At 62.7% G+C, this 55,981-nt stretch carries 57 protein-coding genes and 1 tRNA gene; 25 read left to right on the top strand and 33 right to left on the bottom strand.

From position 1 onward, the window contains the following. Positions 1-281 precede the first annotated feature (281 nt). Positions 282-2,246 carry a M23 family metallopeptidase gene (locus G6N74_RS28095; protein ID WP_165121297.1) on the top strand — a complete coding sequence of 655 codons (1,965 nt, stop codon included), beginning with the start codon at positions 282-284 and terminating at the stop codon, positions 2,244-2,246. Positions 2,247-2,337: 91 nt separating this feature from the next. On the opposite strand, the gene G6N74_RS28090 is transcribed toward G6N74_RS28095, so the two are convergent. The 9 genes from G6N74_RS28090 to G6N74_RS28050 all read right to left on the bottom strand — a co-directional run bounded on the left by G6N74_RS28090 (position 2,338) and on the right by G6N74_RS28050 (position 15,624). After that, positions 2,338-3,879 carry an MFS transporter gene (locus G6N74_RS28090; RefSeq protein ID WP_165121296.1) on the bottom strand — a complete coding sequence of 514 codons (1,542 nt, stop codon included), beginning with the start codon at positions 3,877-3,879 and terminating at the stop codon, positions 2,338-2,340. A gap of 229 nt (positions 3,880-4,108) precedes the next feature. Beyond that, positions 4,109-5,581, bottom strand: coding sequence for a L,D-transpeptidase (locus G6N74_RS28085; RefSeq protein WP_165121295.1), 1,473 nt, complete (start codon positions 5,579-5,581; stop codon positions 4,109-4,111). A 137-nt stretch (positions 5,582-5,718) separates the two neighbouring features. Then, positions 5,719-6,075 (bottom strand): MmcQ/YjbR family DNA-binding protein, encoded by a 357-nt coding sequence (locus tag G6N74_RS28080; protein WP_165121300.1) that lies wholly within the window; start codon positions 6,073-6,075, stop codon positions 5,719-5,721. Between the two features lie 20 nt (positions 6,076-6,095). Continuing rightward, positions 6,096-8,702 (bottom strand): ATP-dependent chaperone ClpB, encoded by a 2,607-nt coding sequence (gene clpB, locus G6N74_RS28075; RefSeq protein ID WP_165121294.1) that lies wholly within the window; start codon positions 8,700-8,702, stop codon positions 6,096-6,098. Between the two features lie 199 nt (positions 8,703-8,901). Next, a complete protein-coding gene (locus tag G6N74_RS28070) occupies positions 8,902-9,711 on the bottom strand; it encodes a DUF4167 domain-containing protein (protein WP_165121293.1) in 810 nt (269 codons plus the stop codon). A 310-nt stretch (positions 9,712-10,021) separates the two neighbouring features. After that, a complete protein-coding gene (prmC, locus tag G6N74_RS28065) occupies positions 10,022-10,894 on the bottom strand; it encodes a peptide chain release factor N(5)-glutamine methyltransferase (protein ID WP_165121292.1) in 873 nt (290 codons plus the stop codon). Next, positions 10,887-11,966 (bottom strand): peptide chain release factor 1, encoded by a 1,080-nt coding sequence (gene prfA / locus G6N74_RS28060; protein ID WP_165121291.1) that lies wholly within the window; start codon positions 11,964-11,966, stop codon positions 10,887-10,889. The genes prmC and prfA overlap by 8 nt, the downstream gene beginning before the upstream one ends. Before the next feature lie 49 nt (positions 11,967-12,015). After that, positions 12,016-14,289, bottom strand: coding sequence for a phosphoenolpyruvate--protein phosphotransferase (ptsP, locus tag G6N74_RS28055; protein WP_165121290.1), 2,274 nt, complete (start codon positions 14,287-14,289; stop codon positions 12,016-12,018). Between the two features lie 81 nt (positions 14,290-14,370). Beyond that, positions 14,371-15,624, bottom strand: a complete 1,254-nt coding sequence (locus G6N74_RS28050) for an aspartate kinase (protein WP_165121289.1) — start codon at positions 15,622-15,624, stop codon at positions 14,371-14,373. Positions 15,625-16,343: 719 nt separating this feature from the next. Between G6N74_RS28050 and ubiG the strand changes: the two genes are divergently transcribed. Next, positions 16,344-17,096 (top strand): bifunctional 2-polyprenyl-6-hydroxyphenol methylase/3-demethylubiquinol 3-O-methyltransferase UbiG, encoded by a 753-nt coding sequence (gene ubiG / locus G6N74_RS28045; RefSeq protein ID WP_165121288.1) that lies wholly within the window; start codon positions 16,344-16,346, stop codon positions 17,094-17,096. An 11-nt stretch (positions 17,097-17,107) separates the two neighbouring features. On the opposite strand, the gene G6N74_RS28040 is transcribed toward ubiG, so the two are convergent. The 7 genes from G6N74_RS28040 to G6N74_RS28010 form a co-directional block, all read right to left on the bottom strand. Further along, complete coding sequence (locus G6N74_RS28040; protein WP_165121287.1) at positions 17,108-18,001, bottom strand: DMT family transporter; 894 nt, start codon at positions 17,999-18,001, stop codon at positions 17,108-17,110. Positions 18,002-18,106: 105 nt separating this feature from the next. Next, positions 18,107-18,433, bottom strand: a complete 327-nt coding sequence (locus G6N74_RS28035) for a HigA family addiction module antitoxin (RefSeq protein WP_165121286.1) — start codon at positions 18,431-18,433, stop codon at positions 18,107-18,109. Positions 18,434-18,493: 60 nt separating this feature from the next. Further along, positions 18,494-18,775: a type II toxin-antitoxin system RelE/ParE family toxin gene (locus G6N74_RS28030; protein WP_165121285.1), complete on the bottom strand. Its 282-nt coding sequence runs from the start codon at positions 18,773-18,775 to the stop codon at positions 18,494-18,496. 178 nt (positions 18,776-18,953) lie between these two features. Continuing rightward, positions 18,954-19,379, bottom strand: coding sequence for a DUF1178 family protein (locus G6N74_RS28025; RefSeq protein ID WP_165121284.1), 426 nt, complete (start codon positions 19,377-19,379; stop codon positions 18,954-18,956). Next, positions 19,376-20,242 (bottom strand): carbon-nitrogen hydrolase family protein, encoded by an 867-nt coding sequence (locus tag G6N74_RS28020; RefSeq protein ID WP_165121283.1) that lies wholly within the window; start codon positions 20,240-20,242, stop codon positions 19,376-19,378. The genes G6N74_RS28025 and G6N74_RS28020 overlap by 4 nt, the downstream gene beginning before the upstream one ends. Positions 20,243-20,252: 10 nt before the next feature. After that, positions 20,253-20,522: a glutaredoxin 3 gene (gene grxC / locus G6N74_RS28015; RefSeq protein ID WP_165121282.1), complete on the bottom strand. Its 270-nt coding sequence runs from the start codon at positions 20,520-20,522 to the stop codon at positions 20,253-20,255. Positions 20,523-20,546: 24 nt separating this feature from the next. Further along, positions 20,547-21,332, bottom strand: a complete 786-nt coding sequence (locus tag G6N74_RS28010) for a ComF family protein (protein ID WP_165121299.1) — start codon at positions 21,330-21,332, stop codon at positions 20,547-20,549. Between the two features lie 64 nt (positions 21,333-21,396). On the opposite strand from G6N74_RS28010, the gene G6N74_RS28005 reads away from it, so the two are divergent. After that, positions 21,397-22,269, top strand: coding sequence for a methyltransferase domain-containing protein (locus G6N74_RS28005; protein ID WP_165121281.1), 873 nt, complete (start codon positions 21,397-21,399; stop codon positions 22,267-22,269). 16 nt (positions 22,270-22,285) lie between these two features. Here G6N74_RS28005 and G6N74_RS28000 read toward each other — a convergent pair whose 3' ends face one another. The 4 genes from G6N74_RS28000 to G6N74_RS27985 form a co-directional block, all read right to left on the bottom strand. Continuing rightward, entirely contained in the window at positions 22,286-22,465 is a 180-nt protein-coding gene (locus tag G6N74_RS28000; RefSeq protein ID WP_165121280.1) for a Flp family type IVb pilin, read from the bottom strand. Positions 22,466-22,559: 94 nt separating this feature from the next. Then, a complete protein-coding gene (locus tag G6N74_RS27995; protein WP_165121279.1) occupies positions 22,560-22,865 on the bottom strand; it encodes a hypothetical protein in 306 nt (101 codons plus the stop codon). A gap of 85 nt (positions 22,866-22,950) precedes the next feature. Further along, entirely contained in the window at positions 22,951-24,192 is a 1,242-nt protein-coding gene (locus G6N74_RS27990; RefSeq protein ID WP_165121278.1) for a multidrug efflux MFS transporter, read from the bottom strand. Between the two features lie 2 nt (positions 24,193-24,194). Then, positions 24,195-24,863 carry a GntR family transcriptional regulator gene (locus tag G6N74_RS27985; protein ID WP_165121277.1) on the bottom strand — a complete coding sequence of 223 codons (669 nt, stop codon included), beginning with the start codon at positions 24,861-24,863 and terminating at the stop codon, positions 24,195-24,197. Positions 24,864-25,061: 198 nt separating this feature from the next. Between G6N74_RS27985 and G6N74_RS27980 the strand changes: the two genes are divergently transcribed. From G6N74_RS27980 to G6N74_RS27970, 3 genes are all read left to right on the top strand, one after another. Beyond that, positions 25,062-25,751, top strand: a complete 690-nt coding sequence (locus tag G6N74_RS27980; RefSeq protein ID WP_165121276.1) for a helix-turn-helix transcriptional regulator — start codon at positions 25,062-25,064, stop codon at positions 25,749-25,751. Between the two features lie 68 nt (positions 25,752-25,819). Next, positions 25,820-26,182, top strand: coding sequence for a VOC family protein (locus G6N74_RS27975; RefSeq protein ID WP_165121275.1), 363 nt, complete (start codon positions 25,820-25,822; stop codon positions 26,180-26,182). A 202-nt stretch (positions 26,183-26,384) separates the two neighbouring features. Beyond that, positions 26,385-26,819, top strand: coding sequence for an EVE domain-containing protein (locus G6N74_RS27970; protein WP_165121274.1), 435 nt, complete (start codon positions 26,385-26,387; stop codon positions 26,817-26,819). Positions 26,820-26,832: 13 nt separating this feature from the next. Here the strand turns inward: G6N74_RS27970 and mutT are convergent, their stop codons facing one another. From mutT to G6N74_RS27950, 4 genes are all read right to left on the bottom strand, one after another. After that, a complete protein-coding gene (gene mutT / locus G6N74_RS27965) occupies positions 26,833-27,246 on the bottom strand; it encodes an 8-oxo-dGTP diphosphatase MutT (RefSeq protein ID WP_165121273.1) in 414 nt (137 codons plus the stop codon). A 2-nt stretch (positions 27,247-27,248) separates the two neighbouring features. Continuing rightward, positions 27,249-28,028, bottom strand: coding sequence for a GNAT family N-acetyltransferase (locus G6N74_RS27960; protein WP_165121272.1), 780 nt, complete (start codon positions 28,026-28,028; stop codon positions 27,249-27,251). After that, positions 28,028-29,269, bottom strand: a complete 1,242-nt coding sequence (gene argJ / locus G6N74_RS27955) for a bifunctional glutamate N-acetyltransferase/amino-acid acetyltransferase ArgJ (RefSeq protein ID WP_165121271.1) — start codon at positions 29,267-29,269, stop codon at positions 28,028-28,030. The genes G6N74_RS27960 and argJ overlap by 1 nt, the downstream gene beginning before the upstream one ends. Positions 29,270-29,368: 99 nt before the next feature. After that, positions 29,369-29,608 (bottom strand): putative antibiotic biosynthesis monooxygenase, encoded by a 240-nt coding sequence (locus tag G6N74_RS27950; RefSeq protein ID WP_165121270.1) that lies wholly within the window; start codon positions 29,606-29,608, stop codon positions 29,369-29,371. A 106-nt stretch (positions 29,609-29,714) separates the two neighbouring features. Here G6N74_RS27950 and G6N74_RS27945 point away from each other — a divergent pair, with 106 nt between their 5' ends. Together G6N74_RS27945 and G6N74_RS27940 are read left to right on the top strand one after the other, a co-directional pair. Beyond that, the gene (locus tag G6N74_RS27945; protein ID WP_165121269.1) at positions 29,715-30,332 is read left to right on the top strand and encodes a TetR/AcrR family transcriptional regulator; all 618 of its coding nucleotides are present in this window, start codon (positions 29,715-29,717) and stop codon (positions 30,330-30,332) included. A 131-nt stretch (positions 30,333-30,463) separates the two neighbouring features. Further along, entirely contained in the window at positions 30,464-31,867 is a 1,404-nt protein-coding gene (locus G6N74_RS27940) for an MFS transporter (RefSeq protein ID WP_165121268.1), read from the top strand. A gap of 91 nt (positions 31,868-31,958) precedes the next feature. Here G6N74_RS27940 and G6N74_RS27935 read toward each other — a convergent pair whose 3' ends face one another. Beyond that, positions 31,959-32,876, bottom strand: coding sequence for a peptidylprolyl isomerase (locus tag G6N74_RS27935; RefSeq protein WP_165121267.1), 918 nt, complete (start codon positions 32,874-32,876; stop codon positions 31,959-31,961). Positions 32,877-33,117: 241 nt separating this feature from the next. Between G6N74_RS27935 and secA the strand changes: the two genes are divergently transcribed. From secA to G6N74_RS27910, 5 genes are all read left to right on the top strand, one after another. Further along, positions 33,118-35,841: a preprotein translocase subunit SecA gene (gene secA, locus G6N74_RS27930; protein ID WP_165121266.1), complete on the top strand. Its 2,724-nt coding sequence runs from the start codon at positions 33,118-33,120 to the stop codon at positions 35,839-35,841. Between the two features lie 97 nt (positions 35,842-35,938). Next, positions 35,939-36,667: a class I SAM-dependent methyltransferase gene (locus tag G6N74_RS27925; RefSeq protein WP_165121265.1), complete on the top strand. Its 729-nt coding sequence runs from the start codon at positions 35,939-35,941 to the stop codon at positions 36,665-36,667. 83 nt (positions 36,668-36,750) lie between these two features. Continuing rightward, entirely contained in the window at positions 36,751-38,160 is a 1,410-nt protein-coding gene (locus tag G6N74_RS27920; protein WP_165121264.1) for an oligosaccharide flippase family protein, read from the top strand. Next, entirely contained in the window at positions 38,160-39,443 is a 1,284-nt protein-coding gene (locus G6N74_RS27915; protein WP_165121263.1) for a GNAT family N-acetyltransferase, read from the top strand. Before G6N74_RS27920 ends, G6N74_RS27915 begins: the two co-directional genes overlap by 1 nt. A gap of 218 nt (positions 39,444-39,661) precedes the next feature. Continuing rightward, the gene (locus G6N74_RS27910; RefSeq protein WP_165121262.1) at positions 39,662-39,976 is read left to right on the top strand and encodes an antibiotic biosynthesis monooxygenase family protein; all 315 of its coding nucleotides are present in this window, start codon (positions 39,662-39,664) and stop codon (positions 39,974-39,976) included. 39 nt (positions 39,977-40,015) lie between these two features. On the opposite strand, the gene G6N74_RS27905 is transcribed toward G6N74_RS27910, so the two are convergent. Next, positions 40,016-41,650: an acyl-CoA synthetase gene (locus tag G6N74_RS27905; protein ID WP_165121261.1), complete on the bottom strand. Its 1,635-nt coding sequence runs from the start codon at positions 41,648-41,650 to the stop codon at positions 40,016-40,018. 164 nt (positions 41,651-41,814) lie between these two features. Between G6N74_RS27905 and G6N74_RS27900 the strand changes: the two genes are divergently transcribed. Further along, a complete protein-coding gene (locus tag G6N74_RS27900; RefSeq protein WP_091910057.1) occupies positions 41,815-42,033 on the top strand; it encodes an alkylphosphonate utilization protein in 219 nt (72 codons plus the stop codon). A 19-nt stretch (positions 42,034-42,052) separates the two neighbouring features. Here the strand turns inward: G6N74_RS27900 and G6N74_RS27895 are convergent, their stop codons facing one another. From G6N74_RS27895 to G6N74_RS27885, 3 genes are all read right to left on the bottom strand, one after another. Continuing rightward, complete coding sequence (locus G6N74_RS27895; RefSeq protein ID WP_165121260.1) at positions 42,053-42,472, bottom strand: low affinity iron permease family protein; 420 nt, start codon at positions 42,470-42,472, stop codon at positions 42,053-42,055. A 197-nt stretch (positions 42,473-42,669) separates the two neighbouring features. Then, entirely contained in the window at positions 42,670-44,211 is a 1,542-nt protein-coding gene (locus G6N74_RS27890) for a calcium-binding protein (RefSeq protein WP_165121259.1), read from the bottom strand. Positions 44,212-44,450: 239 nt separating this feature from the next. After that, positions 44,451-44,535: transfer RNA gene (locus G6N74_RS27885), tRNA-Leu, on the bottom strand. Between the two features lie 142 nt (positions 44,536-44,677). On the opposite strand from G6N74_RS27885, the gene G6N74_RS27880 reads away from it, so the two are divergent. Continuing rightward, on the top strand, positions 44,678-45,265 hold the full coding sequence (locus G6N74_RS27880) for a YqaA family protein (protein ID WP_165121258.1): 588 nt from the start codon (positions 44,678-44,680) through the stop codon (positions 45,263-45,265). Positions 45,266-45,285: 20 nt separating this feature from the next. Then, a complete protein-coding gene (locus G6N74_RS27875) occupies positions 45,286-45,804 on the top strand; it encodes a disulfide bond formation protein B (protein WP_165121257.1) in 519 nt (172 codons plus the stop codon). Between the two features lie 243 nt (positions 45,805-46,047). Here G6N74_RS27875 and G6N74_RS27870 read toward each other — a convergent pair whose 3' ends face one another. Beyond that, a complete protein-coding gene (locus G6N74_RS27870; RefSeq protein ID WP_165121256.1) occupies positions 46,048-46,605 on the bottom strand; it encodes an HNH endonuclease in 558 nt (185 codons plus the stop codon). A 110-nt stretch (positions 46,606-46,715) separates the two neighbouring features. Beyond that, positions 46,716-47,375 (bottom strand): DNA-3-methyladenine glycosylase family protein, encoded by a 660-nt coding sequence (locus G6N74_RS27865; RefSeq protein ID WP_165121255.1) that lies wholly within the window; start codon positions 47,373-47,375, stop codon positions 46,716-46,718. Positions 47,376-47,448: 73 nt separating this feature from the next. On the opposite strand from G6N74_RS27865, the gene gluQRS reads away from it, so the two are divergent. Next, complete coding sequence (gene gluQRS / locus G6N74_RS27860) at positions 47,449-48,336, top strand: tRNA glutamyl-Q(34) synthetase GluQRS (protein WP_312857937.1); 888 nt, start codon at positions 47,449-47,451, stop codon at positions 48,334-48,336. Between the two features lie 8 nt (positions 48,337-48,344). Here the strand turns inward: gluQRS and G6N74_RS27855 are convergent, their stop codons facing one another. Continuing rightward, entirely contained in the window at positions 48,345-48,632 is a 288-nt protein-coding gene (locus G6N74_RS27855; RefSeq protein WP_165121254.1) for a hypothetical protein, read from the bottom strand. 149 nt (positions 48,633-48,781) lie between these two features. On the opposite strand from G6N74_RS27855, the gene G6N74_RS27850 reads away from it, so the two are divergent. Beyond that, positions 48,782-49,684: a DMT family transporter gene (locus G6N74_RS27850; protein ID WP_165121253.1), complete on the top strand. Its 903-nt coding sequence runs from the start codon at positions 48,782-48,784 to the stop codon at positions 49,682-49,684. On the opposite strand, the gene G6N74_RS27845 is transcribed toward G6N74_RS27850, so the two are convergent. Beyond that, a complete protein-coding gene (locus G6N74_RS27845) occupies positions 49,651-50,502 on the bottom strand; it encodes a YihY/virulence factor BrkB family protein (RefSeq protein ID WP_246246014.1) in 852 nt (283 codons plus the stop codon). The genes G6N74_RS27850 and G6N74_RS27845 overlap by 34 nt on opposite strands. Positions 50,503-50,569: 67 nt before the next feature. Here G6N74_RS27845 and G6N74_RS27840 point away from each other — a divergent pair, with 67 nt between their 5' ends. From G6N74_RS27840 to G6N74_RS27810, 7 genes are all read left to right on the top strand, one after another. Then, a complete protein-coding gene (locus G6N74_RS27840) occupies positions 50,570-51,436 on the top strand; it encodes an SDR family oxidoreductase (RefSeq protein WP_165121251.1) in 867 nt (288 codons plus the stop codon). A gap of 20 nt (positions 51,437-51,456) precedes the next feature. Next, the gene (locus tag G6N74_RS27835) at positions 51,457-51,648 is read left to right on the top strand and encodes a twin transmembrane helix small protein (RefSeq protein WP_165121250.1); all 192 of its coding nucleotides are present in this window, start codon (positions 51,457-51,459) and stop codon (positions 51,646-51,648) included. Positions 51,649-51,673: 25 nt separating this feature from the next. After that, positions 51,674-52,255 carry a cob(I)yrinic acid a,c-diamide adenosyltransferase gene (locus G6N74_RS27830; RefSeq protein WP_165121249.1) on the top strand — a complete coding sequence of 194 codons (582 nt, stop codon included), beginning with the start codon at positions 51,674-51,676 and terminating at the stop codon, positions 52,253-52,255. A 30-nt stretch (positions 52,256-52,285) separates the two neighbouring features. Further along, positions 52,286-53,056: a rhomboid family intramembrane serine protease gene (locus tag G6N74_RS27825; RefSeq protein ID WP_165121248.1), complete on the top strand. Its 771-nt coding sequence runs from the start codon at positions 52,286-52,288 to the stop codon at positions 53,054-53,056. 211 nt (positions 53,057-53,267) lie between these two features. Beyond that, on the top strand, positions 53,268-54,014 hold the full coding sequence (locus G6N74_RS27820) for an electron transfer flavoprotein subunit beta/FixA family protein (protein ID WP_165121247.1): 747 nt from the start codon (positions 53,268-53,270) through the stop codon (positions 54,012-54,014). A gap of 24 nt (positions 54,015-54,038) precedes the next feature. Then, a complete protein-coding gene (locus tag G6N74_RS27815; RefSeq protein ID WP_165121246.1) occupies positions 54,039-54,968 on the top strand; it encodes an electron transfer flavoprotein subunit alpha/FixB family protein in 930 nt (309 codons plus the stop codon). A gap of 116 nt (positions 54,969-55,084) precedes the next feature. Further along, complete coding sequence (locus G6N74_RS27810; RefSeq protein ID WP_165121245.1) at positions 55,085-55,966, top strand: 3-hydroxybutyryl-CoA dehydrogenase; 882 nt, start codon at positions 55,085-55,087, stop codon at positions 55,964-55,966. Positions 55,967-55,981: the final 15 nt, after the last annotated feature.

The raw sequence follows: 55,981 nt of genomic DNA, 5'->3' as shown, positions 1-55,981 counted from the left end.
GAAAATGCGAGCCCCTTGCGGACGCTGCGTCAGGCCGCTCGAAGGCAATAGTGTTTTGCCGGCGCAGCCACATTGGAGCCCTATTGAGGCCTCAATGCCCGTCAATGTCTCTCACCTCGCAACGAAATTACGACCTTCGCGCGCGCGTTCTATATATGGGAATCCACCAGAGCGGGCACGAGACCAGGAGCCTTCGTTTGACTTCGGCTGCCGCGACAGGCAATTGTCGGGGCAATCAAGATAAAACGCCGGCTGCCGATCGGGAAACGCCACCGCTCTGAATGCACGATACGGATCAGACCATAGCTGAACTCGGCAACGAGCCGCCACTGATCGCCGACGGGCGCAGCGGGCCGCCGGACAGGCGTGAGGTATCGGCACGCTGGCTTTCCGGCACATTCCTTACCGGGGTCACCTCCAGCGTTCTCATGGGCGTTGCCCTTTTCGCCGCCCTCGATGGGCGCGAGCAATTGGCGACCCCGCCGGAAATCGCGCTGAACACCGGCGCGGCGCAGAACAAGGACGGCGGCGGCCAGGACGCCAAAGCGGCAAGACTGGTGCAACTGCGCCAGATTTCGCGGGCAAAGGACAAGCGGCGCATGGAAGTTTCCATGGCGAGCCGCGTCGGCGACCGCGACGTCGTCCGCACCGTTCCCTTCGTCCAGATCAAGATGGCATTGGCCGCCGGCTACAAGACCACACGCAGCTATCCCGCATTCGATCCGCTTGACGTCTTTGCCGAGGACGGCGCGGCCCAGATCGCCGCCGCACCAACCGGCCAGATCTACGGCGTCAAGGTCGAAAGCGAGATGAGCCTCAAGACGGTCGATTTCCCGATGGATACCGCCGCCTTCGACGAGAAGAGCGACCTGTCGGCCGACGAGGTCGAACAGGTGGTGCGAACGACAGGGGCGATCCTGACCGATGGCGACGTGCAGGTGGCTGCACTCCATTATGTCGACCCTGAACGTTTCGGAAGTTCGTTCGCGACGCAGACACTCGCCGGCTCTTATGGCGTTCGCATCGTGCCGGAGAATGTTTCCGTCTCACCGCGAATCGGCAGCGATGATTCGGCACTGACCTATGCCGAAGACATCATCCCTTTCACGGCTGATAACGACATCACCGAAGCCTTCAACGATTCAGGCTACACGGGCGACGATGCCGCCAGCATGGCAGAGGCCATCACGAAGATACTGAACGGCTCCACGCTCAAGGCCGGTACGGTGCTGCGGGTCGGTCTCGAGATACGCGGCGACAAGGCGCAGGTCGTGCGCACCAGCGTCTATGACCGCACCCAGCACCTGCTGACCATCGCGCTCAATGACCGCAAGCAATATGTGACGACGAACGAGCCCGAGCCCAATCCCGAGCTTTTGACGGCTTTCGACGATTCGCCGTCGCCGGTCGCGCGCGGCAGCCTGCCGAGCATCTATGACGGCATCTATCGCGCGGCCTATTCCTACGGCATGTCCAAGGACATGACCAAGCAGCTCATCAAGCTGCTCGCCTCGGATGTCGATTTCCAATCGCGCCTCAATTCGTCCGACCACCTCGAGGTTCTGTTCTCGCAGCCCGACAGCGATGATCAGATGTCGGACGAATCACAGCTCCTCTATGTTTCGGCGACCTTTGGCGGGGCGACTCGCAATTTCTATCGATTCCAGCTGCAGGACGGGACCTTCGATTATTTCGACGGGGACGGCCGCAGCTCCAAGCAATTCCTGCTGCGCAATCCGCTGCCGAGCGGCGTGTTCCGCTCCGGTTTCGGTGGACGCCGCCATCCGATCCTCGGCTATGTCAGGATGCACACTGGCGTCGACTGGGCGGCACCCACCGGTTCGCCGATCATCGCAGCCGGCAACGGCACCGTCGAAAAGGCCGGATGGGCGGGCGGCTACGGCAAGCAGACGATCATCCGCCACGCCAACGGCTATGAGACGTCCTACAATCACCAGAGCGGATTCGCCTCGGGCATCGTGCCGGGCGCACGGGTTCGCCAAGGCCAGGTCATCGGCTATCTCGGATCGACGGGCCTGGCGACCGGCCCCCATCTTCACTACGAGCTCATCGTCAACGGCACCAAGGTCGACCCGATGCGCGTGCGCCTTCCGGTTGGCCGCATTCTGAACGGCGACGAACTCGTTTCCTTCAAGCGCGAGCGCGAGCGGATCGACGACCTGCTCAAGGAAGAGAATGCGGGAACGCTCAAGGTGGCAAGCGCCAAGGAAAGTGCCGCCCGCTGATCGGCCTGTCTAGAGCGGTTGAACCGCTCTAAGTATTTGTTTTTACGCAATTCCGGACGAAAAACCGTTTCACACTTTTCCTGGAATTGCTCTAGCTTGGCAGATCAGACCTTTTCTCGCGCCATGCCGGCTGGGTCACCCAGGCTATGATGCCCGCCAGCGCGCACATCGCCGCTGATATCCCGGCAATGGCCTGAAACGCCCGATTCGTCGCCTCCAAGCGCAGGGCCTCTATCGCCGGCGTCAAAGGCGTCGGCGAAAATGCGCCGAATTCGATGCCCGGCGCGCCATCCCCGAGAACTTTCGCAAAGACCAGACCGGCCACGGCACCGAGTGCGGCAACCGCCATCAGCCCCGCGGCCCGCGCAACCGCATTGTTCACGCCTGAAGCAAGCCCGGTATCCTCGTCAGGCGTCGCCAGCATCACTGCCGCCGAGAGCGGCGATACCAGGATCGCCATGCCGAGACCGTTCAGCAACAGCAGGGGAAGCGTCACTGTCCATATCTGCATCAGGGGCATGGTGAGCGCCAGGCCGGTATAGGACACGGTCACGATGGCCGCGCCCAGGGTAAGCGGCAGCCGCGGCCCGCGCCGATCTGCAAGCCTGCCCGCGGAACCGGAGAGCAGCGCGATGAACAGTGACAGCGGAATGAACAGCAGGCTGACCTGCCATTCCTTGGTGCCCCAAGCCGAAACGAGCGTCATCGGCAGGAAGAACAGCACGGCACTGAAGGCAAAGAACAGGATCAGCGTATAAAGATTGGCACCTGAAAAGGCGCGCGAGCGAAACAGCTCCAGCTTCACCATCGGCGAACGGGTATGGCTCTCCCAGAGAATGAAGGCGGCAAAAAGCGCAATGCCGATCACGACCCATATGATCGGCGCGACAAGCTGACCTTCAGCGGGCAGGCCGAAACTGGTCAGGCCCCAGGCGATGACGCCCAACCCCACCGTCGCCAGAACTGCGCCCGGAATATCGAGGCGGCGCGTCTCCGACGGCCGGTCCGCCGGCACTTTGACGAAGATCATGAGCAGCGCCAGAACGCCGATGGGCACGTTGATCGCAAATATCAGCCGCCACATCCAGGGGTCGCCGAACGACAAAACCATGCCACCCAGAAACGGTCCCAGCGCCATCGTCAGCGAAGAGAAGGCGGCCCATTGGCCGATCGCCTTGCCGCGCGTTTCAGCCGGAAAGGATTTCGCAATGATGGCAAGGCTGCCCGGAACCATGAAAGCCGCACCCATGCCTTGCAACGCGCGCATGACGATCAGCATGTCGGCATCCGTCGAGATGGCGCAAAGCAGCGATGTCACCATGAACACCGCGATGCCACCGGCAAAGATGTTGCGAACGCCGAAGACATCGCCGGCCGCACCGCCGAGCAGCACGAGCGCGGAGAGAAACAGCATGTAGCCATTGCTGATCCACTGGGCATCGATCAGCGAGGCACCAAGATCGGCGCGGATCGCCGGCATCGCCAGGGACACGACCGAACCGTCGATGAAGCCCATGCTGGAGGCGAGTATCGCCGAGAACATCACGAACCGGCGGCTCGCCGGCGGGCAGAACGTACGGGCAGCCTTCGGCGGCAATGCGTTGTTCAGGATTGTTGATTCGGGCGTGCTCATGCAGCGACATTATGCGCGTGCGCGAAGCCCGGTTAGCGGCCTGCCGACAAGAAACGGCAGTCCAACGACCTTCAGGGCCACAGCTCTGGCTGTGTTGAGATTCAGGTCAGGGCGAACCGAGAATGTCGGTCTTCGAGAACCAGAACGGAGCGTACATTTGGGTACGTGAGTACCGGAAGCACAGAAAGCCGTCGTTCGCAGGCCACCCTCACCTGAATATCGACACAGCCTAGTCGGTGAACTCGACCGTGACGCCCGGGCTCACCAGCTTCGCCAATTCCTGCGCATCCCAGTTCGTCAGGCGCACGCAGCCATGGCTTTCCGTCTTGCCTATCTTGGACGGATCGGGCGTGCCGTGGATGCCGTAGGTCGGCTTGTCGAGCGCGATCCACACCGTACCGACCGGACCGTTGGGACCGGGCGGAATGGTCAGGATCTTGTCGTTGTCGCCCTGCTTGAAGTTGAGTTTGGGATTGTAGGTGTAGTTCGGATTGAGAGCGACGCGCGACACCGCATGCGTGCCGGTGGGCGACGGCGTGTCCGACGAGCCGATCGTTGCCGGGTAAGCAGCCACGAGCTTGCCCTCAGCGTCATAGGCGCGAACCTGCTTGAGCCCCTTGTCGGCTATGATGCGCTGAACCTTTGTGGCAACCGGTTTGCCGATATTGGCGACGCGGATGATCGTGCCCGGCCGCGAGAAATTGGCCTGCGGGTTGAGCGACCTGAGATAGGTTTCGTCCATGTGGAACCGCTCGGCCAGCATCTCGGGAACCGAGGTGTAACTCATGTGATCGAGCTGCGCCTTCTGGCTGTAGTCGGCAGGCACCGAAGCCACGAACGGCCCGGCCGCATCTTCAGGCGTGATGGTGTAGTTGATGAACGGATCGCCGCCGGACGCCGCGAGCACCTCCTTGATCGCAGCGGTATCCGTGGATTTCAGGTTGGTTCCCGTCAGCTGCCGATAAGCCTCGAACGCCTTGTCGACATTGGAGCCGAACTTGCCGTCGATGACGCCGGGCGAAGCGCCGGCGCGATCCATGAGGATCTGCATGCCGGCGACATCTTCGCGCGCGGTGAAGGTGGTGGGCGGTTCGACCGTGGCGCCACCGATTGCGGGCGGCTCGGAGATCGACGGCGATGTCTGCGGCGTTTCAAGCCCGGGGGTCCCCAACGGAGACCGCTCGACCGGCTCGCGCCGCACGATCTGCGGCTCAGCCCCGTAGCCACCGTTGGGATCGGCCTGTTCATCGGGAAACGCCCGGCCCGGAGCTGGCGGAAATTCTTCGCGCGGCACATTGCGCGAATAGCCGCCATTGTTCGGATATTCGTCATAGCCTTCGTCAGCCGGCCCAAGCAGCTCATCGCGCCGCGAGCGTTCGCCATAGGCCGGATCGCCTTGATAGGGATCGCTGCGACGCAACTCGCGCTGGCGCAAAGCTCTTCGGTCACGTTGGCCGACGACACCGCGAGGCGGCTGAATAGCGATCACCTGACCAGTGTAGGAATCGACGATGACCCTGTTGCCGTTGCCGTCGAAATAGACTTCGACGTCGCCAGCCTGAGCGAGCAGCACGTCGCTGCCATTCACGGCGATTCGCCGGGAATTCTCCTCCGAACGCGTATCCGACGATACGGAAGCCTGCGCGCCAAAGGTGCAAAACCCTGCTGCAAAAGCCGAAACAACAAAGAATTTGCCGACCATTCTAGCCAAAATCCCCGATTCGTCCTTGCCGCCGCGAACCGGCAGCATCCCGCGCTCTATCATACGGATACCCGCAAATGCGTTGATACGCGTAGAAGTTCCAATATGAACCCGGCATGAAGATGGCCGCGCTATGTCTATAATCCGAGTTCCTTGCGGGTGGCTTTCGGAAGCTTCTGCACGATGAGCCGGTAGCTTTCGCGGAGATAGTCCTTCAGCGCGCCAAGATCCATGCTTTCGCCGGTCTGGCGCTGTATCCATTTCATGCCGCGTGAGGCGAGATAGGGAGCAGGCCGCAAACCCGGCTGTTCTTTCAGAATATCATAGGCCATTTCGGAGCACTTGAAGGTGACGAACAGGCCGTCGCCGTCGTTCCACCCGCCGATGGCAAAAACCTTGCCACCAACTTTCCACACATGCGCCCCACCCCACTGCACCACATGAGTGGTGGAAGGCAGCGAGGCGCAAAAGCCGTTGTATTCGTCCAACGTCATCTGCGCCTCGCTTCGTCTGATCATGCCGCCTTTTCAGCCTCGACCTTTACCGGCTTCGAACGGAAGTTCAGCCGATCCGAACCGGCAGTGACCTTCACCTTCGAACCGTCGAGGATTTCGCCGAGCAGGATCTTCTCTGCCAGCGGGTCCTGCAGTTCCTTCTGCATGACACGCTTCAACGGGCGTGCGCCATAGGCCGGGTCGTAGCCCTTGTTGGCCAGCCAGTCGATTGCCTCGGCATCCAGCTCGAGCCTGATCTTGCGATCGGCAAGCAGGCTTTCCAGCCGCTTCAACTGGATCTCGACGATCTTGCCCATGTCCTGGCGACGCAGCCGGTGGAACAGGATGACCTCGTCGACACGGTTCAGGAATTCCGGCCGGAACGACGCCTTGACCACCGCCATGACTTCGTCGCGAACGATGTCGACATCCTGATCCTCGCCGAGATTGACGAGATATTCAGCGCCGAGGTTCGACGTCATGATGATCAGCGTATTACGGAAATCGACCGTGCGGCCCTGCCCGTCGGTCAGGCGGCCATCGTCGAGCACCTGAAGCAGCACGTTGAAGACATCGGGATGCGCCTTCTCGATCTCGTCGAACAATATGACCTGATAGGGCCGGCGCCGCACCGCTTCAGTCAGCGCACCGCCCTCCTCATAGCCGACATAGCCGGGAGGCGCGCCGATGAGCCGTGATACCGAGTGCTTCTCCATGAACTCCGACATGTCGATGCGCACCATGGCGCTCTCGTCGTCGAACAGGAAGCTTGCAAGCGCCTTGGTCAGTTCGGTCTTGCCGACACCCGTCGGGCCCAGGAACATGAACGAGCCGATCGGCCTGTTCGGATCCTGAAGCCCGGCGCGCGCACGACGCACCGCCTTCGAAACGGCTTGCACCGCTTCGCCCTGGCCAATGACGCGCTTGGCGATCTCGTCTTCCATGCGCAACAGCTTGTCGCGCTCGCCCTGCAGCATCTTGTCGACCGGAATTCCGGTCCAGCGCGAGACGATATGAGCAACGTGGTCAGGCGTGACCACTTCCTCGACCATGCCGACCTTGCCGTCCTGGGCTTCCGCCTCCTGCAGGCGCTTTTCCAATTCAGGGATGCGGCCATAGGCAAGCTCGCCCGCCTTCTGGAACTCGCCCTTGCGTTGGGCAATGGCGAGGTCGTTGCGGGCTTCTTCAAGCTCTTTCTTGAGGTCGGCGGCGAGCCCGAGCTTCTGCTTTTCCGCCTGCCATTTCGAGGTGATCTCGGTCGATTCCTCTTCCAGATTGGCAAGCTCGTTCTCAAGCCGGACAAGCCGGTCCTTCGAGGCTTCGTCCGTCTCGACCTTCAGCGCCTCGCGCTCGATCTTGAGCTGCATGATACGGCGGTCGACCTCGTCCAGCGCTTCCGGCTTGGAATCGACCTGCATCCGCAGCCGCGACGCAGCCTCGTCGACCAGATCGATCGCCTTGTCCGGGAGAAACCGATCGGCAATGTAGCGGTTCGACAGCGTTGCAGCCGAAACCAGCGCGGAGTCAGAGATGCGCACCTTGTGGTGCTGCTCGTATTTCTCCTTCAGGCCACGCAGGATCGAGACCGTATCTTCGACGGTCGGTTCCTCGACGAACACCGGCTGGAAACGCCGCGCAAGTGCGGCATCCTTTTCGACATGCTTGCGATATTCTTCGAGCGTGGTCGCGCCGACGCAGTGAAGCTCGCCGCGTGCAAGCGCCGGCTTCAGCAGGTTCGAGGCATCCATTGCGCCATCGGCCTTGCCGGCGCCGACCAGCGTGTGCATCTCATCGATGAACAGGATGATGTTGCCATTCGCAGCCGTCACTTCGGACAGGACCGCTTTCAGCCGCTCCTCGAACTCGCCGCGATATTTCGCACCGGCAATCAGCGAGCCCATGTCGAGCGCCATCAACTGCTTGTCCTTGAGCGATTCCGGCACGTCGCCATTGACGATGCGCAGCGCCAGGCCTTCGGCGATCGCCGTCTTGCCGACGCCGGGCTCACCGATCAGCACGGGGTTGTTCTTGGTGCGCCGCGACAGGACCTGGATGGTGCGGCGGATCTCGTCGTCGCGGCCGATGACCGGATCGAGCTTGCCAGCGCGGGCGTCCGCCGTCAGGTCGCGCGCATATTTCTTCAGCGCGTCATAGCCCTGCTCCGCAGAAGCCGAGTCGGCCGTGCGGCCCTTGCGAACATCGTTGATGACCTGGTTCAGCGCCTGCGGGGTGACGCCGGCCTTGGCCAGGATATCGGCGGTCTTGGCCGACTTCTCCATGGCAAGCGCCTGCAGCAGACGCTCGACGGTGACGAAACTGTCACCGGCCTTCTTGGCCAGTTCTTCCGCAGTGGAAAACACCTTGGCCAGCGGCTGCGCCAGATAGAGCTGGCCGTTGCCGCCTTCGACCTTCGGCATCGCCTCGAGTGCCGCCTCAACGCCGAGCTTGACGTCGCGCGGACGACCGTCGGCGCGCTCGATCAGCGACGCGGCAAGGCCTTCATCGTCATCGACGAGAACCTTCAGGATATGTTCGGGCGTGAACTGCTGATGATTTCTGGATAGTGCGAGCGTTTGTGCGGACTGGATGAAGCCCCGAACGCGCTCGGAGTATTTCTCTAGATTCATACCTGTCTCCTTTCATCACCGGCCCGCTTTGCGGCACCGGATCAGCTTACGGTGACGGACCCCCTCTATCGAGCCGGGTCCATTTCAAACCAGATATGGGAATGCGCGAAAATTCCTCAAGACGGCATCAACCAACCGTACAAACAAAAACGGCGGAGACAAAGTCCCCGCCGCATATTCCTGTCGACAGAAAGATCGATCAGCTGTTGACGGCTGCCAGAACCGTATTGCCATCCGCATCCGGCGCGGCCTCGGCAGATGCATCTGCCTTCGCTTCATCGGGAAGGCGCTCGCCACGGCGCGGACGACGGCCGCGGCGCGGTGCCGGGGCAGCTTCTTCACCAGCAGCCTCAGCTGCCGGGGCAGACTCTACAGCTGGAGCAGCTTCGGCTACCGGAGCAGCTTCCGCGACCGGTTCCGGCGCAGGTGCTGCCTGTGGCGGCCTCGGGCGGCGGCCACGGCCGCGACCAGCCGAAGGTTCGGTCGCCGTTTCGGTGTTCAGCGCGACTTCGGCGGGCGTGCCCTCGATGACCGGCTGCGGCCCGGAACCATCGCTGGCATCCTGAGACGCCTCGGGCTCCTGACCACCGGCCTGCTGTCCATTGCCATGCTGCGGCGCGTTGACCGCATTGCCGGCATTGTCGAAATCCTGATCCGCATCGTCATCCATGTCGTCGCGGTTCTGTTGCTGCACATGCTGGATCGGCATCTGCGCCTGGGCGGCAGCAATGATGCGATTGTAATGCTCGGCATGCTGCAGGTAGTTTTCCGCCATCACGCGGTCGCCGGCACTTTGTGCATCGCGGGCAAGCGTGGCGTATTTTTCGGCGATCTGTTGCGCCGAGCCGCGGATTTTAACATCCGGACCGTTGCTTTCGTAATTGCGCGTCAGCGGGTTTGGCCCTTTGCGGTTGTTATTATTGTTGTTGTTATTGTTATTATTATTGCTGCCGCTACCGCCATTGTTGTTGCGGCCGCGCATGCGCCTGTTCTGCTGTTGTGGCCTCATCCGACTCTCTTCATGATTTATAAAAAATTGCGCAAACGGGGCGCCTCGGCGGCCAGCCGTTTCGTGTACTTACGATGGTGTTCGCCCGCATCAATTGCGTTGGCGTCACGTGCCATTCCGTTTGGTCTCTTGTCACTTGCCGGGTGATCCCCACACGAAGCAAAAGCGTCGTTTACGCAAGAAGGCAGTTTGTTTCCAAGGGAACCGAATCGATAACAGCACTGCCTGCTTCGTCTCATCCGGTAATTCGAACCTAGCGGCATTCCCTAGAGTTGCCAAGTATTTTTTCGATTCAATACAACACTTTGATTCAACGTTGGAAAAACAGCGCACGGTCATTTCCGGCAAGGTCATGTCTTGCGACTGCGAGCTCATAACCCGCTTCGCGGAAAATGCCTGTAACGTCTATCCTCTGATCGAATCCGATTTCCAGGGCGATCTTGCCGCCTCGTTCCAGATGAACTGCCGCTTCTGCGGCTATGATGCGATAGGGATCGAGACCATCGTCTCCGCCATCAAGCGCAAGATGCGGATCAAAGTCTCGCACGTCTCGCTCAAGGCCATAAATATCTTTGGTAGCTATATAGGGCGGATTTGAGACGATTAAATGGAAGCGCCCGGAAATTTTTGCAAACCAGTCGGATTTTTTCGCAGTGAACCGGCTCGCAAGCCCCAATTCCCCAGCATTTCGCCGAGCCGTGGTCAGCGCACCTTGCGAAATATCGGCGCCAACCGCGACCGCCTTTTCCACCTGGCTCAACAAAGCAAGCGGGATCGCACCGGTGCCGGTGCCAAGATCGAGTATACGGCACTCCCCTTCCCGCTCCGCTGTCTCACGCACGAATGGCAGCACCATGTCGACAAGCGTCTCGGTATCCGGGCGGGGCTCCAGCGTCTCAGGCGAGAGATAAAACTTCAGGCCATAGAACTCGCGAAACCCGAGGATCCGATGAACCGGCTCCCCCACAGTCCGCCTGGCTATCGCAGCCTCGATCGCGGCGAGTACCTCCGCGCCGAGAACGTGGTCCGGCATCAATATGGCGTCCTTGCGCGTCGTGCCGGAAAAATGCTCGACGATCAGCCGCGCATCCAGCGCCGGATTTTCGACGCCAGCTCCCGCAAGCCTGTCCCGCGCGGCGCGGAAAGCGCCTGACAGCGTGGCGGTTTTCGAGGTCTCAGCCATCCAGCCCGATGTCGGCAAGAAGCTTCGACTGGTGATCGGAAATCAGCGCCGAGATGATCTCGTCGAGCTCGCCCATCATCACCCGGTCGAGCTTGTAGAGCGTGAGGTTGATGCGGTGGTCGGTTACGCGGCCTTGCGGAAAATTATAGGTGCGGATGCGCTCCGAGCGATCGCCTGAGCCGACCTGCGATTTGCGCGATTCCGAGCGCTCTTCGTCCGCCTTCGACCGCTCCATGTCGAACAGCCGCGCCCGCAGGATCTGCATGGCGCGCGCCCTGTTCTGGTGCTGCGATTTTTCGGCCTGCACCACCATGATGCCGGTGGGCAGATGGGTAATGCGGACCGCCGAGTCGGTGGTGTTGACGTGCTGGCCGCCCGAACCCGAGGCGCGCATCGTGTCGATGCGGATGTCTTCCGAGCGTATCTCGATATCGACTTCTTCAGCCTCCGGCAGCACCGCAACTGTCGCCGCCGAAGTGTGGATGCGCCCGCTGCCTTCAGTCGCCGGCACGCGCTGGACCCGGTGCACACCGGATTCGAACTTCAGCTTGGCAAAGACGCCCTTGCCCGACACCGTGGCGATGATTTCCTTGTAGCCGCCGACCTCGCCTTCGCTTGCGGACGCAGCCTCGAAACGCCAGCCTTGCTCGGCAGCGTAGCGCTCATACATGCGAAACAGATCGCCGGCGAAAAGTGCGGCTTCGTCGCCGCCGGTGCCGGCGCGGATTTCAAGGATCGCGTTCTTTTCGTCGGCGGCATCCTTGGGCAGCAGCAGGATCTGGATGTCCTTTTGCAGCGTTTCGATCTTTTCCTCGACGCCCGGCAACTCGCCTTCGGCCAGCGCCCGCATCTCGGCATCAGTGCCCTTGTCAGCCAGCATGGTTTCGAGATCGGCAAGTTCCTGCTCGGCGGAACGAAGCTCCCTGATCCTGGCGACCATATCCTGGATGTCGGAGTATTCCGAGGCCATCTTGACATAGGCTTCGGGGTCGGGACCGGCCGCCATCTGCGCTTCGAGCATGTCGAAGCGCTTCACTACCTGGTCCATGCGGTCGCGGGGCAAGCTGATCATCGTTATTTGTACTCGACGAGATGCACGTCAGGCCGCCCTCACCTGAATTTCAAAGCGGAATGGAGCGGTCGTCGGCAAAGGTCTGCAACAGCGCGCGCATAGGCAGGCCGACGGTTGGACCGGACATATTGTCGTGCAGGAACGCCGTCAACTCCACAACCGGCAATTCGGCCAGCATCGCCTTGACCGGGCCGATCGAGGCGGGTGACATCGAGATCGAGCGATAGCCGAGACCGACCAGCGCCATTGCCGAAATCGGCTTGCCCGCGAGTTCTCCGCAAAGCGTCACCGGCGTGTGATTGCGATGGCCGGCGTCGGCTATGTGCTTGAGCACCCGCAGGAACGGCACCGACAGGGGGTCGAAGCGATCCGAAAGCTGCGTGTTGCCGCGATCCGTTGCCATGACGAACTGGAACAGGTCGTTGGAACCGACGGAAACGAAATCCACCGTCTGCATCAATTCGTCGATCTGCCACAGCAGCGACGGCACTTCGAGCATCGCGCCGAGCTTGAGGCTGGTCGGCAGATGGTGGGCAAAGCGCGACAGATGCCGCACCTCGCGCTCGATGAGTTCGCGGGCCTGCGCGATCTCGCCAAGCTCGGTCACCATCGGCAGCATCAGCTTCAGTTCGCGTCCGCCGGCAGCCTTGAGCAATGCCCGGACCTGCGCGCGCAGGAGACCGGGCCGATCGAGCGTCAGGCGGATGGCGCGCCAGCCAAGCGCCGGGTTTTCTTCATGGACCGAGCCCTTGAAATAGGGCAGCACCTTGTCGCCGCCAATATCGATGGTGCGGAAGGTGACGGGCTTGCCCTGGGCCGCGTCGAGCACATCGCGATAGAGCCGCTCCTGTGCTTCGGCGCGCGGGAATGTCGAGGCGACCATGAACTGCAATTCGGTGCGGAACAGGCCAATGCCGCTCGCACCCGCCTCGGCCAGTTGCGGCAGGTCGACGGCGAGCCCGGCATTCATCAGGAGATCGATATGGATGCCGTCCCTGGAAATCGACGGCTTGCTGCGCAGTTCGCGGTACAGTTCCTGCCGGCGCGCTCGGAACCGGACTTTTTCGGCATAGGCAGCTTCGAGGTCCGGTTGGGGCCGCAGGTGAATGGTGCCGTCCTCGCCGTCGACGATGATCGCATCGCCGTTTTCCGCCATCGAGACGGCGCCCTTCATCTGGCCGGCGACGGGAATGCCCATGGCGCGCGCCACGATGACGACGTGGCTGGTGGCGGCTCCGTCTTCCAGCACGAGGCCGCGCAGCTTCTCGCGTGGATAGTCGAGCAGCTCGGCAGCACCCATCGAGCGGGCGACGACGATCGCATCCTTCGGCAGCGAGGCCGCAACATCCTCCGGCGCACGGCCCATCAACTGGCGCAGCAGGCGGTTGGCGAGATCGTCGAAATCGCTCATCCGCTCGCGCAGATAGGGGTCGGTCATATGCAGCATGCGCGCGCGCATGTCGCTCTGCACCTTTTCGACGGCGGCTTCGGCGGTCAGGCCGTTGCTAACCGCCTCCTCCAGCCGGCGCACCCAGCCACGGTCATTGGCGAACATGCGGTAGGCTTCCAGCACCTCGCGATGCTCGCCTTCGAAGGCGACCTCGCGGCGCGACAGCATGTCGTCGATGGAGAGCCGCAGCGACCCGAGCGCCAATTCGAGGCGGCGCATTTCCTGCTCACTGTCCTCGTTGAACAGGTTGGTGACGACGATGCGTGGCTCATGCAGCACGACATGGCCGAGCCCGACGCCTTCGTTGAACGAGAGACCCTTGAAGCTCGCCGGGCGGCGCAGGTCGAGCTCCAGCCCGTCATGGCGCGTCAGCCGGGCGAGATCGCCGGTGGCGATCATCTCGGCAATCACCATGGCGGTGGTTTCCAGCGCCTCGACCTCGTCTTCGCGATAATGCCGCTGCGTCCTATTCTGGACGACAAGCACGCCCAGCGTGCGCCCTGCCCTGAGCACCGGCACGCCGAGGAAGGAATTGTAGATTTCTTCGCCCGTTTCCGGGAGATAGGCAAAGGCTGGATGTTCCTGCGCATTAGACAGGTTCAGCGCACGCGCGCTGGCCGCGATGGTGCCGACCAGACCCTGTCCGAGCCGCAACTGCGCCAGGTGGACCGCGCCGGGATTGAGACCTTCGGTGGCGTAGAGTTCGAGAACCGAATCGGCGCGCAGCACATAGAGCGAGCAGACTTCGGCCACCATGTTCTGGGCGATGTCGCGCACGATGCGGTCAAGCCGCTCCTGCGCTTCAAGCGGCTCCGCCATCAGCTCGCGAAGCCGTTTCAAGAGAACGCGTGGACCGCCGGCCGTGTCACGCATCAGATGCCGTCTCCAACTATCATTGGCCGGCGTGCATAATGCCACACGCCGGCTAATGGGGGACCGAAAAAATCTATCTGTCTACTGCTTATCCAGACCGTAGACGGAATGCAAAGTGCGAACCGCAAGTTCCGTGTAGGGACCGTCGATCAGGATCGAAATCTTGATCTCGGAGGTCGTTATCGCACGGATATTGATGCTTTTTTCGGCAAGTGCCTTGAAAGCGGTCGCAGCAACGCCGGCGTGGCTGCGCATGCCGATGCCGATGACCGAAACCTTGGACATGCCGTCGTCGTGCTGGACGGCGTCGTAGCCGATCGTCGGGCGAATCGTTTCGAGCACGGCCAGCGCCTTGTCGACATCGCCGGACGGCACGGTGAAGGTCATGTCGGTCGATTTGCCGTCCTCGGAAATGTTCTGGACGATCATGTCGACATTGATGTTTGCCTCGGCCAGCGGGCCGAAGATGCCGGCGGCGACACCCGGCCGGTCGGAGACGCGGCGCAGCGATATCTGGGCCTCATCCTTGGCGTAAGCAATTCCGGTGACGACCTGCTGTTCCACGATTTCTTCCTCGTCGCAAATAAGCGTTCCGGGCGGATTGAGAAGATCGCCCATTCCCGGCGCGTCCGGATCGTCGAAGGACGAGCGGACGAAGGTGCGCACCCGGTGCACCATGGCGAGCTCGACCGAACGCACCTGCAAGACCTTGGCGCCGAGCGACGCCATTTCAAGCATTTCCTCGAAGGAAATCTTGGAAAGCCGCCGCGCCTTCGGCTCGATGCGCGGGTCGGTTGTGTAGACGCCGTCGACATCGGTGTAGATGTCGCAGCGATCCGCCTTGACGGCGGCGGCAATGGCGACGGCACTGGTGTCCGAGCCGCCGCGGCCAAGCGTGGCGATGCGGTTGTCCGGGCCGATGCCCTGGAAACCGGCGATGACGGCCACCTGGCCTTCGCCAAAGCGCTGGATCAGGAACGAGCCGTCGATATCCATGATGCGCGCAGCACCGTGGGCGTTGTCGGTCTTGATCGGGATCTGCCAGCCCTGCCATGAGCGGGCGTGGACGCCGATATTCTGCAGCGCGATCGCCAGCAGGCCAGCGGTAACCTGTTCGCCCGAGGCGACAACGGCGTCATATTCGCGGGCATCATGCATCGGCGAGGCGTCGCGGGTCCAGGCAACCAGTTCGTTGGTCTTGCCCGACATGGCGGAGACGACGACGGCGACATCGTGGCCGGCATCGACCTCGCGTTTGACATGGCGTGCCACATTGCGAATGCGGCTGATGTCGGCGACGGAAGTTCCGCCGAATTTCATCACGATGCGCGCCATGGAAGCCGGATGCCCTTTGCTATGCCCAGGGCCTGTCACTGCCGCCGGAAAGTCGAAACGAAGGCCTGAGCGAAACCGCATCTGCCAAGTCGCGGCCTCCTTATCCAAAACAATGGGGTTAGGCAAGGTGGGAGCGGCGGCGTCTCATCCTTCTCCCCTTGTGGGAGAAGGTGAGGCGCGCTTCATCATCGCCACGCCTGCTTTCGCATCTGGCCATTGTCAAAGATCGGGAAGCGGGGCGCATGGCCGTGCCTTCCTAGTGTTTAGTAAGTGGCGCGACTTCCGCGCCCCGCCGGCGATTTCTGTTCCCGTCCGTTCCGCTGCTCCCTGCTTTCATTCATTTACGAATGAAGACAGAGCCTATGTGCTCGTCCAGCACGCGCGGGCCATAATACCCGCAGGAGAACCCTTGGACGGAACCTCCCCGGCCTTGCGGCTACGTTTGCCGCAAGACGGAAGCGCCGGTTCCTCCCCACAGATCACCGTCGCGATCGATGTTCCCATGGGAGGAACTGGCTGGAATTATGCGGGAGGCGGAAAGGGTGTGGAAAAATCAGGCATGAAAAAATGCGCTGCCTGAACGAAAACAAATGCTTAGGTTGAAAACATTCAAAAATCTTTCCACAGCCGATCCACTCTTTCGCCAATGTCGATAAAAATTGTTGCCTTGACATTTTTCGCCCCAAACCCGACTTCCTTGCGTCGAAGGAGACAAATCTATGCCCGAGGCCCGACGATCGACGATCGACGCCGGAGAAGTGGAACGCTTCTCCGCGCTTGCAGCCGAATGGTGGAACCCCAACGGGAAATTCCGCCCGCTGCACAAATTCAATCCCGTGCGTCTCGCCTATATCCGCGACCAGGTGGCGGCCCGCTTCGGCCGCGATGCGCATGCCGCAAAGCCCTTCGAGGGCCTGCGCATCCTCGATATCGGCTGCGGCGGCGGTCTTTTGTGCGAGCCGATGTCGCGCCTGGGCGCCGAAGTGGTGGGCGCGGATGCTTCGGAAACCAACATCGAGGTGGCGAAGCTCCATGCGGCGGAAGCCGGCGTGACTGTGGATTACCGCGCCACGACCGCCGAAGCTCTGGCCGAGGCCGGTGAGAAATTCGACGTCGTGCTGAACATGGAAGTGGTCGAGCATGTCGCCGACATCGACCTGTTCATCGCCAAATGTTCCGAGATGGTGAAGCCGGACGGCATCATGTTCGTCGCCACCATCAACCGCACGCTGAAGGCATTGGGACTGGCGATCGTTGGCGCGGAATATCTGCTGCGCTGGCTGCCGCGTGGCACGCACCAATATGGCAAGCTGGTGCGGCCGGAAGAGCTGGAAGGCTCGCTCGGCAAGGCCGGCATGCGCATCATCAACCGCACCGGCGTCGTCTACAGCCCGCTTGCCGATCGCTGGCAGAAATCCAAGGACATGGACGTCAACTACATGGTCCTGACGGAACACGCGCCGACGAACTGAGGTTTAAGCTTTTAAGCCTTTCCGTTCTGGGCGCGCGTCGTCATGAAGACGCCGACGGTAACGATCGCCGCACCGATCCAGGTCAACGCCTGATAGCGCTCGCCGAGGAAGAACGTGCCTGAAATCAGGCCGACCGCGGCGGCGACATAGCCGATCTGGCTGAGATAGACCGGCCCGCCGACCGCCTGCAGCCGGAAGAACACCGCAAACATCGTCGATGCGGCGGCAACCTGCGCCAGCACCAGAACGGGCTCGCCGGCCAATGCGCCGAATGACGACAAGCCGCCGCCAACGGTCACTATCGCAGTTAGGAGAATCACTGCCGAGGCGAGATGGCTGCCGGCGGCAAGTTCGATCGGGCCTGCATCGGCCGGCCAGTCATAGCTGCGATAGATATTCCCGGCGGCGAGGCTGACCGGAACCAGCAGCCCGACGATGACCCAGAACAATTCCGCCGGCTGGACCGCCTCGCCGCGCGTCAGCGCCACCATCGCGGCCCCGACGAAGCCGACGGCAATGCCGGCAATGCCGAGCCCGTTCGGGCGGCGCACGCCGAGCAGAATCGAAAGCACCAGTGTGATGACCGGCGACAGGGTGAACATGATGCCGGTGTAGCCGGCGCCGAGATGCGGGATCGCCGAAAGCAGCAGCAGGTTCGGAATGGCGTAGGAGATCGTCGCCGTGACGACGAAATAGCGCAGCTTGTGGGCATTCAGCGCAATGCGCTGCCCCCGCGCCAGAAGCGCGCAGAGGAGAACGCCGCCCGCGCCGAACGAGATGACGAAGGCCCAAAGCATCGGCGCGACGCCGGCCTGCCCCGCCATCTTGCCAAAGGGCAGCGTCAGCCCCAGCAGCGCGCCGTTGACCAGCAGCAGGCCGATGGCCGAGTTCCATAGGTTTTTCATGGGATTATCAGCGCTACGAGGGCAGTGTGCTTATCGTCGAGACCACCAATATGACGCGATCCCGCCCGCCGGGACGGTCGTGGCCTACAAAGCATGGTGCGCGGCTTAGGCCGAAAGTCTCGCCTCTGCGAAATTCTCTGCTGTCAGCGGCTCGATCTTTTCGAGGTCGGCCATCTTGGCTTTTGCTTCAACCGCGATGTCGAATCCGGCCTGCATGTTCATCCAGAACTGCGGTGTCGTTCCAAAGAACCTGCCAAGTCTGAGGGCCGTATCCGGGGTGACAGGGGTGTGTTCCGCAACCAGCCTCTCAATGCGGGTGCGGGGTACGTTGAGCCTCTTGGCCAGCGTGTAGGGCTTCAGATGCAGCGGCGCTAGATATTCTTCACGAAGTATCTCTCCGGGATGTATCGGGGGTGCGAAATGGGTGTTCATGACCGTGAACCTTTGAGTAAATAAAAGTAGTGGTGTGCCAGATAGGCGGTTACCAAGTCTTTAGTGGTAGTCGGTGATTTCAACGTCCTCTGCATGGCCGTCTGCCCACCGAAAGCAGACGCGAAACTGATCGTTGATCCGAATTGAGTACTGGCCGGCGCGGTCGCCTTTCAACACCTCCAGTCGGTTTCCGGGAGGTGACATCAGATCCCTCAATTCGACAGCGTGCTCAATCATGTAGAGCTTCCGCTGAGCCGAGCGAACAAGATTGGCCGGGAACCCTTTAGGGGTTCGACCTCTCAGAACCAACTCGCTCGCCTTGTCTTTGAACGACCGTATCATGTCCCCGCCCTCTACGTACCATGCGGCGATACGCGCTGCTTGTCAACAGATAAGTATCATGGGATGATACGAACAGCTTGTCGCGACGTTTGAGCCGATGGTTTGCTGTACTTTCGAGGAAGCGGCCTTTCGATCGCTGGATGAAGCTATCCGGCAGGCCTCAAGGAGGTAGTTCCTTTCAATTCTGGTCGTCGGGGAATGTCGGGATCGGCATGAACTCGACGCCGTCTTCGGCGAGGCTCTTGGCCTCGTCGAGCGTCGCTTCGCCGTAGATGCCGCGCGCGTCGGATTCGCCGAAGTGGATCTTGCGCGCTTCCTCGGCGAATTTGTCGCCGACATAGTCCGAATTCTCGCGGATCTTTTCCGACAGCGCTTTGAGCTGCGCCATGGCGGCGCGCTGCTGCTCGTTCATGGCGAGCGCGATCTTTTCCTTCTTGCGGCCGGTCGAAACGGCAGGCGCCATCAGCGCCTTCTCGACCTTGTGCGAGCCGCAGGCCGGGCAATCGACGAGGCCGCGCTTCTGCTGCTTCTCGAAGTCCTCGTTGTTGCGGAACCAGCCTTCGAAATCATGCGAACGCTCGCAGGTGAGCGAGAACTTGATCAAGACGCCGCTCCCCGGAGCGAAACGCCCTCCGCGGCGATGGTGTTCACGGCGAATTCTCGCGCGTTCTTGAGGTTCGGGATTTTCTTGCGGGCGGCCGCCGAAAGCGCCGTGTCGATCTCGGCGACGATGACGCCGGGCTCGTCATGATCGGCCTCGGCGATGATCTTGCCCCAGGGGTCGACGATCAGCGAGTGGCCATAGGTTTCGCGGCCGTCCTCATGCTTGCCGCCTTGTGCAGCCGAGATCATGAAGGCGCCGTTTTCGATGGCGCGGGCGCGCTGGAGCACGTGCCAGTGCGCCTCGCCGGTCTGGCGGGTAAAGGCGGCCGGTGCGGTCAGCACATCGGCGCCTGCCAGCGCCTCGGCGCGGAAAAGCTGCGGAAAGCGCACGTCGTAGCAGATGGCGAAGCCGAGCTTGGCGAAGGGAAGCTCGGCGACGACCGCCTCGGTTCCGGCCTCATAGGCGTTCGATTCGCGCCAGCTTTCGCCATTGTCGAGATCGACATCGAACATGTGGATCTTGTCGTAGAGCGCAATCGACGCGCCCTCGGGTGAGTAAAGCAGCGCCCGGTTGGCAAGCTTCCCATCGGCGCGCACGATGGCCGTCGAGCCGATATGCAGGAAGATGCCGAGCTCACGCGACAGCCTTGCGGACGCTGCCGCGATGATATCGCGATCCTGCGTGGTGAAGGCAGATTGCCGGGCTTCGCTGTCGCTGACGATAGCGCCGGTCATTTCCGGCGTCTGGATGTAGGTGGCGCCCTGCCCCGCCGCTTCGCGCACCAGCGCTTCGAAAGTTTCGACATTGCGCTTCGGATCGATGCCCGAGCGCATCTGGATGGCGGCGGCCTTGAATTTGCTCATCGTTTCCTCCTCAGCCCAAACGGCCAGTGGCGAGCAGGCCGTCAAGCTGGCCGCGCGCATCGAGTTCATGAAGATCGTCGCAACCGCCGACATGGACGTCGCCGACGAATATCTGCGGGAAGGTCGAGCCGCCATTGGCGCGCGCGATCATTTCCTGCCGCAGTTCCGGCGAAAACGAGGCGTCCTGCTCCTTGTAGGCCACGCCCTTCTTGTCGAGCAGCCGCTTGGCAGCACTGCAATAACCGCACATGGCGCGGGTGTAGATCGTCACATCGACCATATCGTAATCCTGACGTTGTGAATCCTATATAGTGGCTGCCTCGTCGGGCCGGAAGTCCCCCGGCAGCACGCGGGCGAAGGTCAGCACATCGACGGCGCTGGCGCCGTTCTTTTTCAACGCCTTGGCAACAGCGCAAACCGTAGCACCTGTGGTGTAGACGTCGTCCACCACCAGCACGCGGCGGCCACGGACCTGAATGTCCTGCTCCGGCGGCACGCGGAAGGCAGCGCGCACATTGTCCTCGCGCTCGGCACGAGGAAGACCGACCTGTTGACGCGTGACTTTTACGCGAGCCACGGCCGTCGGCGCATAGGGCAGGCCGGAAAGCGTGGCTACGACGCGGGCAAGCTCGGCCGACTGGTTGAAACGGCGTTGCAGGAAGCGCCGCCAGTGCAGCGGCACCGGCACGACGACATCGGCGTCGGTGACGAGTTCGGCGCCCGCCCGCAGCATCCAGCGCGCCATCCACGGCGCAAGGTCGGTCTTGTCGGAATATTTCAGGCCCTGCACCATGCGCCGGGCAACGCCGGAATAGGAAACGGCCGCACGCGAACGCTCGAAGGGCGGCGGGTTGGCGATGGCCTCGGCGGAGAGGAACCCCTGCCCCATGTCGTGCAGAAACGGCGTGCCCATGATCTCGCACCACGGCTTTTCGAGAAAGCGCAGTTGCGGCCAGCAATGCGGGCACAGCGAGCCCGGCTGCGACACCTGACGGCGGCAGCCGGCACAGACCGGCGGAAACAGCACACGCGCCGGCCAATCCAGCGCCGCACGGGCAAGGGTCTTGAATTGCGGCATCGGATCGGCCACGACGTTGCAGGCGTTTTTCCGACCATAGGGTGGATGGCGCGGAAACATCAAGGACGACAAGCAATTGCAGCCGATTTTCGACACCAGCCTCATGATCGAACGCAAGCGCCGCGCGCTGGCGAAAGGCGTTACTGGCGTGGATTTCCTGATGGCGCGGGTGGCCGACGATCTTGCAGAGCGGCTCGCAGCGGTCGAACGGCGCTTCGAGAAGGCGATAACCGTCTTCTGCGTCACGCCTGCTGCGCGCGACGCGGTGCTTTCCAGCGGCAAGGCGGAAAATGTGCTGCGGGTCGAGGCCGACAATGCCTTTCTCGGCGACAACGCAGGCATGGTCGCCGAGCCTGAAACGCTGCCGCTAGAGCCGGAAAGCGTCGATCTGGCCGTTTCCCTGCTGGCCTTGCAGGAGGTCAACGACATTCCCGGCATGCTGATCCAGATTCGCCGCGCCTTGAGGCCGGACGGCTTGTTCCTTGGCGCGATGGCAGGCTCGGATACGCTGACGGAATTACGGGAAAGCCTGCTTGCAGCAGAGACCGAAATCCTCGGCGGGGTCAGCCCGCGCGTCATCCCCTTCACCGATGTGCGCGATGCCGGCGCGCTGCTCCAGCGTTCGGGCTTTGCCCTGCCGGTCACCGATGTCGAGACGGTGACGGTGCGCTACGACCATATGTTTGCGCTGATCGCCGACCTGCGCGCCATGGGTGCTGCCAATGCACTGATTGCGCGTTCACGCAGGCCGGCAACGCGCGAACTGTTCCGCCGCGCCGCCGAAATCTATGCCGAGCGCTTTTCCGACCCGGACGGGCGCATCCGGGCGACGTTCTCGTTCATCTGGCTGTCTGGATGGGCGCCGGACGCTTCGCAGCAGAAGCCGCTCAAGCCGGGCTCGGCGCAGGTTTCGCTGGCAAAAATATTGGGCGAGCAGAAGGACGATTAGGCGCTGGCGATGCCGGCTACTTTCCAAGCACTTTCACAAGTTCGCTGTCGGTGCTGCTGAAGAGATACTGGAGCGCGTTGCTGGCCTGGCCGACGCCAGCGACGATAACCAGCGACAACACGGTGACGATGACCGCATACTCGACCATGGTCGCGCCGCTTTCGTCTTTGAGAAAACGCTGAAACAGTCGCCGCATTGGTCTCTTCACCCCTTTGCCGACAGCATAAGGCCGACCCATTAAGAAAGGTTAACGCAACAGCCTTAATGGCTGATGAAATGCCGTGTGGAAATCAGCAATCGCCGCTGCGGGCGCCATTGGCGCGGATGACGCAGACGGCAGTGGGCGAAGACTGGAGCACGCTGCGGCGAACCGTATAGCTGTGGCTCTGACCGATGGAGCCCGTGCTCATCATGTCGAGGTTGGCCCGCGCGCTGTCGAGGCGCGTGCGCTGGTCGAGAAGAGGCGTTGCCAAAAGGGCGAAGGCGACGGCGGCCGAGCCGAACAGCAGGCTGATGCGCAGAACGCCCATGCCGGCACTTCCGAGGCGCCAGGCGCGTTCGCCACGAACGGTTTCCCACTGCTCTTCAGGTGACATCCGCACTTCCCCTCGCGCAAAACCCAAGCCGATCCAATGCTCGGCAGCCCCTCAATCAATTTTTCACGATTGCATAAAGGATTGATTAACGTTGATCGGCCCGCGAATTCGGCCGCGCCAGCCAGTTGTAGGCAGCACCTGCCGCCATCAGCACCGCCGTGCCGAGAAATACCGCGCGCATGCCGATATGGCCGCCGACGAAGCCGCCGGCGAGCGGGCCGATGACCTGCCCGGCATATTGCGACGAGGTCGATATGCCGAGGATGTTGCCGGCGATACGGTCCGGCACATTGTGGCGGATGACGCTGGCGATGCAGGGCAAAAGCCCGCCCAGCGCCAGCCCCATGAGGAAGCGCAGGAAGACGAGCTGCCAGCTTGCCGTGACGAAGGCCTGCGGGATCAACAACACGGCGGATACTGCGAGGCAGCCGGTGATGACCGTCCAATGGCCTATGCGGTCTGCAAGCTTGCCGAGCTGCGAGGCAGACACGATGCTGCCAAGGGCCGCCGCCGACATGGTGAGGCCGGAGACCATGGTCACCTTGCCGGCATCGGCCACAAGCTGCGCGACATAGACGGTGATGATCGGCTCGATCGACATGATCGCGATCATCAGCAGCAGGCCGGTCACGATCATGGCCAGCACCGGCCGCTTGTCGGGAACGGCGGACCAGCCGGCGCTTTCCTTCGCCGTTTTTTCACGGCGCGGGCGTTTGTCTTCGCGGATCAGGAAGGTCGTCGCGAGGAAGGCCAGGAAAATGACCCCGCCGGCCAGGAAAAACGTGTTGCGCACACCGATGAGCGGCGGCAAGGCACCACCGACCAGCGGACCGACGAGATTGCCTGCCATGATGCCCGACGACAGCATGCCGAGCGCCCAGCCTGACCTGTTCTTCGGCGTCTGCGTGGCGACGAGGATCATCGAGCCGGAGGTGTAGCCACCGGCGACGCCGGCAAAAAGGCGCAAGCCCACCAGCTGCCAGACATTGCCCGCCAGACCGATCAGCGACATCGACACGGCCATGCCGAGGCTGGCGCGGATCAGCATGGTTTTGCGGCCGTAGCGGTCGCCGAGCCTGCCCCAAAGCGGGGCGGTGAGAGCGGCGGAAAAGAAGGTTGCTCCATAGGCGATGCCCGACCACTGGACGATCGCCGCATGATCGGTAACGCCGAGCTGCTCGACATAGAGCGGCAGGAACGGCAGCAGCAGCGTCATCGCAACGATGTTGGTGAAAGAGCCGGCGAAACAAACGAACAGGTTGCGCCGCCAATAAGGGGAGTAACCGTCCGCGTCGGGCTTGGCGGCTGTGTCTGAACGCGCGTCCATGGTCAGGCTGCCCCGATGATGGCAAAGCCGCGCGCCCTGAGGCCACGCCGGTCGTCCTCCAGCGAACGCAGCAGCCGGTCGCGCGTATCGCGGATATGCCCGCAAATGGCTTCAGCCGCAGCGTCAGCATCGCGCCGGCGTATGAGGTCGAGAACATGGCGATGCTCGGCAAAGGCATTGCCCCGGGCTTCCTCGGTGCGTACTTCCAGCCAGCGCGCCCGCGACAGCTTGGTCATCGCAGCCGAAATCGCCTTGACCAGAAAGTCGTTGCCGGAAAGCCGCGCCAGTTCGACGTGGAAATCAGTGCCGACGCGGTGCCATTCCTCGCGCGGCGCATCCGGCTCGCAGGCATTCAACAGATCCTCGACCGCATCGATATCGGCATCCGTCGCCCGCGCGCAGGCATGGCGCACGGCTGCCGTCTCCAGCGCCTCGCGGAACTCGGTCAGTGCTGCGATCTCGCCGAGATCGATCGGCGCGACGATCCAGTTGCGGCCGTCGCGCTGAACCAGCTCCTCGGCCTCCAGCCGCACGAGCGCTGCCCGCACCGGCGTGCGCGAGCCGCCGAAACGGCTCTCCAGCCAGCGCTCGGTCAGCCGTTCGCCCGGTGCGAGGTCGAGCGACAGGATCATTTCGCGCAGCTGGTCATGGATCTGGAGCATCTGGGACATGGGAACCTGCCTCGCCGGCTTTGAGGCTCGGCCATCAAGATTTTAAGGGATGCCAGTTTGGTATCCCAATTTGGCATCCCATAATTGCGGCCTCTGGTTTTGGCAAGGATGATTTCGGGCGCCTGATGGAAAAGCAGTTGTGCCAGACATCATTACTGCCAGAATATGGCACCATCGTTCGCTATGACGGGAACCGCCATGTCGCGATCCGAACGCCTGCTCGACCTCATCCAGACCCTGCGCCGCTACCGCCGGCCGGTCAGCGGGCTGACGCTGGCCGCCGAACTCGGCATCAGCATCCGCACGCTCTACCGCGACATCGCCACGCTTCAGGCGCAGGGCGCACATATCGAGGGCGAGCCTGGCCTCGGCTACATCCTGCGGCCCGGCTTCATGCTGCCGCCGCTGATGTTTTCGGAAGACGAGATCGAAGCGCTGGTGCTCGGCTCGCGCTGGGTGGCCAAGCAGGCGGACAACCGCCTGTCGGCCGCCGCCCGCGATGCGCTGGCCAAGGTCGCAGCGGTGCTCCCAGTCGACCTGCGCGAAAGCCTCGATGCCTCGACCTTGCTCGTCGGCCCACCCGCGACCGCAGCCGACAATGTCGATCTCGGCGTGCTGCGCAAGGCGATCCGCGCTGAACGCAAGCTCGAGCTTACCTATCAGGACAGCGGCGGCGCGGGCACGCGGCGCATGGTCTGGCCCTTCGCGCTCGGCTATTTCGACCGGGTGCGCGTGCTGGTGGCATGGTGCGAGCTGCGGCAGGACTTTCGCCACTTCCGCACCGACCGCATGTCCGATCTTGCCGCGACCGACACGCGCTATCCACGCCGACGTCCGGTCTTGCTGAAGGAATGGCGCGACATCCAGGGCATTCCGCAACCGCAGTAATCGCTACTGCCAGAATCTGACAGTGTCGACTCTTATGCTCTCCTCATCGCCAACAGGAGACCACACCGATGTCCCACACTTTCATGCTGCTCTATGTCACCGATGCGGAAAAGAGCGCGCTTTTTTACCAGGATCTGCTTGGCCGCGAGCCGCAGCGTTCCTCGCCCGGTTTCATCACGCTGACGCTGGAAAACGGCTTTACCATCGCGCTCTGGGCCAAGAACGGCGCGGTTCCAGCCGCCGATTTCACCGGCAGCAGCACTGAGCTGGTGTTGGTCATCGACGGCGCGTCCAAGCTGGACGCCACCCATGCCGACTGGGCCGGACGCGAGCTGAAGATCGTCATGGAACCAACCGACCTGCACTTCGGCCGCAATTTCGTTGCGCTCGATCCGGATGGACATCGGATACGGGTGGTTGCGCCGGTTTGATAGCAAAGTGCAAGTCCCCTCTCCGTCGCGCTTCGCGCGCCACCTCTCCCCGCAAGCGGGGCGAGGAACCTAGGTTCTGCTCGGCCGCGACGCTTTAGGACTTGGGTTCCTCGCCCCATGAAATGGGGAGAGGTGGCTCGGCGAAGCCGAGACGGAGAGGGGAATTCTCACAAGCAACCAACCCCACCACAGGAGCACCACCATGCCCAACAACTGGATCGCAATCGCCTCTGCCGAGCATGTCCGCCGCGGCCGCGCGGACGGTTTCATGCAGGTCTGCCACGGCAAGGCGGGACCGCTGAGGCGCATCGCGGCGGGCGACGGCATTGCCTATTACTCGCCCTCGGTGACATTCGGCGGCAATGACAAATTGCAGGCCTTCACGGCCATCGGCAGGGCTCGCAGCGGCGATCCCTATCTGTTCGACACGGGCTGCGGCTTCCGCCCCTATCGTCGCGATGTGGATTGGCTTGCCGCTTGCGAAGCGCCGATCAGGCCGCTGCTGGATGCGCTGGATTTCACCGCCGGGCACCGCAACTGGGGCTACCAATTCCGCTTCGGCCTGTTTTCGGTGAGCGCGCACGATTTCGACCTTATCGCCGAAGCGATGGGTGCAAGATTGCCGGAACCGGCTTGAAACGCTCAGCCGCTCACAAAAGATCGATCAGGAACGGGATCAGCGGCTCGTCGGCCGGCGGCATGGGATAGTCGCGCATCTGCTTCGGCCGCACCCATTTCAGCACCTGCCCCTCGCGCGGATGAGGCGTGCCTTCGAACCGCCGGCAGACATAGAGCGGCATCAGCAGGTGAAAGGTCTCGTAGCTGTGGCTGGCGAAGGTGAGCGGCGCAAGGCAGGCCACCTTGGTCTCGATGCCGATCTCTTCGCGCAGCTCGCGGATCAGCGTTTCCTCCGGCGTTTCGCCGGGCTCGACCTTGCCACCGGGAAACTCCCACAGGCCGGCCAGCGTCTTGCCTTCCGGGCGCTGGGCCAGAAGCACGCGGCCGTCGGTGTCGACCAGCGCGCAGGCCGCGACCAGAAGAATGCGCTTGCCCTCGCCGCTCATGCTCAGGCTTCCGGCGGGCGGCGGTAGTGGTAGCGGTAGACTTCTTTGAAGCCGAGCGACCCATAGACATGGCGGGCAGCTTCGTTGTCGGCCTCGACCTGGAGCCATGCCTCGCGCGCGCCGCGAGACTTCGCCCATTTCAGCGCCGACAGAACAATGCGGCGGCCATGGCCCTTTCCGCGCTCGGCGGCATCCGTCGCGATCTCGAACAGGCCGGCAATATCGCCTTCCTGCACGCAGATGGCAGTGGCCAGCGGCTTGTCGTTTTCCAGCACGAACAGGCCGGCCTCTGGCTGGATCGAGCCGATGATTTCGGAAAGACCGGGCCGCAGCGAGGACGGCAGGCCGTGAACCTTGAGGGCAGCGCCGATGAAGCGGCCGATATCCTTCAGCGGGATCTGGTCGAGGGCACTCTCCACGCCCGCACCTTCCAGCGGCAGCCGCATGACCAGCGATTCGGAAAAAACGTCCCAGCCGAGATCGTCGAGATGGCTGGACAGCACCGGCCCGGACAGCGGCGACATGCGGAAGGTGAGCGGACGGCCGTAGGAATCGAAGCGGCGCGCGGCGCGGGCAATGCGCTCCTTGAGATTGCCGACATCGCCGGGGTCGAGCGGATTGACCGAATTCAGCCGCTTGGCCGGATGGCCGGCGGTGAGCCGCACCACCCAGGTGCCGTCATAGTGAACCGTCGCCGCCGGCCATGCACGAAAACCCGCCGCCTCATAGCGGCGAACTTTTGCCAGTTCCGGTGTCGGGCGCTTGTCGTCCACGCCCGTCATCAGCTCCGATAGTCGCCGTTGATGGCGACATATTCCTTGGTCAGGTCGCAGGTCCACACCGTCGCCTTGCCGCGGCCGATGCCGATGTCGGCACGGATGCGGACCTCGTCGCGCTTCATATAGGCGGAGGTCGCTTCCTCGGAATAATCCGGGTCGCGCTCGCCATTATGGGCGAGGCGATTGTCGCCGAACCAGATCGACAGCAGATCGCGGTCTGCCGGCTCGCCGGCCTTGCCGACGGCCATGACGACGCGGCCCCAATTGGCGTCCTCGCCGGCCACCGCCGTCTTGACCAGCGGCGAATTGGCGATGGAAAGCGCGATGCGCTTGGCCGAGCGCGCAGACTTGGCACCGGTGACGGTGACTTCCACCTGCTTGCGCGCGCCCTCGCCGTCGCGAACCACCTGCAGCGCAAGGTTCTTCAGGATCTTGTTCAGCGCCCGCTTGAACTGCCCGAGCCGCGCATCCCTGATGTCGGTGATTGCCGGTGCGCCGCGCTTGGCGGCAGCACCGGTGGCAAACAGCAGCAGCGTGTCGCTGGTCGAGGTGTCGCTGTCGACGGTGACGGCGTTGAAGGTCGGCGCGACGCCCTTGGAAAGCAGCGCCTGCAGCACGGGAGCGGCGATCGGCGCATCGGTGGCGACGAAGGACAGCATCGTCGCCATGTCGGGCGCGATCATGCCCGCGCCCTTGGCGATGCCGTTGATGGTGACGTCGGTGTCGCCGAGCTTGACCGTGGCGGTCGCCACCTTGGGATAGGTGTCCGTAGTCATGATCGCCTTGGCGGCTTCCGTCCACAGATCGGGCTTGCCGTCTTTCACCAGACCCGCCAGAAGATGGCTGAAACGGCCCGAATCGAGCGGCTCGCCGATAACGCCGGTGGATGCCTGGAACACTTCGCCCGGTGTGCAGCCGGCAGCCGTGGCCGCAGCCTTGCCGGTCAGCGTGGTTGATTCGCGGCCCTTCTTGCCGGTGAAAGCGTTGGCATTGCCCGAATTGACCACCAGGATGCGCGCCTTGCCGCCGGCAAGATTGTCACGGCAGAAATCGACCGGTGCCGACGGGCATTTCGAACGAGTGAACACACCGGCAACGGCAGTACCGGCATCGAAGACCATGGCCAGCAGGTCGGTGCGGCCCTTGTATTTAATGCCCGCCTCGGCAGTGGCGATGCGCACGCCCTCGATGGCCGGCATCTTTGGGTATTTTTTGGGCGCGAGAGGGGAAATGGCGGTCGACATGGGCACCTCTGCCGGCAAAAGCGCAAGAAAACGTGTGCCCGTTTGCCCGATAGTGCGTGCCGACGCAAGGCGTTTTCACTGATCGGCCCTGCCCGCGAATCAGAAGCGGGCCGGATTTATGAAGCCGCGAAACAGTTTCTGCACGCCGGGAATGAGCACCCAGATCATGGTCGAGACCATCACCGGCACGACGATGAGCGTGCGTTGCCAGATGGTCCAGCCATCGGTCAGCGGGAAGACGACATAGAGCAGCGTGGTGAGCAGCGGATAGGCGCCGAGCAGCACGAGCAGCGCAAAGCGCGGACGGGAAAAGCGGTTGGGACTGGTGGTGGCGGACATGCGCCTCTCCTATATAATCGAAACGGAACGTTCCGTTATATAAAACGGGCCGTTTCGTTTCGTCAAGTCCTCATGCTAAGGAAATGTGAGGAGCGAGGTGGAAGCGATGTCAGACAGCCCCGAAGAAGCGCGCCGCTCGATCGGTGCCAAGCGCAACCCGGCAAGCGCGGACGCGATCCGCGAGGCGGCGCAAGCGGTGTTGGTGGAAGCGGGCTATGCCGGCTTTTCCATCGAGGCAGTGGCGCGCCGGGCGCGTGCCGGCAAGCCGACCATCTATCGCTGGTGGCCGAGCAAGGCCGCCCTGCTCATCGACGTCTACCAGCGCCAGAAGCGTGTCGACAATCCGGATACGGGCAGCATCGAGGAAGACCTCGTCCTGTTCCTGAAGTCGCTGTTCCGGCACTGGCGCGAAACGCCTTCCGGCAACATCTTCCGCTCAATCATCGCCGAGGCCCAGACCGACACGGCCGCAGCAACGGCACTCTCGGACTATGGCCGCAGCCGCCGCGAACACACTGGCCGCATGATCCAGCGCGCCAAGGAACGCGGCGAAGTTGCCGCCGATGTCGAGCCGACGCTGATCGCCGATCTCGTCGCATCATACGCCTGGGTGCATTTGTTGACGGGGCGCATCGACGAGGACGAGGCGACGATTCGCAGGGCTGTTGGCGTCATCCTGAATGGGGTGACGAAACCGGCCCAAGGCGGGAAAGCCCCCTCCTGACGCCAAGCCAAGCGTCGAAAAGCAGGATTTTTGCCCGGCTGGCGCGGCTGGACAACGCGTTTTAGCCACGCTGAATCATTGTGACGCCAGCAATGCCGGGGTAGGCCGGTCTCCATAAGTGGAGGCAAACGATGGAAGCACCCGCGCCGGCAAATACCGGCTGGGCCGACCTGCTCGCTGAAGGCAGGCTGCCGCGCTTCGCGCTGATCTGTCTCGGCATCTGGCTGAACGCCGCCGACGCGCTTGTCACGGCCACGATCATGCCGAGCGTCGGCGCAGAACTCGGCGGCTACGCCTATTTCAGCTGGGCTGTCGCGGGCTTTCTCGTCGGCGCCATTCTGGCGGGCGCGAGCGCGGGGCGGCTTTCGGAGATATTCGGCCTCCGCCTGGCGACCGCCATCGCCGGCCTGGTGCTGGCGGCTGGCTGCGTGCTCAGCGCCGCCGCCCCGACCATCGGCATCTTCCTCACTGGCCGGGTGTTGCAAGGCGTAGGCTGCGGCTGGACCGCCGGCTTTGCCATGGTCGCCATCGCGGTCCTCTTCCCGGAACGGCATCTGGCGCGGGTATTCGCAGGAGTTTCCGGCGTCTGGGGCGTCGCCACCATACTCGGGCCGCTGGTCGGCGGGCTGTTTGCCGAAACCGGCAACTGGCGATCGGTGTTCTGGATGTTTGCCATCCAGGCGGTGATTTTCAGCGCCGCGACACCCTTCCTGCTCAAGGGCACCGTCCGCTCGCAAGGCGAAAGCGGCATTCCCTGGCTGCAACTCGGCACGCTGGGGTTGGGCGTCGCAGCCATTTCGCTGGCCGACACGATGGGCCAACCGTTGGCAGCACTCGGCCTCGTAGCAGCCGGGCTGGCGATCCTCGCCCTCGTGCTGCGGATCGACGCCAAGGCCAAGGTGCGCCTGCTGCCGCATCGCGCCGGTGACCTGCGAACCATCAGCGGCGCCGGCTACGCCGCAATGTTCGCGCTGATGGCGTCATCCATGGGGCTGACCGTCTATGGCCCGGCCATTCTCCAGACCCTGCATGGCCTTTCGCCGCTGTTCGCCGGTTATGTGGTGGGCGTACAGGCGCTTTCCTGGACCTTTGCCGCCGTTGCGGTCGCCGGCGTGGCGGGCATGGTAGGAGAGCGACGCTGGATACGCATCGGCGGCGGCTGCATCCTGGCCGGCGTGGCACTGCTGGCGGTGGTGCTGCATCAGGCGCCGCTGGCGTTCGTAATCCTCGCTGCCGCCACCTTGGGGGCAGGCTTCGGCTTTTCGTCGAGCCTGATGAGCCGGCGGATTCTGGGTGCGCTCTCAGACGAGGATCGCGCCATCGGTGCTTCGGCCTTCATCGCCGTGCGCCAGACGGGCGGCGCTGTCGGTGCGGCAATCGCCGGCGCAACGGCAAATCTTGTCGGCTTCGGCACCGGTCTGACGGTCGAGACGGCGCAGGCGACCGCTTTCTGGGTTTTCATAACCGCGCTGCCGATGGCGCTGGCAGGTTTTCTGGCGGCTTGGCGGCTGAGCGGGTCGGCGGTGAAGGCTTAACCAGCCGACTACCTAAAAAACAAGGGCCGCGAATAACCGCAGCCCCTGCTCAAAACTCTGTAGCCTGACGAGGTCAGGCGCGAGAATAAAATTACTTCGCCGCTTCCATCGCGTCGACGGCCTTCTTCAGTTCGGGATCGGCGACATCGACCTTGGCCGCGCCGCGCAGCGACTTGACCAGCTCGAAATACTTGTCGCGCAGGAGAAGCGAACGGACCTGCTCCTTGACCTGCTCGAAAGCCGGCGGCTGCTGGGTGCGCTTGTCCTCGACCTTGATGACGTGCCAGCCGAACTGGCTCTGCACCGGCTGCTCGGTATATTTTCCGACTTCCAGCGCGAAAGCCGCCTTCTCGAATTCCGGCACCATCTGGCCGGGGCCGAAGAAGCCGAGATCGCCGCCATTGGTGCCGGAGCCGGCATCGGTGGACTTTTCCTTGGCGATGTCCTCGAACTTGGCGCCGCCATCGAGCTGCTTGATGATGGCGTCCGCTTCTTCCTTGGTCTTCACGAGGATGTGACGGGCATGAACCTCGTTGACAGGCGGGGTATCAGCCATTTCCTTGTCGTAGCGGGCGCGGATTTCCTCGTCGGTGATCTTCTTCGACACTTCCGATTCGACCACGGCGCTGTGCAGCGCGCGTTCCTGCAGGAACTTCATGCGGCGCTGGAATTCGGGATCCTTGTCGAGACCCTTGTTCTTTGCCTCGGCTGCCAGCAACTGGATTTCGATGGTCGCCGAAAGCGCTGCGGCGCGGCGCTGCTCGGCCGGAAGCCGGGCGAACTGCTGGTCGAGGTCGCCCAGCGCCAGCTCGAGGTCGGCCTCGGTGATCGTCTGGCCGTTGACGGTGGCGATGACCGTCTTGGGATCGACCGGCTTTGCAGCCTCGGGCGCAGGCGCAGCGGCAGCCGGCTTGGTTTCCTGCGCAACGGCCTGCGTGGCCGCCGGAACTGCAAGCGCGATAAGAGCGCCCAGGCCGGCATAAGAGGCGCGTCGGAACGAAAAGGGCATCAGAAACACTCCGGTGGGGATTGGAAGAACTTTCAAATCAGCACAATTGTGGCCGAATTTGGCGCGACAGACAGCAACGCTGCCACGTTGACATCGCTTGTGCCCCCTCTTATCTGTCCTTCGACTTTGCGTCCAGAACCGTTTTCCCGGGCGCTTTTCGTTGTTTCAACCTGATCCGGTTAGTAGGATAGCGGGTTAAGTCGGCACACCGCCGGCAAGATTCGAATTGAAAGGCCCTTTGATGGTCAGTCTCGGCGGCATCGCCCGTAAGATTTTCGGCTCCTCCAATGATCGCCGCGTCAAGTCGACGCGCCCCAGGGTGGAGGCGATCAATGCGATGGAAAATGAATTGCGCGCGCTCACCGACGATGAGCTGCGCGCCCGCACCGACCAGTTCCGGCAGGACCTGGCCAATGGCGCCGACATCGACGACCTGTTGATCCCGGCATTCGCAACGGCGCGCGAAGGAGCACGGCGTGTGCTTGGCCTGCGTCCCTTCGACGTTCAGCTCATCGGCGGCATGGTGCTGCATGGCGGCGGCATCGCCGAGATGCGCACCGGCGAGGGCAAGACGCTGGTCGCCACGCTGCCCGTCTATCTCAACGCGCTGACCGGCAAGGGCGTCCATGTCGTCACCGTCAACGACTACCTCGCCAAGCGCGACTCCGAATGGATGGGCCGCATCTACAAGTTCCTCGGCCTCACCGTCGGCGTCATCGTCCACGGCATGAGCGACGAGGAGCGCCGCGAGGCCTATGCCTGCGACGTGACCTACGCCACCAACAACGAACTCGGCTTCGACTATCTGCGCGACAACATGAAATATGAGCGCGCCCAGATGGTGCAGCGCAATCACAATTACGCGATCGTCGACGAAGTCGACTCGATCCTGGTCGACGAGGCGCGCACGCCGCTGATCATTTCCGGCCCGCTCGAGGACCGCTCGGAGATGTACAACACCGTCGACGCCTTCATGCTGCAGCTGACGCCCGAAGATTATGAGGTCGACGAGAAGCAGAAGACCGCGATCTTCACCGAGGACGGCACCGAGAAGCTGGAAAACCTGCTGCGCGATGCCGGCCACCTGAAGGGCGAGTCGCTCTATGACGTCGAGAACGTCGCCATCGTCCACCACGTCAACAACGCGCTGAAGGCTCACCGCCTGTTCCAGCGCGACAAGGACTACATCGTCAAGGATGGCGAGATCGTCATCATCGACGAGTTCACCGGCCGCATGATGCCGGGCCGCCGCTTCTCCGAAGGCCTGCACCAGGCGCTGGAAGCCAAGGAACACGTGGCCATCCAGCCGGAAAACCAGACGCTGGCCTCGGTCACCTTCCAGAACTATTTCCGCATGTATTCGAAGCTCGCCGGCATGACCGGTACCGCTTCGACGGAAGCGGAAGAATTCGGCAACATCTACGGTCTCGAAGTCACCGAAGTGCCGACCAACCAGTCCGTGCTCCGCATCGACGAGGACGACGAGGTCTACCGGACCGTCGAGGAAAAATACAAGGCGATCGTCAAGGAGATCCGGGAAGCAAGCTCCAAGGGCCAGCCGACGCTGGTCGGCACGACCTCCATCGAGAAGTCGGAGCAGCTTGCCGAGCGCCTGCGCCAGGACGGTTTCAAGGACTTCCAGGTTCTGAACGCCCGCCATCATGAGCGCGAAGCCTCGATCGTCGCCCAGGCCGGCAAGCCCGGCGCCATCACCATCGCCACCAACATGGCCGGCCGCGGCACCGACATCCAGCTCGGCGGCAACGCCGAGATGCGCATCGAAGAAGAGCTCGGCGACATGCCGGAAGGTCCGGAGCGCGAGGCCAAGGAAAAGGCGATCCGCGACGACATCGCCGTCTTGAAGGAAAAGGCACTCGCTGCCGGCGGCCTCTACGTTCTGGCCACCGAACGCCACGAAAGCCGCCGCATCGACAACCAGCTCCGCGGCCGCTCCGGCCGTCAGGGCGACCCGGGCCGCTCGAAATTCTTCCTGTCGCTGCAGGACGACCTGATGCGCATTTTCGGTTCCGAGCGCATGGACGGCATGCTCCAGAAGCTCGGCCTCAAGGAAGACGAAGCCATCATCCATCCCTGGATCAACAAGGCTCTGGAAAAGGCGCAGAAGAAGGTCGAGGCGCGCAACTTCGACATCCGCAAGAATCTGCTGAAATACGACGACGTCATGAACGACCAGCGCAAGGTCGTCTTCGGCCAGCGCATCGATCTGATGGACGGCGAAAGCCTGACCGAGACGGTCGCCGAGATGCGCCAGGACGTGATCGACGATCTCGTCGCCAAGCACATTCCAGAAAATGCCTATTCCGAACAATGGGATGCCGCCGGCCTCAAGGAGGGCGTCATCCAGTATCTCAATCTCGATCTGCCGATCGAGGACTGGGTGCAGGAAGAAGGCATCGCCGAGGAAGATATCCGCCAGCGCATCACCGAGCAGGCCAACGCCGTTGCCAAGGATCGCGCCGACCGCTTCGGCCCCGAGGTCATGGCCTATGTCGAGCGCTCGGTCGTGTTGCAGACGCTGGATCACCTGTGGCGCGAGCATCTGGTCAATCTCGACCATCTGCGCTCGGTCGTCGGCTTCCGCGGCTATGCCCAGCGCGACCCGCTGAACGAATACAAGTCGGAAGGCTTCGAGCTGTTCCAGGCCATGCTCGGCAATCTGCGCCAGGCGGTGACGGCACAGCTGATGCGCGTCGAACTGGTGCGCGAGGCAGCAGACGCCCCGCCCCCGCAGGCGCCGCAGACCTTCGGCCAGCACATCGACGCCTCAACCGGCGAGGACGATTTCGGCGACACCATGACCGCGGTCATGGAAGACAGCCGCGTCGTCGCCGCCGAAGACCGCGACCCGACCGACCAGCGCACCTGGGGCAAGGTCGGCCGCAACGAGGCCTGCCCTTGCGGTTCGGGCAAGAAATACAAGCACTGCCACGGTGCTTTCGCCTGACGTGAAGCCAGCAAACGAAGCCGCCTGAACAGTCAGGCGGCTTAACTGTTGGCTGGCTGTCCGGCGGCGCCATGTGGCTGACTAGTCAGGCCCAAAAATGGCGCAGAATATCTACGACAAGTCCGAGTTCTTTGCCGGCTACAGCCAGCTCAACCGTTCCGTCCACGGGCTGGACGGTGCGCCGGAGTGGCCATCGATCCGCGCCGTGCTTCCGGACCTTTCAGGCAAGCACGTCGTCGATCTCGGCTGCGGCTTCGGCTGGTTCGCCCGCTGGGCGCGCGAACGTGGGGCCGCGCATGTGCTCGGGCTCGATCTGTCGGAGAACATGATTGCCCGCGCGCGGGCCGACACCGCCGAGCCGAACATCGAATACGCCATCGCCGATCTGGAAAAGCTCGAACTGCCCGGGGCGTCCTTCGATTTCGCCTACAGTTCGCTGGCTTTTCACTACATCGAGGATTTCGGCAGGCTGGTGCAGACGGTGCACCGCGCGCTGGTTGCCGGCGCGCATTTCGTCTTCACCATCGAGCATCCGATCTTCATGGCGCCGACGCATCCCGGCTGGTCGCTGGACGCCGACGGCAACAGGACATGGCCGGTCAACCGCTATGCCAATGAGGGACCGCGTGAAACGGACTGGTTCGCCAAGGGCGTCATCAAGCAGCACCGCACCATCGGGACGACGCTCAACACGTTGATCGGTGCGGGTTTCGCGATCCGGCATGTCGAGGAGTGGAGCCCGACCGCGCAACAGCTTGCTGCAAATCCCGGTCTGACTGATGAAATGGAACGGCCGATGATGATGCTGGTGGCCGCCCAACGCTAGACGTTTCGGCGAAAACCCTGAGACCGAACCGTTTCTTAAAGACTTTTGCGTAAGCGTCCTTTTTGGAAATCGGAGTGTTTGGGGTGCGTTTTTCCGCGGCAACGACTGCCGAGCGACTGCTGCCCGCGCGCCTTGCGCTGCGCGCGAAGCCGCTGCTTGACCAGATCGATGCAGCGCTTTTCTCCGCCGACGAGCGCGGCGAAGCCGGCCGCATGTCACTGATCGCCTTTTCCATCCGCATCGTCAGCGCCCTTATCGCCTTCGTCAGTCAGGTGCTGCTGGCGCGCTGGATGGGCAGCTTCGAATACGGCATCTTCGTGCTGGTCTGGGTGACGATGATCATCGTCGGCAACCTGTCCTGCTTCGGCTTCCACACCTCCGTCATCCGCTTCATCCCCGAATACCGCGAAAAGGGCCGCATGGCCGAACTGCGCGGCGTGCTCGTCACCAGCCGCGTCTTTTCGCTGGTCGCCTCCACGCTGATGGCAGGTCTCGGCGCGCTCGCCATCTGGCTGTTCGAGGCGCATATCGAGAACTATTACGTCGTGCCCTTCCTGCTCGGCGTCATCTGCATGCCGATGATCGCGCTGTCGGATGTGCTGCAGGGCATTTCGCGGGCGCACTCCTGGGCGATTTCGGCACTGTCGCCGACCTACCTGACCCGGCCGGTGTTGATCCTCGTCTTCATGGTCGGTGCGCTTTTCATCGGCTATCCACCGACCGCGACGACAGCCGTGGTCGCCGCGATCATGGCGACCTATGCGACGACCATCCTGCAGCTGGTCAGCGTCACGCGCCGCGTTGACGCCAAGGTTCCAGCCGGCCCGAAGAAAGTGCACTTCCGGAGCTGGTTCATGGTTTCGGTGCCGATCTTCCTGGTCGAGAGCTTCTTCTTCATCCTGACCAATGCCGACGTGCTGATGGTCGGCGCCTACATGAACCCGGAAGATGTCGCCGTCTATTTTGCCACGGTGAAGACGCTGGCGCTGGTGCACTTCGTCTATTTCGCGGTCAAGGCCGGCGTGGCGCAGCGCTACGCGCAGTTCACCCATGGCGATCCCAGCCGCTTGGCTGCCTTTGCCCGCGAGACGGTGACATGGACCTTCTGGCCCTCGGTCGCCATGGCGCTGGCCGTTCTTGCGCTCGGCGAGCCCATGCTGAAACTGTTCGGACCCGGCTTCGATGCCGGCTATCCGCTGCTGTTCGTGCTGGTGTTCGGCGTGGTGGCGCGCGCTGCGGTCGGCCCCTGCGAGAGCCTGCTCACCATGAGCGGCAACCAGAACATCTGCGCCCTCGTCTACGCGCTGACTCTGGCGATCAACATCGGCCTCAACGTGGTGTTCATCCCGCAGTTCGGACTGTGGGGCGCGGCGATCTCAACGGCGGTGGCGATGATCTTCGAGGCCAGCGCCCTTTCCTTCACCGTCTGGCGAAAGCTCGGCATTGTCATGGCGATCTTCATTCCGGCAACGGCCATGCAGGGAGGCCGCTGATGGTAGCAATTCCCCTTCTCGAGGAAACCAGCGGCGGGCCCGCCGGCACGATGATTTCCGGCTTCGCCGGGCTGCCGGCCAAGGCCGTCGATCCGGCGCATGTCGAGCTTCTGGCGAGCACGCGGCCACCGCGCCGGCTGGCGATCTACCCCGCTTCCGCCGGCTTCGACCTGATCGAGGAACTCGACCATCTGTGCAGCCGCACGATCGAGCCGAATGTCTTCTTCAATCCGCGCTTTCTCGCGCCGGCCATGCCGCGACTTGAGGACCGGGAGGTGCGGCTCGCCGTCATCCGCGATGGCGACGAATACCGCAACCGGCTGCGCCTGCTGGTGCCTTTCTCGGTGGAAAGGCCCGGCGTGCCGCTCGGCGTTCCCATCATGCGGACATGGTCGAGCCCATTCGGCCCGCTCGGCATGCCGCTCGTCGATCGCGACGACCCGCAGGGTGTGCTGGAGGATTTCTTCGCCATTCTGGCCCGTCCGCATCTGAAGTTGCCGAAGGTCTTCGTACTGCCGGACGTGCGGCTGGAAGGGGCTGTGGCCGGCGTCCTGCGCACGGTCTCGGAGGCGCGCGGCCTGCCGCTGGTCATCACCAGCGAAGCCGAGCGGCCCGTGCTCGAGAGCGAGCTTGAAGGCGACGACTATCTGAAGGCGTCGCTGCGTTCACATCACTATCGCGAATTCCGCCGGCTCAAGCGCCGGCTGGCCGAACATGGCAGACTGGAGCATGTCGTGGCGCGCGGCCAGGATGACATCCGCCACGGCCTGGAAGCCTTCCTGACGCTCGAAGCCGCCGGCTGGAAGGGCCGCCAGCGCACGGCCATGGCGATCGACCGCTACCGCGCCGCCTTCGCCCGCGAGGCCGTGCACCGGCTGTCCGAGCAGGATATGTGCAGGGTGCATTCGCTGCTGCTCAACGGCGAGGTGATCGCCTCGCTGATCGTCTTCGTCGAGGCCGGCATCGCTTACACGTGGAAGACGGCCTATGACGAGAAATACGCCGCCTATTCGCCCGGCACGCTGCTGATGATCGAGGTGACGCGGCAGCATCTCGACGATCCCAACATCATGATGACCGATTCCTGCGCCGTGCCCGACCATCCCGTGATGAGCCGGCTGTGGTCGGAGCGCAAGAAGACGGGCACGATCGTCATTGGCCTGACACCCGACGCCGACCGCGCCGCGCGGCAGGCGGCATCCCAGCTTCACCTCTACCGCGAGACGCGCAACATAGCCCGCATCCTGCGCAACCGGGTGCGCAGCCTGCTCAAGCGGCGCTGATTGCCGCAAACGACCGCCGGTGATAAAAAGCCGGTGTCGAAAAGGACCTGGAGCGGCAAAAGGTAAGCCCGCTCCCTTCCGCAATCCGGAAGCTCCGTTTCCGCCCCATGCGGAAACCCACGGCAAGCAGGCGCGCGCTTATGCGCGCCGGCTTGGCGTGTCAGGGGTCTCTGCTCGATCAGCACTCCTTCGCCAGGCATTACCCGAAGGAGAAACCAATGCCCATCATTCGTGCCGACAGCGGCATCATCACCCAGATCAACATGTTCATCGTGCCGGACGGCGGCCAGCAGCCATTGATCGACCTTTTGCAGGAAGCAGCAGAAAGTTGCCGGACGGTTCCCGGCTGGATCTCGGCCAGCCTTCACCGCAGTCTCGATGGCCGGCGCGTGGTCAATTATGCCCAGGCCCGTGACCAGCTCGCCATGCGGCGCGTGTTCGAGCACCTGCTTTCGAGCGGCTTTCTCGAGCGCAACAAGGCGCTCGGGGAGGCCCATCCCGGCCTCTACGAAGTAGCCTGCACGGTGGAATGAAGGAGCAAGCTGGCAGGCCGGAGCTTCCGGCCTGCCTGTTCAACGCCCCGTTTCGCGCTTGGCCCTGTCGCGAAAAATGCGGCGGATGACCTTGCCGGTGGTGGTCAGCGGCATGGAATCGACGAATTCCACCTCGCGCGGATATTCATGCGCCGAGAGCCTTTCGCGCACCCACAGCTTGATCTCGTCACCAAGTGCTGCATCGCCGACGAAGCCGTCCTTCAGGACGACATAGGCCTTGACGATCTCGGTGCGCAGCGCGTCCGGCTTGCCGACGGCGGCAGCCAGCGCGACAGCTGGGTGACCGGTCAGGCAATCCTCGATCTCGCCGGGACCGATGCGGAAACCGGCCGAGGTGATGACATCGTCGTCGCGTCCGAAGAACTGGAAATAGCCATCGCCATCCTCGATGCCCTGGTCGCCGGTGGTCATCCAGTCGCCGATGAATTTCTTCGCGGTCGCCTCCGGGCTGCGCCAATATTCCAGGAACATCACCGGATCGGGCCGCCGGATCGCGATCTGGCCGACCTCGCCGGGCTTCATCCGCCGCCCTTCGGCGTCGATGATCGCGACCTCGTGCCCCGGAACCGGCTTGCCGATCGCCCCGCCCCGGCTAACGCCGAGTGCCGCGCAGGAGGACAGCACGAGATTGCACTCGGTCTGGCCGTAGAATTCGTTGACCGTCAGGCCGAACTCCGCCCGCGCCCAGTCATAGGTCTCGCGGCCGAGCGATTCTCCCGCCGACCCGACGCTGCGAAGCATGAGCCGGAAGCGCTTGCGGATGTCCTCCACGCTCTTCAGCATGCGCAGTGCTGTCGGCGGTATGAAAGCTGTGCGCACGCCCATCTTCTCGACAAGGCCGAGGGCAGCTTCGGGATCGAACTTTTCAAAGCGGGCGGAAACCACGGGCACGCCGAAATAGAGCGAAGGCAAAAGCGCGTTGAGCAAGCCGCCGGCCCAGGCCCAGTCCGCCGGCGTCCACATCAGGTCGCCGGGCTGCGGCAGGAATTCATAGGCCGTCTGCACGCCCGGCAGATGGCCGAGAAGCACGCGGTGCCCATGCAGCGCGCCTTTCGGTGGGCCGGTCGTGCCGGAGGTGAAGATCATCATCGCCGGATCGTCCGGCGTGGTGTCCTCGGCAATGAAGGAAGACGGATGGTCGGCAACGATGCGGTGAAAATCGCGAACGCCGCCTTGCGCGCCATCAATGGAAACGACCGCTTCCAGATCAGTCAGGCGGCTGCCGATCTTTGCGAGCTTTGCAGTGCCGCTCGAATTGGTCACCACCGCCTTCACGCCGGCGGTCTGCAGCCGGTATTCCAGCGCCTCGACGCCGAACAGCAGCGCCAGCGGCACGGCGATGGCGCCGAGCTTATAGATCGCGATATGAGCAATGACCGTCTCGAAAGACTGCGGCAGAAGCAGCGCCACCCGGTCGCCGCGCCGAACGCCAAGCGCGCGCAGGCCGTTGGCGAAACTGTTGGATCTCGCGGCGAGTTCACCATAGGTGAGCTTCTCGGCTTCGCCGTCGGCGCGATAATCGAGAAGTGCCACGCGATCCGGCTCGCGCGCCGCCCAATGATCGGAGACGGCAGTACCGATGTTGAAGCCTTGCGGAATCCGCCAGCGAAAATCGCGGTAGAGACTTTGATAGTCGTCGCGCCGTTCGAGCATGGACCGTGGATGAACCCTGAAATCATCGCCGGATGGAGCGACCGGTGGCAGATACCGCGCCAGGAGCCGCGCCGTCAATCGACGCCGGCGATCATGCCATGTTGCGCGCGGTGCCCGTGCCCATTACTGGGACGCTGACATATGAAGCGCGGAAGGGAAATTTCATGGCCGACGTGGTGAAGGACAGCAACGGCAATGTGCTGAAGGATGGCGATTCCGTCACGCTGATCAAGGACCTGAAGGTCAAGGGCACGTCGGTGACGCTGAAGCGCGGGACGATGGTCCGCAACATCCGACTGACGGACGACGCCGAAGAGATCGAATGCAACGCCGAGAAGGTCAAGGGACTGGTGCTGAAGACGGCCTTTCTCAAGAAGGCCTGAACGGGATACCGGCAGCAGCCTACTTCGCAGCCTTGGCCGTTTGCTTCGCCACCGCGCGATTTGCCCGGTCGGCAGCACGATCCGCCCGCTTGGCCGCCTGCTCGCATTTCAGCCGAAAATCCTCGACTTCTTCCTCGGTGAGATGCTCGATGCCGATGAACTTGTTTTCGCCCTCGCTGACGCGGATGAGTTCGTCGAGCTTGGCCTGGATCGCGGCGCCGTCGCGGTTCTGCGTGTTCTGGATGAGGAACACCATCAGGAACGTCACGATGGTCGTTCCGGTGTTGATGACCAACTGCCACGTATCGGAGAAGCCGAGAAACGGGCCGGTGGCCGCCCAGACGACGATGATGGCGCAACAGCCGACGAAGGTTGCCGGCATGCCGGCTGCATGCGCAACCTTGTTGGCAGCGCTGGTGAACATCTTGTTGAACGACATGGCTTGAAATTTCCCGGCGACGAAACGCGCACCGGCTCTCAATGTCGGCCGGGCGCGGTAGAAACGGCGATGGGATCAGGATTGTTCCGCCGCAGGCCGACAGATGGCTTTGGCGCATAGGCACGAGAGTGGGATGGGGACACGGAGCCGCCGCCGCAGGAACTGCAACAACGGCTCCGGCAGGCCCCCGCCCGCAATCAAACCACGAAGAAATCCGCGTTCGTCAGAGTGAGGTTGGGCGTGATGGTCGCGAACTGAACCGCGGCAGCCCCCCCCAAACCATCTTTGTCGAACAGCAAGGCACCGGTCGTCTTGTTGTAGATGATGCGGTCATTGGCATCGGCCGCCGCAGAACCGGTATGGAAAGCAGCAGCCGTCAGCGTTCCGGCAGCCAGGCCGGTGAAAATCGCATTTTCCAGCCGGATCGTGTCGGCAGCCACGTTGAAGTCGGTGATCGTGTCCTTGTTGGTTGACGCGTTCAGCGCCGTGCTAAAGAAGAATGTGTCGCTGCCGGCACCGCCGGTGAGGGTGTCATTGCCGAGCCCACCATTGAGAATATTGTTGCCCCCGTTGCCGACGATCGTGTTCGCCGACGCATTGCCTGTACCCGAGATTGCCCCGGTTCCGGTCAGGGTCAGGTTCTCCACCGTGCCTTTCACCTGGGTCGTATTGGCAAGGCTGAAGGAGATTGACGACAGCACCCTGTCGGTGCCGCTTCCGCCGTCCGAAAGCTCGTCGACGATGTCGCCGGCATTGTCGACATAATAGGTATCGTTGCCCGTTCCGCCCTTCATCGTGTCGGCGCCAGCCATGCCGTTGAGCGAGTCATTGCCGGCTTCGCCCCGAAGCACATTGCTGACCGCATTGCCGACGAGCACGTCGCTGACGGCGGTACCCCGAACGTTTTCGATGTTGAGAAGCGTGTCCTGCTTGCCGAAGCCGTCGATGGCAACGCCGGTCGTCAGGTTGACGTTCACGCCGGCATTGCCGCCCCAATTGGCGTCGCGATGGTAACGGACCTCATCGATGCCGCCACCGCCATCGATGCGGTCGCGGCCGTTCATGCCCATGAACTGCTCACTGGCCGCCGAGCCAAGCATGACATCGGCGAACTGGCTTCCGCGGAAGGATTCGATGCTGGTAAAGCTTTCGCTATTGCCCCACTGATCCACCGCGATACGCGTCACCGCGTTGATATTGACGCCACGGAGCGCTGTCGTTTCATATTCGGCGAAGCTGATCTGGTCGTAGCCATTGCCGCCGTTGTACGTATCCTTGCCGGCCCCGCCGACGAGAAAGTCGTCGCCGTCGCCGCCATTGAGCGTGTCGTTTCCTGCGTGGCCATAGAGATCGTCATGGCCTGCAGAGCCATTGATCGTGTCGTTGCCGCTCATCAGCCAGGCATTGAGATCCCAGCCGCTGAAGGTCTCGGCTGCGTCGTAGACATCCGCAAACGGGCGATTGATCCCGGACAGTGTCTGGAGGACTGTCGTGCCGTTGCTCTGCAGCAACTGTGACGAGGTCAGCGTACCGCCGGTGACATGGCCCTGGGCATCATAGGTGAAGCCGGTGCCAATGAGCTTGATCTTGAGGCCGTTTTCCATTTGCAGCACCCGCTGCGTGGCCGATGATGACACGACCGTGGCGTTGTTCAGATTGACCAGCTCGCCTATGCTGGGATTGTAGTCGAGGCCCAGCGGGTAGATCCCGCCTGGAAAACTCACCGTCAAAGTAGCCATAGAAATCTCCCGCGTTGCGCTACCAACATGGGAAGTCAATTCCGCCGGTAAGGCCGCGAGGAAAGGCACCGCCGGCGAACGACGATGCATTCCGTCTCAGTGTTTCAGGCAGACGCTCCCCGCGTTGCATGCGCGGAGATTGCCGTAAAGCGGCGAGGCCCGATACCCCCAAATGGGGTGGACGCCAACGGCCGCCGCATAGTTCAAACGATTGAGATCGCGATACGACTTTCAGTCGATGGTGCCCCCTGCCGGGATCGAACCAGCACTCCTCTCGGAACCTGATTTTGAGTCAGGCGCGTCTACCAATTCCGCCAAGGGGGCCCGGCCCTTTCGGGTGGACGGCTGCGGACTATACGGTGCGACCCCGTGTCGTCAACTGCCCCCTGTCGATTTCGTGAAGGAACCGCCATTGTGCGGCCATAGAAATCTTTCTAGACAGAGCCACCCACCAACGGAATCTTTCATGCTTCGCAGACTCTACGACTGGACCCTGTCGCTGGCCGCGCGCAAATCCGCCGAATGGTGGCTCGCCTTCATCGCCTTCGTCGAAAGCTCGATCTTCCTGGTTCCGGCAGACGTGCTCTACCTGCCGATGGCGCTTTCGCGGCCCGAACGCGCCTATCGCTATGCCTTGATAGCCACGATAGCGTCGGTGCTCGGCGGTATCGCCGGCTGGTATATCGGCTATTACGCCTATGAAAGCGTCGCCAAGCCGGTGCTGGAATTCTATGGCAAGTTCGACGAGTTCGAGGCCCTGCGCACCGGTTCGGGCATGGGCTTCATCCTGCTCATGCTGGTCACTTCCGGGCTTGCGCACCTGCCGCCGATCAAGGTGGTGACGATCCTGGCCGGCGTTATGCATGTCGACATCTGGCTGTTCATCGTCTCGGCGATCATCGCGCGCGGGGCGCGCTTCTTCTTCCTCGCCTGGCTGCTGCGCCGCTATGGCGAGCCGATCCGCGAGTTCATCGAAAAGCGGCTCGGGCTCATCGCCGGCGCTGGTGCCGGCGCAGTCATCCTGCTCTATATCGTGATCAAATACGCTCTCTGACGCCGAAACGGATCCTGACCATGTCGCGCACCCTCACCCAGCCCACCAGCAGCGTCCAGACCGCGACCGCGCTCATCCTTCTCGTCGGCATGGCGGCGGTGGTCGGCTCGGCACTCGGCTTCGAGCATCTCGGCGGCTACATGCCCTGCAAGCTCTGCCTCGAGCAGCGCACGCCCTATTATGTCGGCGTGCCGCTGATGGCGATTGCGGCGCTGTCATCCGCCCTGCATTTGCCTGCGGTGATCACGCGCGGCCTGCTGCTCATCGGCGGGCTGCTGATGGCTTACGGGCTTTACCTCAGCGTCTATCATTCCGGCGTCGAATGGGCCTGGTGGGCCGGCCCGACCGATTGCGGCGCGGTTTCCGCCCCTGTAACCGGAGGAACCGGCGGCGTGCTCGATTCGCTCAACACCGTCATCCCGCCGTCCTGCGACAAGGCCGCGCTGCGCATCCTCGGCCTGTCGCTTGCCGGCTGGAATGCCATCGCCAGCCTGGTGCTGACGATTATCGCGTTTCGTGGTGCGACTGGGAAGGCGTGAGCGACAACAAATAGCCCAGCGCTACAGATACCATTTGACTGATTCCGCTCTACGTTGCCCCCCTCTGGCCTGCCGGCCATCTCCCCCACAGGTGGGGAGATCAGCAGCTTAGCTCGTCACGCATATTCTGAGACGTTGAAGGTCGGCGAAAGTCGCGATGAAAGCTAATCTCCCCACCTGTGGGGGAGATGGCCGGCAGGCCAGAGGGGGGCAACGTAGAGCGATCTCCAACCCGAAAGTGCTTTACGGCTCCAGCTCGACATCCCAGTACAGATAATCCATCCAGCTTTCGTGCAGATAGTTGGGTGGAAACATCCGGCCGTTGTTGTGCAGATCGTGCACGGTCGGGGGATACGGCTTCTGCATCGGCCACATCTTGGCGTGGGCCGGCATCATGCCGCCCTTGCGCAAATTGCAGGGCGAACAGGCCGCAACGACGTTTTCCCAGGTCGTGGCGCCACCGCGATGGCGGGGGATGACGTGATCGAAGGTCAGGTCCTCGGGCGTGCCGCAATACTGACACTGGAAGCGGTCGCGCAGGAACACGTTGAAGCGCGTGAACGCCGGATGGCGCGACGGCTTGACGTAGCTTTTCAGGCTGACGACGCTCGGCAGCTTCATCGAGAAGGACGGCGACGACACCGAATGCTCGTATTCGGCAACGATGTTCACCCGGTCGAGGAAGACAGCCTTGATGGCGTCCTGCCACGACCAGAGCGACAAGGGGTAATAGCTGAGCGGGCGGTAATCCGCGTTCAGCACCAGCGCTGGAAGCCCATCCGGAGATACGGCAACCGTCACGTCTAAACCTCCTTGCTCATCGAACCGTTCGGCGCGGATACTGTAAGCCCGAGATGACAGGGATGTGAAGCGGTTTCGCTGTCATCTACAGCCCCAAAAAACCATATATTTCAGGCTTTTTTTGGCATATCCACCTGTGGTGCAGCGTCACGACCTCGTGTTTCGCGGTAGTAGGACCAAAAAAGCCGTGCCGCGACCCCTCTCCAGGGTGCCCATGATTCGGCCAGGGCGATGAGCGCTTTCTCGCCCGGACGGGGGTCGACGCCGAGCGCCTGCCCCACCGCCGTCTGCAAGGCGACGTCGCGCGCCGGGAAGATGTCGGGGTGCCCGGCCGAGAACAGGAGATAGACTTCCGCCGTCCAGGGGCCGATGCCGGACACCGCCGTCATGTGGCCGATCGCCTCCTGCGCATCGAGCCCGCAGAGGTGGTGCAAGTCGAGCCCATCACGTACGGCTTGCGAAATGGCGAGCAGCGTTCGCTGCTTGGGCCGCGACAGGCCGGCCTCGCGAAACATTTCCTCGCCGGCATCGAGCAGCGCCTGCGGCGTCAGCGGGTCGACCAGCTTTACCAGCCGTCCGAAGATCGCGTCGGCGCTTGCCCGCGACACCTGCTGCGAAACGATGATCGAGGCCAGACTGACAAAGCCCGGCTCCGACAGCCGCAGCGGCACCTCGCCGGCCATGGCGCGCACGGCGGTCAGGCGCGGGTCGATGATGCAAAGCGCGTCGAGCCCGTCGGCAATGTCGTCAAGCGAGGTGATGCGTCGCATGGTTTTTCTTGTTCCTTATGGCGCGGCAAAGTAGCAATCGGGCAATGACCCGTTCAATCCGAATTCCGCTGCCGTGACCAACACTCCTGCCATCCCGGTCTTTCGCTTCGCGCCGAGCTCGAATGGCGAGCTTCATCTCGGCCATGCCTATTCGGCGCTGTTGAATGCGAAACTGGCCAAGGCCCAGAGCGGACGCCTGCTGCTGCGCATCGAGGATATCGACACGACCCGCTGTACGCCCGAATTCGAGGCCAGCATTTTTCGCGATCTTTCGTGGCTGGGCCTGAAGTGGGAAGAGCCAGTGCGACGGCAATCCGAACATTTCGCCGAGTACGACGCGTTGCTGCAAAGGCTGATCCGCGAGGAACTCGTCTATCCCGCTTTCATGAGCCGGGGCGAAATCCGCGCCTATATCGCAGATAGCGAGAAGCGCGGGCGCGACTGGCCGCGCGACCCGGACGGCGCGCCGCTCTATCCGGCGCTGGATAAGGCGCTTTCGCCATCGGAGCGCAGGCGACGCATCGACGATGGCGCTCCTTTCGCCTGGCGGCTGGACACCGACGCGGCAATCGCGCGTCTGGCCGAACCCCTGTCGTGGACCGAATTCGCCGACGAGACGCTGAGCGCCGCAAACGAGATCGAAGCCCGTCCTCAGGACTGGGGCGATGTCATCGTCGCGCGCAAGGAAATCCCGACCAGCTATCATCTGTCGGTTGTGGCGGACGATGCGCTGCAGGGCGTCACCCATGTCGTGCGCGGCCGTGACCTCTATGCCGCGACCGGCATCCAGCGCCTGTTGCAGCACCTGCTCGGCCTGCCCGCGCCCGTCTATTTCCATCACCGCCTGATCCCCGGGCCGGACGGGCGAAAACTGTCGAAAAGCCTTGGCGATACCGGGCTGGCGACGCTCAGGGAAAACGGCACGACGCCCGCCGAGGTACGGCGTCTCGTCGGCTTTTGACCGAAAAGTCAGATACGGGAAATGCCGGCCTTCAGCAGCGCTAGCACGGCAATCACGATGAAGGCGCCGCTCAAGCCCGCTGCCACGGCCTGGGTCAGGTCGCGCAGGCTGATACCCCACGAATTGACCAGAACGATCGCAGCGAAGAATCCACCGGTGAAGATGACCATGTTGCCGATAGGCCCGAAGCCGTCATCGCGCATGATTGCGTCGAGGGCCGCACCGAAGAAAAGGGCCATGACGGTAACGGCGGCAAAGGCCATCATCAGCCAGCCCGGTTCGAGATTCCAAAGCATGCAGCGCCCCTCCAGAAGGCGACCGTGCATGTCCCTTGAACCCCACCCGGTTCAACGCTCCTGAAACTATGGATCAACCGTTTCACTTTGCTTGCCCGAATGATTCGCATTAGAGCGATCTCACCGACAAACGGACCCAGCCCGCCGAAATGCCCCTGCTCAAGCGGTTCATACCCGCCACCTTCGTCCTTTTGTGGTCCACCGGCTTCATCGGCGCGCGCTACGCCATGCCCTGGGCGGAGCCGTTTACGTTCCTGGCCGCGCGCTTCGTGATCGCCTTCGTCATTCTCGGCGCATTGATGGCGATTCTCGGCGCACGCGGGATGGACCGCCGCGCGGCGCTGCATGCGGCAACTGCCGGCGCGCTGATACATGGCGTCTATCTCGGCGGTGTCTTCTGGGCGATCCACCAGGGCCTGCCGGCGGGGCTTGCGGCCCTCATCGCCAGCCTGCAGCCGCTGGTCACCGCGCTCTTTGCCGGAAAGCTTCTCGGCGAGGAAATCCGCCCGCGCCACTGGATCGGCCTGGCAGTCGGCTTTGTCGGCGTCATAGTCGTTTTGTCGCCGAAACTCGGCACGCTCGGCGGTGGCGTGACATGGCAGACGCTGACAGCCGCCACCGTCGGCATGGCCGCGATCACCGCCGGCACGATCTGGCAGAAGCGCTTCGTCACCGGCGGCGATCTGGTGACGGGCACGTTCTATCAGTATGTCGGCGGGGCAGTGGTGATGCTGCTCGCCTCGCTCGCCTTCGAGACGCACACGGTGACGATAAACGGCGAACTGATCTTCGCCATGGCATGGCTGGTGCTTGTGCTGTCGATCGGCGCGGTGTTCCTGCTGATGATAATGATCCGCGACGGCGAGATGTCGAAAGTATCATCGCTGTTCTATCTCGTGCCGGCGGTCACCGCGATCATGGCCTGGGCGCTGTTCGGCGAGCAACTGACGCTGGTGCAGCTTGCCGGCATGGCGCTGGCGACCTTCGGCGTCGGGCTGGCCACGGCCAACCCCAAGGCTCAGGCGGTGACCCGCGCCCGTGCTTCCAGATAACGTGTGATCGACGCGTTCAACTCGCCGCCAAGGATGAAGATCGCCGAGACGATGTAGAGGAAGACCACCGCGATCATGATCGAGGCGAGGCCGGCGTAGGTCGTCACATAGGATGAGAAATTGTCGAGATAGGTGGCGAACACCGTTGAACCGACCAGCCAGGCCACCAGCGTGAAAATGATGCCCGGCACGATGGTGACGAAGCGGCGCTTGCCCGCCGGCAGCCAGAAATGCACCGCGACCAGACCGAGCACGATCACTGTTGAAGCAATCACGAACCGCCACAGTGTGATGGTGCCCATATAGGGTTCGATCCAGACGAAATTCGCCCGCAGCAGCCTCGATAGCAGCGGCGCGAGGACCAACAGCACGCTGATGGCGACGAAGCCGATCGTGGCTATCAGCACGAACAGCAGGCTCTGGAGGCGCCGATAGATGAAGGTTCGCGTTTCGGTGACGCGGTAGGCGCGGTTGAGCGAGGTGCGCAGCGCCTCGATGCCGTTGGAGGCGAAGAAGGCGGCCAGCACCACACCATAGGTGAGAAGGTCGGTGCGCTGTACCGTCAGCACATTGACCACCTCGCGCGCGATGGGTGCGGCGATCTGCTCGGGCCATGTGTCGAAGACGAGATGCACCGCGGTTTCCGAAAACGCCTGCGCGCCGAGGAAACTCGCCAGCGTGGTGGCGAAGATGAGGAACGGAAACAGCGCCATAAGAGCCGAGATCGCCAGATGACTGGCCATAGACCAGCCGTCATCATAGTTGAAATGGCCGAGCGCGTCATAAAGCACACGCTTGATCGCAACGATCTTCCTCAACGTGCCTGCATCCGCGCTTTTCCCTCGATTGTGTCCCGGCCGCGAATATGGGAAGGGTTTGCCGCAAATGGCAAGTGATGGTGGAACAACGACCGCGCCAGCGCAAAAGTTGCGCACGATTATCGTAACCGGCGCCTCCTCGGGCATCGGAGCTCATTGCGCACGCGCCTTGAAGGCCGATGGATGGCGGGTTTTTGCCACGGCGCGAAAACTCGAAGACATCGCCGCACTCGAGGCTGAGGGCCTTGAGGCTTTCTATCTCGACTATCGCGAAGCTGATTCGATCTCAGCACTCGTCGCGGCTGTGCTGGAACGCACCGGCGGCACGCTCGACGCGCTTTTCAACAACGGCGCACATGCCCAGGCAGGTGCCGTCGAGGATTTGCCGGTCGAGGCACTGCGCGAGCAGTTCGAGGCCAATTTCTTCGGCTGGCACGATCTGACCCGGCGTATCGTGCCCGTCATGCGTGCGCAAGGTCACGGCCGCATCGTCCATTGCTCGTCGATCCTAGGCCTGACGCCGGTCAAATGGCGCGGCGCCTATGCCGCTTCCAAGCACGCTCTGGAAGGGCTGATGCTGTGCATGCGGGCCGAGCTGCAAGGCTCGGGTATCGAGGTGTCACTGATCGAGCCCGGCCCAATCGAATCGAAGATCGCTTCCAATGGGCTGGCATGGTTCCTGAAAAACATCGATCACGAGAACTCGGTGCACCGCAGGGACTATGAAGGCCAGCTGGCACGCCTGCGCGCCGGCGGTTCCAAGTCGCGGCTAAAGCTCAAGCCGGACGCGGTTTATGCGGTATTGCGCCACGCCCTCCTATCGCCGAAACCGAGACCGCATTATGTGGTGACGACGCCGGCTAAAATCGGCGTTATCCTGAAACGTATCCTGCCCGCTTCGCTGTTCTACCGCGTGCTCGCGTCGCAGGCCTGAAAAACGAAGCTGGAAATCCAATGGCAACCGTTTTCAACATCCTCGCCGTCGTGGTCATGGTCATCGTGGTGATCGTGCTGATCCGCGGCCTCGCCAACATGATGCGCGGCGGCTCCAGCACCACCTCGAACAAGCTGATGCAGGCGCGCGTGCTCCTGCAGTTCATCGCGCTCGTTCTCATCCTGCTGGCGGTCTACTTCAACCGCAGCTGATTTTTCGACCAACGGGGGGAGCCAGATGGTCAAGCTCAACAAGATCTACACCCGCACCGGCGACGACGGCACCACCGGCCTCGGCACCGGCGAACGCCGGCTGAAATCGGATACGCGTGTCGACGCCTATGGCACGGTCGACGAGGCCAATGCTTGCATCGGCCTGGCGCGCGTGCATACGGCCCCCGAGCACCCCGATATCGACGCCATGCTCGCCCGCATCCAGAACGATCTGTTCGACCTCGGCGCCGACCTCGCCACACCCGACGACGGCAAGCCGCTCGGCTATGAGGCGCTGCGCATCATCGCCTCGCAGGTGGAGCGGGTGGAGGCAGACATCGACCTCCTGAACAAGGACCTGCAGCCGTTGCGCTCCTTCGTGCTGTCTGGCGGATCGCCGGCAGCCGCAGCCCTTCATCTGGCGCGCACAGTGGCCCGGCGCGCCGAACGCATCATGGTGGCGCTGGCGCAGGACCCGGCCGAGCACGTCAATCGCGACGGCATCAAATACATCAACCGCGTCTCGGATTTCCTGTTCGTTGCCGCCCGTGTCGTCAATGACAACGGAAATGCCGATGTGCTATGGGTGCCGGGCAAGAACAGGTGACAATTCAGTGAAGGGGCGGAAGAAACCGCGATGTTCATTCCGCTGCACGATGCCAACAGCCTCAAATACATCAAGCATCAATATGTGACGATCGGGCTGATTGTAGCCAACATCATCGTCTACCTGTTTACGGCCTTTGAAAGCGAGCAGGCAGCGCAGGCCACAGTGCTTGGCCTCGGCTACATACCCTCCGTATCCTTCGGGCTGGCCGAACTGCCGCCCGGCTACGCGCTGGTGCCGGAGCCGCTGACCTATGTCACCTATGCCTTCCTGCATGGCGACATCTTCCATCTCGGCGGCAACATGCTGTTTCTCTGGGTGTTCGGCGACAATGTCGAGGATGCGCTCGGCCACATCAAATATCTGATCTTTTATCTGCTGTGCGCAATCTCGGGTGCCGTTGTGCATGGCTTGATAGCGCCGGACTCGCAGATGCCGCTGATCGGGGCGTCGGGTGCCATCGCTGGCATCGTCGCTGCCTATCTCATTTTGCATCCGCGCGTGAAGGTCTGGATACTGGCCTTCGCCCGTATCCCGTTGCGCATTCCCGCCTATATCACCCTCGGTCTGTGGATCATTTTCCAGTTTTCCATGCTGGCTTTAGGCGGCGAAGACCAGATTTCCTGGGCCTGCCATGCCGGCGGCATCATCGCCGGCGCAATACTGGTTCTGATCCTGCGCCGGCGCGGTGTGCCGATCCTCGACAGGGAGATCGTGACGCCGCGCGCGGTCAAGGTCGAGCAGCCAAGTGCGGTTGCCCCCGTCGAGACACAACCGGCATCGCGTTGGGGCCGGCAGTAAATCGCTCGAATTCAACCGATTTGGGTTCGTCGCGTATATTGACGTGCATTCGGTGGCTAACTAGGGTCCGCCCGCTTGCGGAAGCCTAGTTGCCACCGGAAGTGCGCATAGGGATTTCCGTTTTCTGGTCCATTATGTCGCCATTCGACAAATGGACGGGGCCTCGCTCTGCTAGAGAGCGCTCCAAAGTCATCAGAGAGGTGAAAAGCACATGAAAGTTCTCGTGCCCGTTAAGCGGGTTGTCGACTACAACGTGAAGATCCGAGTGAAGTCGGACGGCTCGGGTGTCGAGCTTGCGAATGTGAAGATGTCGATGAACCCGTTCGACGAGATCGCGGTTGAAGAGGCGATCCGCCTGAAGGAAGCCGGCAAGGTCGAGGAGATCATCGTGGTCTCGATCGGACCCCAGCAGGCACAGGAAACGCTTCGCACCGCTTTGGCCATGGGCGCTGACCGCGCCATCCTGGTCAAGGTCGACGGCGAAGTCGAGCCGCTTGGCGTTGCCAAGGTTCTGAAGGGCGTTGTCGAGGCCGAACAGCCGGGTCTTGTAATCCTCGGCAAGCAGGCGATCGACGACGACGCCAACCAGACCGGCCAGATGCTTTCGGCGCTGCTCGGCTGGAGCCAGGGCACGTTTGCTTCCAAGGTCGAGATTGCCGGCGAAAAGGCCAAGGTGACGCGCGAAGTCGACGGCGGCTTGCAGACGGTGGAGCTGAAGCTTCCGGCGATCGTGACGACGGACCTGCGCCTCAACCAGCCGCGCTATGCCTCGCTGCCCAACATCATGAAGGCCAAGAAGAAGCCGCTGGACGAAAAGACCGCCGCCGATTTCGGCGCCGATGTCACGCCGCGCCTCAAGGTCGTCAAGACCGAGGAGCCGGGTGGCCGCAAGGCTGGCGTCAAGGTCAAGGACGTGGCGGAACTCGTTTCCAGCCTCAAGTCCGCCGGCGTGATCTGAGTTCGGAAGGAAAGGGAAACAAAAATGGCAATTCTCCTCATCGCCGAACATGACAATGCATCGCTGTCGGACCAGACCGCCAAGACGCTGTCGGCAGCCCTGAAGATCGGCTCGGACGTCGATGTCCTGGTCGCCGGCAAGGGCGCCAAGGCAGCGGCAGATGCCGCCGCCAAGCTGAAGGGCGTGCGCAAGGTCCTGCTGGTCGAGGCCGACGAACTCGAGCAGCGCCTCGCCGAGCCGCTGGCCGCGACCGTCGTTTCGCTTGCAGGTTCCTACGACACGATCATCGCGCCGGCCACCGCCAGCGGCAAGAACGTCTCGCCGCGCATCGCAGCGCTTCTGGACGTCGCCCAGATCTCGGAAATCATCGAGGTCGTTTCGGCCGACACCTTCAAGCGCCCGATCTATGCCGGCAACGCCATTCAGACGGTGCAGTCTACCGACGCCAAGAAGGTCATCACCGTACGTACCGCTTCCTTCCAGGCAGCGGGCGAAGGTGGCTCGGCTGCGGTCGAGACGACAAAGGCAGCAGCCAATCCCGGTCTGTCGACCTTTGTCGAGAACAGGCTTTCGGACAATGACCGTCCGGAACTGACCTCGGCCAAGATCATCATCTCGGGCGGCCGCGCGCTCGGCTCGGCGGAGAAGTTCCAGGAAGTCATCCTGCCCGTCGCCGACAAGCTCGGTGCCGCCGTCGGTGCTTCCCGCGCTGCCGTCGATGCCGGCTATGCGCCGAACGACTGGCAGGTCGGCCAGACCGGCAAGGTGGTCGCACCCGACCTCTACATCGCCGTCGGCATCTCCGGTGCGATCCAGCATCTGGCCGGCATGAAGGACTCGAAGGTCATCGTCGCCATCAACAAGGACGAAGAAGCCCCGATATTCCAGGTCGCCGACTACGGCCTCGTCGGTGACCTCTTCACCATCCTGCCGGAACTCGAAAAGGCGCTTTGACTTTAGAACGGGTAGCGCACAAAATCACGGGAGCGGGGTAGACGAAGTCTCCCCGCTCTTTTAGTTTGCACTGCACAAAAGACGAGCCAAAAAGGCTCCATGACGGGATCAGTGTAATGAGTGTTACCATCGAGACGATCGGCATCATCGGCGCAGGCCAGATGGGCAGCGGCATAGCCCATGTCTCGGCCCTGTCGGGCTACAAGGTGCTACTCTACGATATTTCCGGCGACAACATCCAGAAGGGCATCGCCACGATCAGCGGCAATCTCGCCCGTCAGGTCGCCGGCGGAAAGCTTGATGACAAGGTTCGGCAGGCAGCGCTGGGACGCATCGAAGCAGCGCCCACCATGGCCGACCTCGCAAGCGCCGATCTCGTCATCGAGGCGGCCACCGAGGATGAGACCGTCAAGCGCAAGATTTATGCGCAGCTTTGCCCGCAGCTCAACCCGGAAGCGATCCTCGCCACCAACACCTCCTCGATCTCGATCACAAGGCTGGCCGCCCAGACCGACCGGCCGGAGCGTTTCATCGGCATCCACTTCATGAACCCGGTGCCGGTGATGAAGCTGGTCGAGCTGGTGCGCGGCATCGCCACCGAGAACGAGACGTTCGAGGCCGCCAAGGAATTCGTCCACAAGCTCGACAAGACGACCACCGTCTCCGAGGATTTTCCGGCCTTCATCGTCAATCGCATCCTCTTGCCGATGATCAACGAGGCGATCTACACGCTCTATGAAGGCGTCGGTTCGGTCGACGCGATCGACACGGCCATGAAGCTCGGCGCCAATCATCCGATGGGCCCGCTGCAGCTAGCCGATTTCATCGGCCTCGACACCTGCCTGTCGATCATGCAGGTGCTGCATGACGGGCTGTCGGACTCGAAATATCGCCCCTGCCCGCTGCTGGTGAAATATGTCGAAGCCGGCTGGCTCGGCCGCAAGACCGGACGCGGATTCTACGACTATCGCGGCGAACACCCGGTGCCGACGCGCTGAGGTGAAGGGGACAGT

It is taken from the genome of Mesorhizobium zhangyense, assembly GCF_011045115.1.
GTDB classification, from domain to species: Bacteria; Pseudomonadota; Alphaproteobacteria; order Rhizobiales; family Rhizobiaceae; genus Mesorhizobium_M; species Mesorhizobium_M zhangyense.
Note: the sequence above shows the minus strand (reverse complement) of the source record. Positions and strands in the feature narration are given on the sequence as shown.

Coding starts and splice junctions, on each gene's coding strand:
- G6N74_RS28095 (WP_165121297.1), top strand. CDS start 282: ATGCACGATACGGATCAGACCATAGCTGAACTCGGCAACGAGCCGCCA.
- G6N74_RS28090 (WP_165121296.1), bottom strand. CDS start 3,879: ATGAGCACGCCCGAATCAACAATCCTGAACAACGCATTGCCGCCGAAG.
- G6N74_RS28085 (WP_165121295.1), bottom strand. CDS start 5,581: ATGGTCGGCAAATTCTTTGTTGTTTCGGCTTTTGCAGCAGGGTTTTGC.
- G6N74_RS28080 (WP_165121300.1), bottom strand. CDS start 6,075: ATGACGTTGGACGAATACAACGGCTTTTGCGCCTCGCTGCCTTCCACC.
- clpB (WP_165121294.1), bottom strand. CDS start 8,702: ATGAATCTAGAGAAATACTCCGAGCGCGTTCGGGGCTTCATCCAGTCC.
- G6N74_RS28070 (WP_165121293.1), bottom strand. CDS start 9,711: ATGAGGCCACAACAGCAGAACAGGCGCATGCGCGGCCGCAACAACAAT.
- prmC (WP_165121292.1), bottom strand. CDS start 10,894: ATGGCTGAGACCTCGAAAACCGCCACGCTGTCAGGCGCTTTCCGCGCC.
- prfA (WP_165121291.1), bottom strand. CDS start 11,966: ATGATCAGCTTGCCCCGCGACCGCATGGACCAGGTAGTGAAGCGCTTC.
- ptsP (WP_165121290.1), bottom strand. CDS start 14,289: ATGCGTGACACGGCCGGCGGTCCACGCGTTCTCTTGAAACGGCTTCGC.
- G6N74_RS28050 (WP_165121289.1), bottom strand. CDS start 15,624: ATGGCGCGCATCGTGATGAAATTCGGCGGAACTTCCGTCGCCGACATC.
- ubiG (WP_165121288.1), top strand. CDS start 16,344: ATGCCCGAGGCCCGACGATCGACGATCGACGCCGGAGAAGTGGAACGC.
- G6N74_RS28040 (WP_165121287.1), bottom strand. CDS start 18,001: ATGAAAAACCTATGGAACTCGGCCATCGGCCTGCTGCTGGTCAACGGC.
- G6N74_RS28035 (WP_165121286.1), bottom strand. CDS start 18,433: ATGAACACCCATTTCGCACCCCCGATACATCCCGGAGAGATACTTCGT.
- G6N74_RS28030 (WP_165121285.1), bottom strand. CDS start 18,775: ATGATACGGTCGTTCAAAGACAAGGCGAGCGAGTTGGTTCTGAGAGGT.
- G6N74_RS28020 (WP_165121283.1), bottom strand. CDS start 20,242: ATGAGCAAATTCAAGGCCGCCGCCATCCAGATGCGCTCGGGCATCGAT.
- grxC (WP_165121282.1), bottom strand. CDS start 20,522: ATGGTCGATGTGACGATCTACACCCGCGCCATGTGCGGTTATTGCAGT.
- G6N74_RS28000 (WP_165121280.1), bottom strand. CDS start 22,465: ATGCGGCGACTGTTTCAGCGTTTTCTCAAAGACGAAAGCGGCGCGACC.
- G6N74_RS27995 (WP_165121279.1), bottom strand. CDS start 22,865: ATGTCACCTGAAGAGCAGTGGGAAACCGTTCGTGGCGAACGCGCCTGG.
- G6N74_RS27990 (WP_165121278.1), bottom strand. CDS start 24,192: ATGGACGCGCGTTCAGACACAGCCGCCAAGCCCGACGCGGACGGTTAC.
- G6N74_RS27985 (WP_165121277.1), bottom strand. CDS start 24,863: ATGTCCCAGATGCTCCAGATCCATGACCAGCTGCGCGAAATGATCCTG.
- G6N74_RS27980 (WP_165121276.1), top strand. CDS start 25,062: ATGTCGCGATCCGAACGCCTGCTCGACCTCATCCAGACCCTGCGCCGC.
- G6N74_RS27975 (WP_165121275.1), top strand. CDS start 25,820: ATGTCCCACACTTTCATGCTGCTCTATGTCACCGATGCGGAAAAGAGC.
- G6N74_RS27970 (WP_165121274.1), top strand. CDS start 26,385: ATGCCCAACAACTGGATCGCAATCGCCTCTGCCGAGCATGTCCGCCGC.
- mutT (WP_165121273.1), bottom strand. CDS start 27,246: ATGAGCGGCGAGGGCAAGCGCATTCTTCTGGTCGCGGCCTGCGCGCTG.
- G6N74_RS27960 (WP_165121272.1), bottom strand. CDS start 28,028: ATGACGGGCGTGGACGACAAGCGCCCGACACCGGAACTGGCAAAAGTT.
- argJ (WP_165121271.1), bottom strand. CDS start 29,269: ATGTCGACCGCCATTTCCCCTCTCGCGCCCAAAAAATACCCAAAGATG.
- G6N74_RS27950 (WP_165121270.1), bottom strand. CDS start 29,608: ATGTCCGCCACCACCAGTCCCAACCGCTTTTCCCGTCCGCGCTTTGCG.
- G6N74_RS27945 (WP_165121269.1), top strand. CDS start 29,715: ATGTCAGACAGCCCCGAAGAAGCGCGCCGCTCGATCGGTGCCAAGCGC.
- G6N74_RS27940 (WP_165121268.1), top strand. CDS start 30,464: ATGGAAGCACCCGCGCCGGCAAATACCGGCTGGGCCGACCTGCTCGCT.
- G6N74_RS27935 (WP_165121267.1), bottom strand. CDS start 32,876: ATGCCCTTTTCGTTCCGACGCGCCTCTTATGCCGGCCTGGGCGCTCTT.
- secA (WP_165121266.1), top strand. CDS start 33,118: ATGGTCAGTCTCGGCGGCATCGCCCGTAAGATTTTCGGCTCCTCCAAT.
- G6N74_RS27925 (WP_165121265.1), top strand. CDS start 35,939: ATGGCGCAGAATATCTACGACAAGTCCGAGTTCTTTGCCGGCTACAGC.
- G6N74_RS27915 (WP_165121263.1), top strand. CDS start 38,160: ATGGTAGCAATTCCCCTTCTCGAGGAAACCAGCGGCGGGCCCGCCGGC.
- G6N74_RS27910 (WP_165121262.1), top strand. CDS start 39,662: ATGCCCATCATTCGTGCCGACAGCGGCATCATCACCCAGATCAACATG.
- G6N74_RS27905 (WP_165121261.1), bottom strand. CDS start 41,650: ATGCTCGAACGGCGCGACGACTATCAAAGTCTCTACCGCGATTTTCGC.
- G6N74_RS27900 (WP_091910057.1), top strand. CDS start 41,815: ATGGCCGACGTGGTGAAGGACAGCAACGGCAATGTGCTGAAGGATGGC.
- G6N74_RS27895 (WP_165121260.1), bottom strand. CDS start 42,472: ATGTCGTTCAACAAGATGTTCACCAGCGCTGCCAACAAGGTTGCGCAT.
- G6N74_RS27890 (WP_165121259.1), bottom strand. CDS start 44,211: ATGGCTACTTTGACGGTGAGTTTTCCAGGCGGGATCTACCCGCTGGGC.
- G6N74_RS27880 (WP_165121258.1), top strand. CDS start 44,678: ATGCTTCGCAGACTCTACGACTGGACCCTGTCGCTGGCCGCGCGCAAA.
- G6N74_RS27875 (WP_165121257.1), top strand. CDS start 45,286: ATGTCGCGCACCCTCACCCAGCCCACCAGCAGCGTCCAGACCGCGACC.
- G6N74_RS27865 (WP_165121255.1), bottom strand. CDS start 47,375: ATGCGACGCATCACCTCGCTTGACGACATTGCCGACGGGCTCGACGCG.
- G6N74_RS27855 (WP_165121254.1), bottom strand. CDS start 48,632: ATGCTTTGGAATCTCGAACCGGGCTGGCTGATGATGGCCTTTGCCGCC.
- G6N74_RS27850 (WP_165121253.1), top strand. CDS start 48,782: ATGCCCCTGCTCAAGCGGTTCATACCCGCCACCTTCGTCCTTTTGTGG.
- G6N74_RS27840 (WP_165121251.1), top strand. CDS start 50,570: ATGGCAAGTGATGGTGGAACAACGACCGCGCCAGCGCAAAAGTTGCGC.
- G6N74_RS27835 (WP_165121250.1), top strand. CDS start 51,457: ATGGCAACCGTTTTCAACATCCTCGCCGTCGTGGTCATGGTCATCGTG.
- G6N74_RS27830 (WP_165121249.1), top strand. CDS start 51,674: ATGGTCAAGCTCAACAAGATCTACACCCGCACCGGCGACGACGGCACC.
- G6N74_RS27825 (WP_165121248.1), top strand. CDS start 52,286: ATGTTCATTCCGCTGCACGATGCCAACAGCCTCAAATACATCAAGCAT.
- G6N74_RS27820 (WP_165121247.1), top strand. CDS start 53,268: ATGAAAGTTCTCGTGCCCGTTAAGCGGGTTGTCGACTACAACGTGAAG.
- G6N74_RS27815 (WP_165121246.1), top strand. CDS start 54,039: ATGGCAATTCTCCTCATCGCCGAACATGACAATGCATCGCTGTCGGAC.
- G6N74_RS27810 (WP_165121245.1), top strand. CDS start 55,085: ATGAGTGTTACCATCGAGACGATCGGCATCATCGGCGCAGGCCAGATG.